General features: G+C 73.4%; 46 protein-coding genes and 4 pseudogenes. 33 read left to right on the top strand and 17 right to left on the bottom strand.

Going from position 1 to position 54,725, the window contains the following annotated elements:
• Positions 1–123: 123 nt before the first annotated feature.
• From ddaH to ssgD, 3 genes are all read right to left on the bottom strand, one after another.
• Positions 124–900, bottom strand: a complete 777-nt coding sequence (gene ddaH / locus ACZ63H_RS30850) for a dimethylargininase (RefSeq protein WP_467932804.1) — start codon at positions 898–900, stop codon at positions 124–126.
• Positions 901–1,030: 130 nt separating this feature from the next.
• The gene (locus tag ACZ63H_RS30845; protein WP_469870697.1) at positions 1,031–2,656 is read right to left on the bottom strand and encodes an ABC-F family ATP-binding cassette domain-containing protein; all 1,626 of its coding nucleotides are present in this window, start codon (positions 2,654–2,656) and stop codon (positions 1,031–1,033) included.
• A gap of 304 nt (positions 2,657–2,960) precedes the next feature.
• The gene (gene ssgD, locus ACZ63H_RS30840) at positions 2,961–3,377 is read right to left on the bottom strand and encodes a spore wall synthesis regulator SsgD (protein ID WP_469870695.1); all 417 of its coding nucleotides are present in this window, start codon (positions 3,375–3,377) and stop codon (positions 2,961–2,963) included.
• Between the two features lie 300 nt (positions 3,378–3,677).
• On the opposite strand from ssgD, the gene ACZ63H_RS30835 reads away from it, so the two are divergent.
• A complete protein-coding gene (locus ACZ63H_RS30835; protein ID WP_469870693.1) occupies positions 3,678–4,016 on the top strand; it encodes a plasmid stabilization protein in 339 nt (112 codons plus the stop codon).
• Between the two features lie 9 nt (positions 4,017–4,025).
• Here the strand turns inward: ACZ63H_RS30835 and ACZ63H_RS30830 are convergent, their stop codons facing one another.
• A complete protein-coding gene (locus ACZ63H_RS30830) occupies positions 4,026–4,322 on the bottom strand; it encodes a YciI family protein (protein ID WP_469870691.1) in 297 nt (98 codons plus the stop codon).
• Between the two features lie 59 nt (positions 4,323–4,381).
• Here ACZ63H_RS30830 and ACZ63H_RS30825 point away from each other — a divergent pair, with 59 nt between their 5' ends.
• Complete coding sequence (locus tag ACZ63H_RS30825; RefSeq protein ID WP_469870689.1) at positions 4,382–5,125, top strand: endonuclease V; 744 nt, start codon at positions 4,382–4,384, stop codon at positions 5,123–5,125.
• Here the strand turns inward: ACZ63H_RS30825 and ACZ63H_RS30820 are convergent.
• Both ACZ63H_RS30820 and ACZ63H_RS30815 read right to left on the bottom strand, forming a co-directional pair.
• Positions 5,089–5,277 carry a hypothetical protein gene (locus ACZ63H_RS30820; protein WP_469870687.1) on the bottom strand — a complete coding sequence of 63 codons (189 nt, stop codon included), beginning with the start codon at positions 5,275–5,277 and terminating at the stop codon, positions 5,089–5,091. The two genes, ACZ63H_RS30825 and ACZ63H_RS30820, sit on opposite strands and share 37 nt — an antisense overlap.
• A gap of 88 nt (positions 5,278–5,365) precedes the next feature.
• Positions 5,366–6,544 carry a saccharopine dehydrogenase family protein gene (locus tag ACZ63H_RS30815; protein ID WP_469870686.1) on the bottom strand — a complete coding sequence of 393 codons (1,179 nt, stop codon included), beginning with the start codon at positions 6,542–6,544 and terminating at the stop codon, positions 5,366–5,368.
• 349 nt (positions 6,545–6,893) lie between these two features.
• Here ACZ63H_RS30815 and ACZ63H_RS30810 point away from each other — a divergent pair, with 349 nt between their 5' ends.
• Genes ACZ63H_RS30810 through ACZ63H_RS30800 form a run of 3 tightly spaced genes read left to right on the top strand, consistent with a single transcriptional unit; the run spans position 6,894 to position 11,562 of the window.
• Positions 6,894–8,084, top strand: coding sequence for a CaiB/BaiF CoA transferase family protein (locus ACZ63H_RS30810; RefSeq protein ID WP_469870684.1), 1,191 nt, complete (start codon positions 6,894–6,896; stop codon positions 8,082–8,084).
• Positions 8,085–8,128: 44 nt separating this feature from the next.
• Entirely contained in the window at positions 8,129–9,343 is a 1,215-nt protein-coding gene (locus ACZ63H_RS30805) for an acetyl-CoA C-acetyltransferase (protein ID WP_469870682.1), read from the top strand.
• A gap of 41 nt (positions 9,344–9,384) precedes the next feature.
• Positions 9,385–11,562 carry a 3-hydroxyacyl-CoA dehydrogenase NAD-binding domain-containing protein gene (locus ACZ63H_RS30800; RefSeq protein ID WP_469870680.1) on the top strand — a complete coding sequence of 726 codons (2,178 nt, stop codon included), beginning with the start codon at positions 9,385–9,387 and terminating at the stop codon, positions 11,560–11,562.
• A gap of 308 nt (positions 11,563–11,870) precedes the next feature.
• On the opposite strand, the pseudogene ACZ63H_RS30795 reads toward ACZ63H_RS30800, so the two are convergent.
• Positions 11,871–12,566, bottom strand: a pseudogene (locus tag ACZ63H_RS30795) (MerR family transcriptional regulator); the annotation flags it as partial.
• Positions 12,567–12,789: 223 nt separating this feature from the next.
• Here ACZ63H_RS30795 and ACZ63H_RS30790 point away from each other — a divergent pair.
• Both ACZ63H_RS30790 and ACZ63H_RS30785 read left to right on the top strand, forming a co-directional pair.
• Positions 12,790–14,256 (top strand): amino acid permease, encoded by a 1,467-nt coding sequence (locus tag ACZ63H_RS30790; RefSeq protein ID WP_469870678.1) that lies wholly within the window; start codon positions 12,790–12,792, stop codon positions 14,254–14,256.
• Positions 14,257–14,338: 82 nt separating this feature from the next.
• Positions 14,339–14,946: pseudogene (locus ACZ63H_RS30785) on the top strand (PfkB family carbohydrate kinase); the annotation flags it as partial.
• A 28-nt stretch (positions 14,947–14,974) separates the two neighbouring features.
• Here the strand turns inward: ACZ63H_RS30785 and ACZ63H_RS30780 are convergent.
• On the bottom strand, positions 14,975–16,462 hold the full coding sequence (locus ACZ63H_RS30780) for a M1 family metallopeptidase (RefSeq protein ID WP_469870676.1): 1,488 nt from the start codon (positions 16,460–16,462) through the stop codon (positions 14,975–14,977).
• Between the two features lie 178 nt (positions 16,463–16,640).
• Between ACZ63H_RS30780 and ACZ63H_RS30775 the strand changes: the two genes are divergently transcribed.
• The gene (locus ACZ63H_RS30775) at positions 16,641–18,587 is read left to right on the top strand and encodes a Xaa-Pro dipeptidyl-peptidase (protein ID WP_469870674.1); all 1,947 of its coding nucleotides are present in this window, start codon (positions 16,641–16,643) and stop codon (positions 18,585–18,587) included.
• A 271-nt stretch (positions 18,588–18,858) separates the two neighbouring features.
• Here ACZ63H_RS30775 and ACZ63H_RS30770 read toward each other — a convergent pair whose 3' ends face one another.
• Positions 18,859–19,626, bottom strand: a complete 768-nt coding sequence (locus tag ACZ63H_RS30770; RefSeq protein ID WP_469870672.1) for an FAD-dependent oxidoreductase — start codon at positions 19,624–19,626, stop codon at positions 18,859–18,861.
• A gap of 48 nt (positions 19,627–19,674) precedes the next feature.
• On the opposite strand from ACZ63H_RS30770, the gene ACZ63H_RS30765 reads away from it, so the two are divergent.
• Positions 19,675–21,315 carry an ABC-F family ATP-binding cassette domain-containing protein gene (locus ACZ63H_RS30765; RefSeq protein ID WP_469870670.1) on the top strand — a complete coding sequence of 547 codons (1,641 nt, stop codon included), beginning with the start codon at positions 19,675–19,677 and terminating at the stop codon, positions 21,313–21,315.
• On the opposite strand, the gene ACZ63H_RS30760 is transcribed toward ACZ63H_RS30765, so the two are convergent.
• The 4 genes and pseudogenes from ACZ63H_RS30760 to ACZ63H_RS30745 all read right to left on the bottom strand — a co-directional run bounded on the left by ACZ63H_RS30760 (position 21,312) and on the right by ACZ63H_RS30745 (position 25,477).
• The gene (locus tag ACZ63H_RS30760; protein ID WP_469870668.1) at positions 21,312–21,887 is read right to left on the bottom strand and encodes a DinB family protein; all 576 of its coding nucleotides are present in this window, start codon (positions 21,885–21,887) and stop codon (positions 21,312–21,314) included. The genes ACZ63H_RS30765 and ACZ63H_RS30760 overlap by 4 nt on opposite strands.
• An 86-nt stretch (positions 21,888–21,973) precedes the next feature.
• Positions 21,974–24,403: a Tex family protein gene (locus ACZ63H_RS30755; RefSeq protein ID WP_469870666.1), complete on the bottom strand. Its 2,430-nt coding sequence runs from the start codon at positions 24,401–24,403 to the stop codon at positions 21,974–21,976.
• Positions 24,404–24,512: 109 nt separating this feature from the next.
• Positions 24,513–24,638: pseudogene (locus tag ACZ63H_RS30750) on the bottom strand (LPFR motif small protein); the annotation flags it as partial.
• A gap of 83 nt (positions 24,639–24,721) precedes the next feature.
• Complete coding sequence (locus ACZ63H_RS30745; RefSeq protein ID WP_469870664.1) at positions 24,722–25,477, bottom strand: enoyl-CoA hydratase/isomerase family protein; 756 nt, start codon at positions 25,475–25,477, stop codon at positions 24,722–24,724.
• 257 nt (positions 25,478–25,734) lie between these two features.
• On the opposite strand from ACZ63H_RS30745, the gene ACZ63H_RS30740 reads away from it, so the two are divergent.
• Positions 25,735–26,229 (top strand): ATP-binding protein, encoded by a 495-nt coding sequence (locus ACZ63H_RS30740; protein WP_469870704.1) that lies wholly within the window; start codon positions 25,735–25,737, stop codon positions 26,227–26,229.
• Between the two features lie 9 nt (positions 26,230–26,238).
• On the opposite strand, the gene idi is transcribed toward ACZ63H_RS30740, so the two are convergent.
• From idi to galE, 3 genes are all read right to left on the bottom strand, one after another.
• On the bottom strand, positions 26,239–26,832 hold the full coding sequence (gene idi, locus ACZ63H_RS30735) for an isopentenyl-diphosphate Delta-isomerase (RefSeq protein ID WP_469870662.1): 594 nt from the start codon (positions 26,830–26,832) through the stop codon (positions 26,239–26,241).
• A gap of 198 nt (positions 26,833–27,030) precedes the next feature.
• A complete protein-coding gene (locus ACZ63H_RS30730; protein ID WP_469870660.1) occupies positions 27,031–27,972 on the bottom strand; it encodes a cation diffusion facilitator family transporter in 942 nt (313 codons plus the stop codon).
• Positions 27,973–28,102: 130 nt separating this feature from the next.
• A complete protein-coding gene (gene galE / locus ACZ63H_RS30725) occupies positions 28,103–29,074 on the bottom strand; it encodes a UDP-glucose 4-epimerase GalE (RefSeq protein WP_469870658.1) in 972 nt (323 codons plus the stop codon).
• A 266-nt stretch (positions 29,075–29,340) separates the two neighbouring features.
• Between galE and ACZ63H_RS30720 the strand changes: the two genes are divergently transcribed.
• The 20 genes from ACZ63H_RS30720 (at position 29,341) to ACZ63H_RS30625 (ending at position 50,614) form a co-directional block, all read left to right on the top strand.
• Complete coding sequence (locus tag ACZ63H_RS30720; protein ID WP_469870656.1) at positions 29,341–31,170, top strand: DUF5941 domain-containing protein; 1,830 nt, start codon at positions 29,341–29,343, stop codon at positions 31,168–31,170.
• A complete protein-coding gene (locus ACZ63H_RS30715; RefSeq protein ID WP_469870654.1) occupies positions 31,167–31,919 on the top strand; it encodes a phosphocholine cytidylyltransferase family protein in 753 nt (250 codons plus the stop codon). The genes ACZ63H_RS30720 and ACZ63H_RS30715 overlap by 4 nt, the downstream gene beginning before the upstream one ends.
• Positions 31,907–32,968: an iron-containing alcohol dehydrogenase family protein gene (locus ACZ63H_RS30710; protein WP_469870652.1), complete on the top strand. Its 1,062-nt coding sequence runs from the start codon at positions 31,907–31,909 to the stop codon at positions 32,966–32,968. Before ACZ63H_RS30715 ends, ACZ63H_RS30710 begins: the two co-directional genes overlap by 13 nt.
• A complete protein-coding gene (locus ACZ63H_RS30705; RefSeq protein WP_469870651.1) occupies positions 32,946–33,725 on the top strand; it encodes a CDP-alcohol phosphatidyltransferase family protein in 780 nt (259 codons plus the stop codon). The genes ACZ63H_RS30710 and ACZ63H_RS30705 overlap by 23 nt, the downstream gene beginning before the upstream one ends.
• A gap of 8 nt (positions 33,726–33,733) precedes the next feature.
• Positions 33,734–34,606, top strand: coding sequence for a glycosyltransferase family 2 protein (locus ACZ63H_RS30700; RefSeq protein WP_469870702.1), 873 nt, complete (start codon positions 33,734–33,736; stop codon positions 34,604–34,606).
• A gap of 87 nt (positions 34,607–34,693) precedes the next feature.
• Positions 34,694–35,623, top strand: a complete 930-nt coding sequence (locus ACZ63H_RS30695; protein ID WP_469870649.1) for an ABC transporter permease — start codon at positions 34,694–34,696, stop codon at positions 35,621–35,623.
• A complete protein-coding gene (locus ACZ63H_RS30690; RefSeq protein ID WP_469870647.1) occupies positions 35,616–36,395 on the top strand; it encodes an ABC transporter ATP-binding protein in 780 nt (259 codons plus the stop codon). The genes ACZ63H_RS30695 and ACZ63H_RS30690 overlap by 8 nt, the downstream gene beginning before the upstream one ends.
• 360 nt (positions 36,396–36,755) lie before the next feature.
• Positions 36,756–37,652 (top strand): squalene synthase HpnC, encoded by an 897-nt coding sequence (hpnC, locus tag ACZ63H_RS30685; protein WP_469870645.1) that lies wholly within the window; start codon positions 36,756–36,758, stop codon positions 37,650–37,652.
• Entirely contained in the window at positions 37,649–38,599 is a 951-nt protein-coding gene (gene hpnD, locus ACZ63H_RS30680; RefSeq protein WP_469870643.1) for a presqualene diphosphate synthase HpnD, read from the top strand. Before hpnC ends, hpnD begins: the two co-directional genes overlap by 4 nt.
• Positions 38,599–38,853, top strand: a complete 255-nt coding sequence (locus tag ACZ63H_RS30675) for a DUF6380 family protein (protein ID WP_469870641.1) — start codon at positions 38,599–38,601, stop codon at positions 38,851–38,853. The genes hpnD and ACZ63H_RS30675 overlap by 1 nt, the downstream gene beginning before the upstream one ends.
• Positions 38,850–40,319, top strand: coding sequence for a hydroxysqualene dehydroxylase HpnE (gene hpnE, locus ACZ63H_RS30670; protein WP_469870639.1), 1,470 nt, complete (start codon positions 38,850–38,852; stop codon positions 40,317–40,319). Before ACZ63H_RS30675 ends, hpnE begins: the two co-directional genes overlap by 4 nt.
• A 58-nt stretch (positions 40,320–40,377) precedes the next feature.
• Complete coding sequence (locus ACZ63H_RS30665) at positions 40,378–41,451, top strand: polyprenyl synthetase family protein (RefSeq protein WP_467941326.1); 1,074 nt, start codon at positions 40,378–40,380, stop codon at positions 41,449–41,451.
• 116 nt (positions 41,452–41,567) lie between these two features.
• A complete protein-coding gene (gene shc, locus ACZ63H_RS30660; protein ID WP_469870637.1) occupies positions 41,568–43,598 on the top strand; it encodes a squalene--hopene cyclase in 2,031 nt (676 codons plus the stop codon).
• Between the two features lies 1 nt (position 43,599).
• Positions 43,600–44,283 carry a phosphorylase family protein gene (locus tag ACZ63H_RS30655; RefSeq protein WP_469870635.1) on the top strand — a complete coding sequence of 228 codons (684 nt, stop codon included), beginning with the start codon at positions 43,600–43,602 and terminating at the stop codon, positions 44,281–44,283.
• Between the two features lie 5 nt (positions 44,284–44,288).
• Complete coding sequence (gene hpnH, locus ACZ63H_RS30650) at positions 44,289–45,311, top strand: adenosyl-hopene transferase HpnH (protein ID WP_318200319.1); 1,023 nt, start codon at positions 44,289–44,291, stop codon at positions 45,309–45,311.
• A complete protein-coding gene (gene ispG, locus ACZ63H_RS30645) occupies positions 45,308–46,450 on the top strand; it encodes a flavodoxin-dependent (E)-4-hydroxy-3-methylbut-2-enyl-diphosphate synthase (protein ID WP_469870633.1) in 1,143 nt (380 codons plus the stop codon). The genes hpnH and ispG overlap by 4 nt, the downstream gene beginning before the upstream one ends.
• Before the next feature lie 31 nt (positions 46,451–46,481).
• The gene (gene dxs / locus ACZ63H_RS30640) at positions 46,482–48,380 is read left to right on the top strand and encodes a 1-deoxy-D-xylulose-5-phosphate synthase (RefSeq protein WP_469870631.1); all 1,899 of its coding nucleotides are present in this window, start codon (positions 46,482–46,484) and stop codon (positions 48,378–48,380) included.
• Positions 48,377–49,762 (top strand): aspartate aminotransferase family protein, encoded by a 1,386-nt coding sequence (locus ACZ63H_RS30635; protein ID WP_469870630.1) that lies wholly within the window; start codon positions 48,377–48,379, stop codon positions 49,760–49,762. The genes dxs and ACZ63H_RS30635 overlap by 4 nt, the downstream gene beginning before the upstream one ends.
• Before the next feature lie 109 nt (positions 49,763–49,871).
• Positions 49,872–50,495, top strand: a complete 624-nt coding sequence (locus ACZ63H_RS30630; RefSeq protein ID WP_467941318.1) for a helix-turn-helix domain-containing protein — start codon at positions 49,872–49,874, stop codon at positions 50,493–50,495.
• Complete coding sequence (locus ACZ63H_RS30625) at positions 50,492–50,614, top strand: DUF6126 family protein (RefSeq protein ID WP_467941316.1); 123 nt, start codon at positions 50,492–50,494, stop codon at positions 50,612–50,614. Before ACZ63H_RS30630 ends, ACZ63H_RS30625 begins: the two co-directional genes overlap by 4 nt.
• Positions 50,615–50,640: 26 nt before the next feature.
• On the opposite strand, the gene ACZ63H_RS30620 is transcribed toward ACZ63H_RS30625, so the two are convergent.
• Positions 50,641–51,438, bottom strand: a complete 798-nt coding sequence (locus tag ACZ63H_RS30620; protein WP_469870627.1) for a tyrosine-protein phosphatase — start codon at positions 51,436–51,438, stop codon at positions 50,641–50,643.
• Between the two features lie 201 nt (positions 51,439–51,639).
• Between ACZ63H_RS30620 and ACZ63H_RS30615 the strand changes: the two are divergent.
• The 3 genes and pseudogenes from ACZ63H_RS30615 to ACZ63H_RS30605 all read left to right on the top strand — a co-directional run.
• Positions 51,640–51,881, top strand: a pseudogene (locus tag ACZ63H_RS30615) (glycoside hydrolase family 36 N-terminal domain-containing protein); the annotation flags it as partial.
• A 216-nt stretch (positions 51,882–52,097) separates the two neighbouring features.
• Positions 52,098–52,883: an SGNH/GDSL hydrolase family protein gene (locus ACZ63H_RS30610; RefSeq protein WP_469870700.1), complete on the top strand. Its 786-nt coding sequence runs from the start codon at positions 52,098–52,100 to the stop codon at positions 52,881–52,883.
• Positions 52,884–53,260: 377 nt separating this feature from the next.
• Entirely contained in the window at positions 53,261–54,427 is a 1,167-nt protein-coding gene (locus tag ACZ63H_RS30605; protein ID WP_469870625.1) for an MBL fold metallo-hydrolase, read from the top strand.
• The last annotated feature ends 298 nt before the right edge of the window (positions 54,428–54,725 follow it).

Raw genomic sequence — 54,725 nt, 5'->3', positions numbered from 1 at the left:
TCGTGGAGGTCCTTTCTTTCAACCCCCCCCCCCCCCCCCCCCCCCCCCCCCCCCCCCCCTTTCCCCCCCCCCCCCCCCCCCCCCCCCCCCCCCGGCCCCCCCCGGGCGGCGATCATCACCCGATCAGGTGTACAACTCCCGCAGGCGTACGGAGAGACAGGTCACACAGCCCTCCAGCTTCTCGAACTCGCTGATGTCGACCGTCACCACGTCATGGCCGAGATCGCTCAGCAGCTCCGCCGTCCGCGGGGCGCTCGCCGCCATCAGCAGCCTGCCGCCGCCCAGCAGCACCACGTGCGCCCCGGACTCCTCCGGCACCGACAGGAACCCCGGGAACAGCGACGGCCGGTCCACCCGCGGGATGTGCCCGATCACCGTGCCGTCGGGCAGCGCGGTCACCGCCGACTTCAGGTGCAGCACCTTGCTCACCGGTACGGCCACCACGCGGGCGCCCAGCGGTTCGAAGGCCGCCCGCAGCTGCCGCACACCGGCCGCGTTGGTGCGCCCGCCGCGGCCGACGTACACCGTGTCGCCGACCTTGAGGACGTCACCGCCGTCCAGCGTGCCCGGATCCCAGATCCAGTTCACCGAGCAGCCGAGGCTCGCCACGGCCTCCTCCACACCGGCGGTCTCCGCGCGCCGGGCGGCGGCACCCGGACGGGTGATCAGCGCGACGTTGCGGAACATGACGACGGTGTCCTCGACGAACACCGAGTCCGGGCAGTCGTCGGCCGGTTCGACCTCGATCGTCTCCCAGCCGTGCGCGCGCAGGGCCGCCACATAGGCCTCCCACTGCTCGACGGCGAGCCCCACGTCGACCTGCTCCCGCGCGATGTGCGTCACCAGGCCGTCGGCGAGGCGGGGGCTGGGGCGGCGGACGAGGGCCTTCTTGCTGGGCACGACGGGCCTTTCGTGTCGGTCGGTGCGGACGGTGGCGGCCGGCGCCGTCACCCGGCGCCGGTCCGTCATCATGCAGCGCGCCGTGGCCGGGGCCAAACCCCGGCCGCCCCGCCGCGCACCGGCCGCCCCGTCACGCCGGCTCCGCGAGCGCCTCGGGCGTCGTCTCCGTCACCTCCCCTCCCTCCACCAGCAGCCACCGCGTGATCCCGATCGACTCCAGGAACGGCAGGTCGTGGCTGGCGACCAGCAGCGCGCCCTCGTACGACCCGAGGGCCTGGGTCAGCTGCCGCACGCTCGCCATGTCGAGGTTGTTCGTCGGCTCGTCGAGCAGCAGCAGCTGCGGCGCGGGCTCGGCGAGCAGCAACGCGGCCAGGGCCGCCCGGAAGCGTTCCCCGCCCGAGAGGGTGGCCGCCTTCCGGTCGGCCCGGGCGCCCCGGAACAGGAAGCGGGCGAGCCGGGCGCGGATCCGGTTGCCGGTCGCGTCCGGCGCGAACCGGGCCACGTTCTCGGCCACCGACAGGCCGTCGTCCAGCACGTCCAGCCGCTGCGGCAGGAACCGGAGCGGGACGTGCGCCGTCACGGTGCCGGCCGGCGGCGCCAGCCGGCCCGCGACGGTCCGCAGCAGCGTCGTCTTGCCGGCGCCGTTGCGGCCGACGAGCGCGACGCGCTCCGGGCCGCGCAGCTCCAGGACGCCCGGCACGCGCGTGTGGCAGGCCGTTTCCACGGTCTCCAGGGTGAGCACCCGGCGGCCGGGCGGCACGGCCGTGTGCGGCAGTTCGACGCGGATCTCGTCGTCGTCCCGTACGGCCTCCACCGCCTCGTCCAGCCGTTCCCTGGCCTCGGTGAGACGTTCCTCGTGCAGGATGCGGTGCTTGCCGGCGGACTCCTGGGCGGCGCGTCTGCGCGCACCCATGACGATCTTCGGTTCGCGCTTGGAGTCCCACATCTTCTGGCCGTACCGCTTGCGGCGGGCCAGTTTCACCTGGGCGTCGGCCAGTTCGCGCTTCTGCCGGCGCACATCGGCCTCGGCGACGCGCACCATGCGCTCGGCCGCCTCCTGCTCCACGGCCAGCGCCTCCTCGTAGGCCGAGAAGTTGCCGCCGTACCAGGTGACCTCGCCCGCGCGCAGGTCCGCGATCCGGTCGGCCAGGTCGAGCAGTTCCCGGTCGTGGCTGACCACGACCAAGGCACCCGGCCAGGCGGCGACGGCCCGGTAGAGGCGCCGGCGCGCGTACAGGTCGAGGTTGTTGGTGGGTTCGTCGAGCAGCAGGATGCCGGGGCGGCGCAGCAGCAGCGCGGCGAGCCGCAGCAGCACCGACTCGCCGCCGGACACCTCGCCGACGGTCCGGTCCAGGCCGATGTGGCCGAGGCCGAGTTCGCCGAGGGTGACCAGGGCGCGTTCCTCGACGTCCCAGTCGTCGTCGACGGTCTCGAAGTGCTCCTCGGCCACGTCGCCCGCCTCGATGGCGTGCAGTGCGGCCCGCCGCCCGGCGATGCCGAGGGCCTGGTCGACACGGAGGGTGGTGTCCAGGGTGACGTTCTGCGGGAGGTAACCGATCTCGCCGGTCGCCTTGACGGTGCCCTGGGCGGGGACGAGTTCCCCGGCCAGCAGCTTGAGCAGGGTGGACTTTCCCGATCCGTTGACGCCGACGAGCCCGGTGCGGCCGGGGCCGAAGACGGCGTCCAGGCCGTCGAAGACGGCGGTCCCGTCGGGCCAGGCGAAGGACAGGGAGGTACAGGTGAGGGAAGCGGACATGGGCGCCTCGCGAGGGTGTGGGCGTTCGGGTGGACGCGTGTCGAGACACCGCGAGGCGGAAACCGAGGGGCCGGGCGGGAAGGGCCGCGGAAGAAGGGCCTGTGCCCGGGGGACGGCTCGGACGCCGAGGTCGTCGTACGCCGCGCACACCTCACCGGTGCGACGCGATGTCTCGGAACCTCAGACGAGCAACGTCCTACTCCCATCGGCGGCAACAGATCCGCCATACACCGTAGGAGAGGCGGGAAAGGGTGTCAACGCGATTCGGCGCGGGCCCCGGGCGGTCCTCACGCGCGCCCGCCGCTCAGCAGGCGTCCCGCATCAGCTCGGCGAGGCCGTGGTCCAGGTCGAGCTGGAGGTGCTCCAGGCCGACGGGGACCAGTTCGCCCGCCGCCTCCAGGAACCGCCGTATCTCGCCCGAGCGCACGTGCACGATCGCGGTGCCCTCCGGGGCGTGGAACTCCAGCACCGTGCGGTCGTACCCGTACGGCCGCACCCGCACGTCGCCCTGGCCCTCGGGCCCCTCCAGCCCGGCCGTCAGCAGTTCGCGGGAGAACGTCCAGCACACGTCGACGCCCTCCAGGGTGGCCGGCGCCGGGAAGGTCATGCGGACCGCGAACGGATCGCGCCGGTCGTAGCGCAGCGTGGCGGGAATGCTCGGCATGCGCGGTGCGGCGGCGACGAGACGGGCCTCTACGGGCTGCTCGATGACGGTGGACAACGCCTTGGCTCCCTCGTGACGGCTGGACTGCGCCCGGATGCGCCCACACCCGGCACTGGGAGAGACGACGGAAACGGCCGGTGCGTGCACACGCAGACCGAGTGACCTCGGTCACCGCGTTCATGCACGCGGGCGCACCACCACCTCGGCCCGCCCCTCGCGAACCGGCGTGCGCCCGGCAGGGCGGGCCCGGGGGAGCGGGCCGGCTTCGCCCCGCTGAGGTGAACCGGCGGCCGGTCAGGTGACGTGAGCGCGCGCAAGCCGGGTACCCGGCTTCCGCCGCGAACGAAAGGAGCGATCATGCCAGCCGGTTCCAGCCCCAAGCGCGAGCGTCAGTACGAGCACATCAAGAAGAGCGCGCAGGACCGCGGTGAGAGCACCGGGCGCGCCAAGGAGATCGCCGCGCGGACGGTGAACAAGGAACGCGCCCGTTCCGGCGAGTCCAAGACCGCCAGCCGCAGCTCGACCCAGGACATGTCGTCCGGCAAGCGGGGCGGTCAGCGGTCCGGGAACCGGGTCGGCTCGCACGGCCCGACCCGCGACCAGTTGTACAACGAGGCCAGGCAGCGCGGCATCGAAGGCCGTTCGCACATGAACAAGGAGCAGTTGCAGCGCGCGCTGGACACCAAGAAGGGGTGACCCGCCGGCTCAGCCCAGGGTCTGCCGGTGGCGCTCCAGCTCGGGGGCCGTCTTCGTGGCGAGGAACTCGACGACGCGGTAGGAGCACACGCCGGCGACCACGAACGGGTCGGTGGCGACGGTCTCCTCGATCTCGGCGCGGTTCCCCGCGACGGCCACGATCACCCCGCCGTCGCGGGGGTTCTTGCGCCCGGAGGCCAGGAACAAGCCCTTCTCGTACTGCCGTTCCAGCCAGGCCACGTGGTCGGGCAGGACGGCGTCCACGGCATCGAGCGGCGCGGTGTAGTTCAGCTCGAGAACGAACATGATCACGAGCCTACCCCCGCACCGCCGCCGGTGACCGGCGAACCCGTAGAGTCACCCGCGTGACGATCGTCGGCATACCCGCGGGCTGGCCCGCGACGAGGGAGGCGGCCCGCGCCGTCCAGGACGGGCTGCGCGGCCGCGTGGTGCTCGACGAGCCCGGACCGCCGCCCGGGACGGGCCGCGTCACCGGGGTCGACGTCGCCTACGACGACGCACTGGACCTGGTCGCGGCGGCGGCCGTGGTGCTGGACGCCGCCACCCTGGACGTCGTCGCGGAGGCGACGGCCGTCGGCCGGGTCTCCTTCCCGTATGTGCCCGGGCTCCTCGCCTTCCGGGAGATCCCGACGGTGCTGGCCGCCCTGGACCGGCTGCCCGGCCCGCCCGGCCTGGTCGTGTGCGACGGCTACGGCCTGGCCCACCCGCGCCGCTTCGGCCTCGCCAGCCACCTCGGGGTGCTCACCGGCCTGCCGGTCATCGGCGTCGCCAAGAACCCGTTCACCTTCACCTACGACGAACCCGGCCCCGAGCGGGGCGCTACGGCGCCGCTGCTCGCCGGGACCGAGGAGGTCGGGCGCGCCCTGCGCACCCGGGACGGCGTCAAGCCGGTCTTCGTCTCCGTGGGCCACCGGGTGAGCCTCGCCGGCGCCCTCGCGCACACCCTTGCGCTGACCCCCCGGTTCCGGCTCCCGGAGACCACCCGCCGGGCCGACGCCCTGTGCCGGCGGGCGCTGCGCGAGGCGGTCCGGGACCTGGCCGGCGGCAGCGGTCAGGACGCCTCGACCCGCCAGGCGCCGACCTCCTGATACGCCGTGTCGTACACGGCCGAACCGTCGCCGGGCTCAAGGGTGTGGTGCCGCAGGTTGCCGCCCCAGTAGCGCAGGATGCGCTCCAGCTCGCGCACCCGCTCCTGGGCGTCCACCTGGTCGTCCACGGTCACTTCGAGCACGAACCTCACGTCCGTTCCGCCTCCTCGGGCCGCTCGGGCAGGGGCTCCATCGTCGCAGCCGGGCGGGCGCGGACCCGCCGGGACCGATGCGTTCCGGTCAGCGCCGCGCCACCACCCGGAAGGTGATCCCGGCCGCGCGCAGCCGTCCGGTCAGGGCGTCGCCCATCGCCTCGGCCGTGGTGACCTGACCGGCCGTCGCCGGCAGGTCGTCGAGGGCCAGGCACAGGGCGGCCTCGGCGAACATCTTCGCCGTCTCGTCGTACCCGGGGTCGCCGCCCGCGACCTCGGTGTACACGCGCCGCCCGCCGCCCTCGCCGACGAACCGCACCCGGAACCAGCTCTCCGCCCGCCGCCGCGGGCCCGGTCCGTCACCCGGGCGGAGCAGGTCCGACAGCCGGCGCCGGACGGGCGGCACCTGGGCCGCGACCGCCACCGCGCCGACGGCGGCGACCGAGCCGAGGGCGACCGGCAGCCGGCGTACGGCGGCGTAGTGGCGGTAGCGGAAGTCGGGGCCGTACCGCTCCAGCGCCCGCGCCGAACGGCGCACGACCTGCGGGTCGAGGGTGGGCAGCGGCAGCGCCCACGCGCCGGTCTCGGGGGCGAACCTCGGCGCGCCGGGCGGCGCCGTCACCCGGCGGCCCGGCAGCCGCGGCTCGTGCCGGGCCCGTTCGCGGGCGGCGGCCCGCATCCGCCGGGTGCGGGACAGCTGGTTCAGCGCCGAGGCGAGGGTGCCGCCGGAGAAGGCGGCGTCCGCGCTCACGTAGCCGTCCACGGTCAGCGGCACGCCCTCCGGAAGCTGCCGGACCGTGAAGTACACGCCGAGGTCGTGCGGCACCGAGTCGAAGCCGCAGGCGTGCACCAGGCGCGCGCCCGTCTCCCGCGCGCGTGCGTCGTGCCGGACGTACATCAGGTCCACGAACTCCGGCTCGCCGGTCAGGTCCAGGTAGTCGGTGCCGCTGTCGGCGCAGGCGGCGACGAGTTCCTCGCCGTACAGCACGTACGGCCCGACGGTCGTGGCGACCACGCGCGCCCGGCCGGCGAGCGCGCGCAGGCCGGCCGGTTCGCGCACGTCGGCCCGCAGGACGCCGATGCCGTCGCCGCCGGGCAGGCTCGCGCGCAGCCGCTCCAGCCGTCCCTCGTCGCGGCCGGCGACCGCCCAGCGCAGGCCCCGCGGCGCGTGCTCGGCGAGGTAGCGGGCGGTGAGCGTGCCGACGAAGCCCGTGGCTCCGAAGAGCACGAGGTCATAGGGACGGCCGGTGTCGCCGATGCTGCTCATGTCTCCCCTTGTCTCCCCTGGTCCGCACACTCCCGGCGCGGCCCGTGCCGCTGCCGGTGGCCGAGGCTAGCGTGAGCGGTGCGCAGTCCGAAGACCAGTCCGGAGGCAGCGGTGGCCGCAGCCAGCAATCCCCGCGCCCGCGGGAGCCGGCGCACGTGTCCCGGCGGGCCCGGCGGCGCCGGGCTGCCGGCGGGCCGACACGGACCCGCGTTCACTCGTCCGGGTGGTGGCCGACGCGCCGGGCACTTGGCTAAGCGCTTGCTCGTTCAGGTCTTGTGCTCCATGGAACACGTTCTTAGCATCACCGGTGTTACAGCAGTGGTGTCACACTCGCTTGGGGGCTGGACGCATGACAACGGCACAGACGCCGCCGGCGCCGGGCACCGGCCCGCTCTCCGGCGTGCGCGTGGTGGAGCTGGCCGGCATCGGACCGGGCCCCTTCGCCGCCATGCTGCTGGCCGACCTCGGCGCCGACGTGGTCCGGGTGGACCGCCCGGGCGGCGCGGGCCTCGGCCTCGACCCGGCCCGCGACCTCACCAACCGCAACAAGCGCTCGGTGGTCGTCGACCTCAAGGCGCCGGACGGCCCCGCGCGCGTCCTGGACCTCGCCGAACGGGCCGACATCCTCGTGGAGGGCTACCGCCCGGGCGTCGCCGAACGGCTCGGCGTCGGCCCCGGGGACTGCCACGCCCGCAACCCCCGCCTGGTCTACGGCCGGATGACCGGCTGGGGCCAGGACGGCCCCCTCGCCCGGCGCGCCGGCCACGACGTCGCCTACCTCGCGCTCACCGGCACCCTCGGCATGATCGGCCGCCCGGACGAGCCCCCGGCCGTGCCCGCCAACCTCCTCGGCGACTACGCGGGCGGCTCCCTCTACCTGGTCGTCGGCGTCCTCGCCGCCCTGCACCACGCCCGCGCGACCGGCACCGGCCAGGTGGTCGACGCCGCCATCGTCGACGGCACGGCCCACCTGTCCACGATGATCCACGCCATGCTCGCCGCCGGCGCCTGGCAGGACCGGCGCGCCGCCAACCTCCTGGACGGCGGCTGTCCCTACTACGGCACCTACGAGACCGCCGACGGCGCGTACATGGCCGTCGGCGCCCTGGAGGAGAAGTTCTACGCGGAGTTCCTGCGCCTGCTCGGCCTCACGGACCCGGACTCCGCCCGCACCGACCCCGCCCGCTGGGGCGAGCTGCGCGAACGGATCGCCACCGCCTTCAAGTCGCGCACCCGGGCCGAGTGGACGGCCGTCTTCGCGGACTCCGACGCCTGCGTCGCGCCCGTGCTCGGCCTGCGCGAGGCCCCGCACCACCCGCACCTCGCCGCCCGCGCCACCTTCACCGACCACGACGGCGTCACCCAGCCCGCCCCCGCCCCCCGCTTCTCCGCGACCCCCACCGCCGTCCGCACCGGCCCCGCCCGGCCCGGCGCGGACACCGCGGCGGTCACCCGGGACTGGCGCCTGCCGGCCCGCCCGGCCGACGGCCCCCGCACCGAGAGCCCCCGCACCGGCGGCACGGCCGCCGACCGCGGCTGACCGCCGCCCGCCCCGCCCGGCCCACCCTCCCGAAAGGCACACCAGTGAGCACCGAAGCGTACGTGTACGACGCGATCCGCACCCCGCGCGGGCGCGGCAAGGCGAACGGCGCCCTGCACGGCACGAAGCCGATCGACCTCGTCGTCGGCCTCATCCACGAGATCCGCGCCCGCTTCCCGGACCTGGACCCGGCCGGCATCGACGACATCGTGCTCGGCGTGGTCAGCCCCATCGGCGACCAGGGCTCCGACATCGCCCGGATCGCCGCCCTCGCCGCCGGGCTGCCGGACACCGTCGCGGGCGTCCAGGAGAACCGCTTCTGTGCCTCCGGCCTGGAGGCCGTCAACCTCGCCGCCGCCAAGGTCCGGGCCGGCTGGGAGGACCTGGTCCTGGCCGGCGGCGTCGAGTCCATGTCCCGCGTCCCGATGGCCTCGGACGGCGGCGCCTGGTTCAACGACCCGATGACCAACCTCGCCGTCAACTTCGTGCCGCAGGGCATCAGCGCCGACCTGATCGCCACCATCGAGGGCTTCTCCCGCCGCGACGTGGACGAGTACGCGGCGCTGTCCCAGGAGCGCGCCGCCACCGCCTGGAAGGAGAACCGCTTCGAGCGCTCCGTCGTCCCCGTCAGGGACCGCAACGGCCTGGTCGTCCTCGACCACGACGAGCACCCGCGCCCCGGCACCACCGCCGACTCCCTCGCGAAGCTCAAGCCGTCCTTCGCGGACATCGGCGACCTCGGCGGCTTCGACGCGGTCGCGCTGCAGAAGTACCACTGGGTGGAGAGGATCGACCACGTCCACCACGCGGGCAACTCCTCCGGCATCGTCGACGGTGCCGCCCTCGTCGCGATCGGCTCCCGGGAGGCCGGCGAACGCCACGGCCTCACCCCGCGCGCGCGGATCGTCTCCGCCGCCGTCTCCGGTTCCGAGCCGACCATCATGCTCACCGGCCCCGCCCCCGCCAGCCGCAAGGCCCTCGCCAAGGCCGGCCTCACCATCGACGACATCGACCTGGTCGAGATCAACGAGGCGTTCGCCGCGGTCGTGCTCCGCTACGCCAAGGACATGGGCCTGGGCCTGGACAAGATCAACGTCAACGGCGGCGCCATCGCCTTCGGCCACCCGCTCGGCGCCACCGGCGCCATGATCCTCGGCACCCTCGTCGACGAACTGGAGCGCCAGGACAAGCGCTACGGCCTCGCCACGCTGTGCGTCGGCGGCGGCATGGGCATCGCCACCATCATCGAGCGCATCTGAACTCCCCGCGGAACCAAGCCACTTCAACGGAGACGACTGTCATGACCGAGAGCACCACCATCCGCTGGGAGCAGGACGACACCGGTGTCGTCACCCTCGTCCTGGACGACCCGAACCAGTCCGCGAACACCATGAACCAGGCGTTCCGCGACTCCCTCGCCGCGATCACCGACCGGCTGGAGGCCGAGCGGGACTCGATCCGGGGCGTCATCCTCACCTCGGCGAAGAAGACCTTCTTCGCCGGCGGCGACCTGCGCGACCTCATCCGGGTCACCCCCGGGACCGCCCAGGAGCTGTTCGACGGCGGCCTCGCCATCAAGCGCAACCTGCGCCGCATCGAGACCCTCGGCAAGCCGGTCGTCGCGGCGATCAACGGCGCGGCCCTCGGCGGCGGCTTCGAACTGGCCCTCGCCTGCCACCACCGGGTCGCCCTCGACACCCCCGGCACGAAGATCGGCTGCCCCGAGGTCACCCTCGGCCTGCTCCCCGGCGGCGGCGGAGTGGTGCGCACCGTACGGCTGCTGGGCATCGCCGACGCCCTGCTGAAGGTCCTGCTCCAGGGCACCCAGTACAACGCCCGGCGCGCCCGGGACAACGGCCTCGTCCACGAGGTGGCCGAGACCCCCGGGGAACTGATCGCCAAGGCCCGCGCCTTCATCGACGCCCACCCCGAGTCCCGCCAGCCCTGGGACACACCGGGCTACCGCATCCCCGGCGGCACCCCGGCCCACCCGAAGTTCGCCGCCAACCTGCCCGCCTTCCCGGCCGGCCTGCGCAAGCAGACCCACGGCGCCCCCTACCCGGCCCCGCGCAACATCCTCGCCGCGGCCGTCGAGGGCGCCCAGGTCGACTTCGAGACCGCCCAGGTCATCGAGGCCCGCTACTTCGTGGAACTGGCCGCCGGGCAGACCTCGAAGAACATGATCCAAGCGTTCTTCTTCGACCTCCAGGCGGTCAACTCCGGCGCGAACCGGCCCCGGGGCATCGAGCCCCGCGCGGTGCGCAAGGTGGCCGTCCTCGGCGCCGGCATGATGGGCGCCGGCATCGCCTACGCCTGCGCCCGCGCGGGCATCGACGTCGTCCTCAAGGACGTCTCGCCCGAAGCCGCCGCCAAGGGCAAGGCGTACTCGGAGACGCTGTGCGCCAAGGCCGTGGCCAAGGGCCGTACCAGCCGGGAGAAGGCCGACGCGCTGCTCGCCCGGATCACCCCCACCGCCGAGACGGCCGACCTCGCCGGCTGTGACGCGGTCATCGAGGCCGTGTTCGAGGACACCTCCCTCAAGCACAAGGTGTTCCAGGAGATCGAGTCGGTCGTCGCCCCCGACGCGCTGCTGTGCTCCAACACCTCGACCCTGCCGATCACCACGCTCGCCGAGGGCGTCGAGCGCCGGGCCGACTTCATCGGGCTGCACTTCTTCTCGCCGGTCGACAAGATGCCGCTGGTCGAGATCATCAAGGGCGAGCGGACCGGCGAGGAGGCGCTCGCGCGCGCCTTCGACCTGGTCCGGCAGATCAACAAGACCCCGATCGTCGTCAACGACTCGCGCGGCTTCTTCACCTCCCGGGTGATCGGCCACTTCATCAACGAGGGCGTCGCCATGGTCGGCGAGGGCATCGAGCCCGCCTCCGTGGAACAGGCCGCCGCCCAGGCCGGCTACCCGGCCAAGGTGCTCTCCCTCATGGACGAGCTGACCCTCACCCTGCCCCGCAAGATCCGCGCCGAGACGAAGCGGGCCGTGGAGGAGGCCGGCGGCACCTGGACCGCGCACCCCGCCGAGGCGGTCGTCGACCGCATGGTGGACGAGTTCGGCCGCACCGGCCGCAGCGGCGGCGCGGGCTTCTACGACTACACCGGGGACGGCGAGCGGGCCGGGCTCTGGCCGGGGCTGCGCGAGCACTTCACCAAGCCGGGCCACGAGATCCCGTTCCGGGACATGCAGGAGCGCATGCTCTTCGCCGAGGCCCTGGACACCGTGCGCCTGCTGGAGGAGGGCGTCCTGACCTCGGTCGCCGACGCCAACATCGGCTCCATCCTCGGCATCGGCTTCCCCGGCTGGACCGGCGGCGTGCTCCAGTACATCAACGGCTACGAAGGAGGGCTGCCCGGCTTCACGGCCCGCGCCCGCGAGCTGGCCGAGCGCTACGGCGAGCGGTTCACCCCGCCCGCGCTGCTCGTGACGAAGGCGGAGCAGGGGGAGACCTTCACCGACGCCCGCTGAGCCCTCCCGCCCCACCCCGCCGCGTCCGGCAGCCACGCGCGGCCGTCCCCGCCCTACTCCCGGGCACGCGGGACGGCCGTGGCGTCCCTCCGGTCCGGCTGCCCGGCGCGCACGGTGGCCGTGGCGTCCACCGCCCCGGACCGTTCGGGGCGCGCGGCGGCCGGGCGCCCCGTCCGGTCCGGCTCCTCCGCGCGCGGGGCCGCCGTGCTCCCCGGCCCCCGCGTGCCCTCCGGCCCTTCCGCGTCCGTGGCCGCCGCGCCCGGAGCGGCCACCGCCGTGGCCGCCGTGCCGTCCGCCCCGGGCGGGTTCTCCGCCGCGTCCAGCCACTGCCGCAGTTCCTCGCGCAGCGAGCGCTGGAAGGTGGTGAGCAGCGCCTGCACGACGAGCGGGTGCATGTGGGCCGACAGGGACCGCACATCCCGGGTGTCGCGTTCCGCCACGGCCTCGCGCAGCAGGTCCGACAGCTCGTGCGCCGCCGCCCGGGCGTGACCGGTCAGGACGGTCCGCGCGGCCAGGATCGTCTCCTGCGCCAGCGGCACGTCCAGCAGCCGCACCGCGAGCCGCAGCAGACCGCAGTCCACGCGGAAGGACTCCCCGTCCCGCGTGACCACGCTCATCGCGGCCAGCCGGTCCAGGTCCTCCACGGTCAGCCGCCGGCCCGCCCGCCGCTCCAGCTCCGCGCGGGACACGGTCTCCACGGTGTCCGGTGCCCAGGAGGCGACCACCGCCCGGTGGATCGCCAGGTCGTGCGGGCCCAGACCGGCCGGCAGCTGCCGCAGATGCCGCTCGATCGCGGCCAGGGTCATGCCCTGCCGCTGCATCTCCTCGATCAGCTCCAGCCGGGCCAGGTGCTCGCGGCCGTAGTGGCCCACCCGGCGCGGACCGATCACCGGCGGCGGCAGCAGCCCCTTGGTGCCGTAGAAGCGGACCGTGCGGACCGTGACGCCCGCCCGCGCGGCCAGCTCGTCGATCGTCAGGGTCGGCTCCCCGGTGTCGGTCGTCATGTGCAGCAGTATCGCTGTCTCACCAATGGTGTGAAACCCGCCGGGAACCCGTGGCGGTCGTGTGAGAAGTACCGCTGTGTGACGTGGACCATCGCTTGGCGGCCGCTCCGTCTGGGAAGCTGCTGCCTTGGTCTGTGCCGCGACACAAGGGGTGGTGCGGGCCAAGACCTGCACGAACCCCGGTCCCGCACAGGCCCGGGCGTACCAGGAAGTGAAACCACCCGTGAGCAAGGAAGCCGTGGAACCGGCACAGGCCACCACCCACCCCCAGGTGGCCCAGACGCCCGCGGACGCGGGCGACGCCGGTTACAGCAAGGACCTCAAGGCCCGCCACGTCAACATGATCGCCATCGGCGGTGCCATCGGCACCGGCCTCTTCCTGGGCGCCGGCGGACGCCTGCACAACGCCGGCCCGGCGCTCGCCCTGGCCTACCTGGTCTGCGGTGTCTTCGCCTTCTTCGTGGTGCGGGCCCTGGGCGAGCTGGTCCTGTACCGGCCGTCCTCCGGGTCCTTCGTGTCGTACGCGCGCGAGTTCCTCGGCGAGAAGGGCGCCTACGTCGCCGGCTGGATGTACTTCCTGAACTGGTCGACCACCGGCATCGCCGACATCACCGCGATCGCGCTCTACACGCACTACTGGAGCATGTTCACCGCCATCCCCCAGTGGGTGCTGGCGCTGATCGCCCTCGCCGTCGTCCTCACGGTGAACCTGATCTCGGTGAAGATCTTCGGCGAGATGGAGTTCTGGTTCGCGATCATCAAGGTCGCCACCCTCGTGAGCTTCATGCTGATCGGCATCTTCCTGCTGGCCACCCAGCACGACGTCGGCGGCAGCAAGCCAGGCCTGAGCGTCATCACCGACCACGGCGGTGTCTTCCCGCACGGCGTGATGCCCGTCGTCCTGGTCATGCAGGGCGTGATCTTCGCCTACGCGGCCCTGGAGCTGGTCGGCGTGGCCGCCGGCGAGACCGCCGAGCCGGAGAAGGTCGTCCCGCGCGCGGTGAACTCGATCATGTGGCGGGTGGGCGTCTTCTACGTCGGCTCGGTCGTGCTGCTCGCCCTGCTGCTGCCGGGTTCGGTGTACTCCGCCGACCAGAGCCCGTTCGTGACGGTGCTGTCCAAGATCGGCGTCCCGGCGGCCGGCGACGTCATGAACCTGGTCGTGCTGACCGCGGCCATGTCCTCGCTGAACTCCGGCCTGTACTCCACGGGCCGCATCCTGCGCTCGATGGCCATGGCCGGATCGGCGCCCAAGTTCACCCGCGTGATGAGCCGCAGCCAGGTGCCCTACGGCGGCATCCTGCTGACCTGCGCCGTCTGCGTGCTCGGCGTCGGCCTGAACTACCTCGTGCCGAGCAAGGCCTTCGAGATCGTGCTGAACGTCGCCTCGCTCGGCATCATCAGCACCTGGGTGATCATCATGATCTGCCACGTGATCTTCGTCCGCCGCGCCCGCGCCGGCCTGGTCACCCGGCCGCACTTCCAGCTGAAGTTCAGCCCGGTCACCGAGATCGCCACGGTGGTGTTCCTGCTGGTCTGCCTCGGCATGATGTGGAACGACGAGGAGGTCGGCCGCAAGACCCTGCTGCTGATCCCCGTCATCGCCGTCATGCTGGTCGTCGGCTGGTTCGGCATCCGCCGTCAGGTGGCCAAGGACGCGGCCAAGGCCTCGTCCGAACTGCCCGGGTAAACCCCGCCGCCCCCGTCGGGGGCATCCCCTGCGGTGGCGTCACGCCGGAGACCGCACACGTCCCGGCTGGCGCCACCGCGCCGTCCGGGCGCTGCACCACGAGCACGGCATCACCCTGACCGCCCTGCCGCAGCCGGCCGGGACCAAGCGGGCGGTCAACCTCGTCGGGCCGGACGGCCGCCGCCTGTCGCTGTACGGCACCACCCGCGCCCAGCCCGCGGAGCGCTTCCCGGAGGCCATCGTGCGGGCGCCGGCCGCCGCGGGCCGCCCTGTGCACGTGACCGTCACCCGGCCCCGCGCCCACGCCCTGCCCGTCCTGCGGGAGACCGGTGCGCCGCTCGCCACGGACCTGCACGGCTGGGACGGCGGGAACCCGTGCCACGAGCCGTTCGCGTACGCGGCCGGACCCGGACCGTCGTCGCCGGCGCCGAGGGCGCCCTCCTGCCGGCCGACGGCGAGCCGGCCCGCGTCCCGGCGGCGGGCCCGCCCGCGCCGGTGGTGGACTCCAGCGGCGCGGGCGACGCCTCCGCCGCCGCGTTCCCCTACGGGCGGCTCGCCGGCGAGCCGCCCGGGCGCTGCGCCCGGTACGGCGCCCTCGCGGGTGCCTGCCCCCGCGCCCTCCCGGCCCACCGCGCGGACGCGGTGGGCCGGGAGGAACTGCTGCGGCGGGCGGCCGTACCGGGCCCCTGAGGCACCGGGGCCCCAGGGGCCGGCCGGGTCAGTGCGCGTGGACCTCGTTCGTCGCCTCGATCTTCTTCCACGACTTCGGCTGCGCCACCGCCGCACCCGACTTCAGCAGGGCGCGGGCCGAGGGCGCGACCGGCTTCGTCGGCTGGAACAGCCAGGTGTCGAACAGCGCGGCCAGCGGCTTGCCGGACACCCGCTCGGCGTACCGCTGGAAGTCGGCCACCGACGCGTTGCCGTAGGCGTGCTCCTTCGGCCAGCCCTTCAGGACGGCGAAGAACGCGTCGTCGCCGATCTCGTTGCGCAGCGCCTGGATGGCGAGGGCACCCCGGTCGTAGACGGCGCCGGCGAACTGGTTGTCCGGGCCCGGGTCGCCGGGCGCGATCGTCCAGAACGCGTCGTCCGCCGGGTGCGAGGCGTACACGTAGTCGGCCAGCTGCTGCGCGGTGCCCTCGCCCTCGTGCTCGGACCACAGCCACTGGGCGTAGCGGGCGAAGCCCTCGTTGACCCAGATGTCCTTCCAGCCCTTGACCGACACGTAGTCGCCGTACCACTGGTGGGCCAGCTCGTGCACGACCACGGAGGTGTTGGCGCCGTTCGCGAACTGCCGCGGGCTGTAGTAGACGCGGGTCTGCGTCTCCAGCGCGTACCCGGTGGTGGTGTTCGGCACGTACCCGCCGGCCGAGGAGAACGGATACGGACCGAAGTAGCCGCTCAGCCAGTCCACGATCTCCCCGGTGCGCTCCACGCTGGCCCGCGCGGCGCCCTCGTTGTCGCCGAGGTCCTTGCTGTAGGCGTTGAGGACGGGCACCCCGCCGTCGGAGGTGCCGGTGGTGATGTCGAACCGGCCGAGCGCCAGCGTGGCCAGGTAGGTGGCCTGCGGCTTGTTCTGCCGCCAGTTGTAACGGGTCCAGCCCAGCTTCGAACTGGTCGACTGGAGCGTGCCGTTGGAGATGGCCTGGGTTCCGTCCGGGACGGACACCGACACGTCGTAGGTGGCCTTGTCGGTCGGGTGGTCGTTGCTCGGGAACCACCACCAGGCGGCCTCGGGCTCGTTGGCGGCCACCCCGCCGTCGGGGGTGCGGTGCCAGGAGGTGAAGCCGTAGGCGCTCTTCGACGACGGCACCCCGCTGTAGCGGACCACGACCGTGACCGCCGTGCCCTTGGGCAGCGGGGTCTTCGGGGTGACGACCAGCTCGTGCTCGCCGGAGGTGGTGAAGGCGGCCTTGGCGCCGTTGACCCGTACCTCGCTGACGTCCAGCAGGAAGTCCAGGTCGAAGCGGGACAGGTCCTGGGTGGTCTTCGCCAGGATCGTCGCCGTGCCCTGCAACTCGTCCGTCTTCGGCTGGTATTGCAGCCTCAGGTCGTAGTGGGAGACGTCGTAGCCGCCATTGCCGTAGTACGGGTAGTAGGGGTCGCCGATGCCCGGCGCGCCGGTGGTGTAGCTCGCGGCCGATGCCGGGATCGCCAGCAGTACGGAGGCCGCCGCCAATGCGCCCGGCGCGATGATTCTGCGGTGCACGTCAGCTCCAAGTCGTCAGGACCACGGGTCCGTTCGGAAAGGCTCTGTCCGCAGCCTATTCATTGCCTGTGACCACTGACCTGTCCATGGCACCTGCTGTCACATGATCGCCATTCAGCCGTCACGCGGCCCGGAGAGTCCTCTTTTGCGCGGGAGTTGACCGGAGTACCGTCCGCGCATGCCGACACGCACGCGCTCCGCGATCCGCAGAACGCTCGTCACCGCCGTCGCCGTCGCCCTGACGGCCCTCCTCCCCACCCCGGCCGGCGCCCGCCCCGCGCCCCGGGAGAGCACCCCGGTCTACTCCTACGACCAGGCGATCCGCGAGTCCGTATGGGTGGACACGGGGCTCGACGAGGACGCCGACGGCAAGGGCGACCGCGTCGCCGCCGACATCGTCCGGCCCGCCGAACCCGCCCGGGAGGGCCGCAAGGTGCCGGTCATCATGGACGCCAGCCCGTACTACTCCTGCTGCGGGCGCGGCAACGAGAGCCAGCTCAAGACGTACGACGCGCGGGGCCACGTCGTCCGGATGCCGCTGTTCTACGACAACTTCTTCGTACCGCGCGGTTACGCCTTCGTCGGCGTCGACCTCGCCGGCACCAACCGCTCCGACGGCTGCGTGGACATCGGCGGCCCCTCCGACATCCGGTCCGCGAAAGCCGTGATCGACTGGCTGAACGGCCGCGCCCGGGCCTACACGAGCCGCACCGGCGGCACCCCGGTACGGGCCGGCTGGACCGACGGCCGCACCGGGATGATCGGCAAGAGCTGGGACGGCACCATCGCCAACGGCGTCGCCGCCACCGGCGTCAAGGGCCTGAAGACCATCGTCCCGATCAGCGCGATCTCCTCCTGGTACGACTACTACTTCGCCCAGGGCGCCCCGCTCTACGACGGCGGCCCCGACCAGCTCGCCGACCGCGTCGAGAGCGACGCCGCGCACGCCCACTGCGCGGCCGTCCAGCGCCGGCTGGCCGAGGGCAGCCCGCGCAACGGCGACCGAACCCCCCTGTGGACCGAGCGGGACTACGTCAAGGACGCGGCGAAGGTGCGGGCCAGCGTCTTCCTGGTGCACGGCGCACAGGACCTCAACGTCCGCACCCAGCACGTCGGCCCGTGGTGGGACGCCCTCGCCCGCAGCGGTGTCCGGCGCAAGATCTGGCTGTCCCAGACCGGGCACGTCGACCCCTTCGACTTCCGGCGCGGCGCCTGGGTCGACACCCTGCACCGCTGGTTCGACCACGAACTCCTCGGCTACGACAACGGCATCGACCGCGAGCCGACGGCCGACGTCGAACGCCATCCCGACCAGTGGGTCACCACCCCCGTCTGGCCCCCCGCCGGCACCCGCGCCACCGTGCTGCGCCCGGCCCCGGGCCGCCAGGCCGGCGTCGGCACGCTCGGCCTCGGCCGGGCCCACGGCACCGCCGCCTTCACGGACGACCCCCGGCTGAGCGAGACCGACTGGGCCGCCCACGTCACCACGGCCACGCCCGAGAAGGCCGGCTTCCTCACCGCGCCCCTTTCCCGCCCCCTCAGGCTGGCCGGGTCCGCCGGGGTGACGGTCACCGCGACCCCGACCACCCGCTCCGCCCACCTGTCCGCCGTCCTCGTCGACGTCGGCCCGGACACCATCCGCGACTACGCCGACCCGGCCGAGGGCATCACCACCCTCGCCGAGCGCACCTGCTGGGGCGCGAGCACGGCCGGGGACAGCGCCTGCTTCAAGGAGACCCGGGCGAAGACGGCGGCGGTCGGCTACACCGTGGTCAGCCGCGGCTGGGCCGACCTCGGGCACCACGCCTCGGCGACGAAGGGCGTCCCGCTCACCCCGGGCAGGGCCTACACGATGACCCTCCGGCTGGGGACCACCGACCACGTCGTGCCCGCGGGGCACCGGCTGGCGCTGATCGTCGCGGGCACGGACAAGGACCTCCTCGAACCGCCGTCCACCCGGCCGACGCTCACCGTGGACCTGTCCCGTACGACGGCGAAGGTGCCGTTGGTGGGCGGGGCCGCGGCGTTCGCCCGGGCCGCGTCCGGCGGCGCGGGGGTGCCGGCGCCGGCGGCGCTGGAGGGGGTGTCGCCGCCGCGGGCCGGCCTGCACGTACCGGTCGGCTGAGGGCCCGGCCGGTCCGAGGACGGTTCCCCGCGCCCTGGGGGAGCCGCCGCCCGGCCGGCCCGGAACGCGCGTGTCCGGCCGCCGACCGTCGTGAGCCGGGCCGCGGGCCGTCGTGGGCCGGGCGCGCGGTTCCCCGCGCGCCCGGGGGCCGCCGCCCGGCTCGGCCGAAGCGCCGGCCCCCTCGCCCAGCCCACCGGGGAACGCCGGCCCCTCCACGTCACGGCGGCCCAGGACCTCGGAGGGACCGGCCCGCCCCTCCGGGCGAAGGCGCTCAGCCGGCCGGGAACGCCAGCTCCGCCGCCTCCCGGGCACAGCCCCAGGCCACCGTCACGCCGGCGCCGCCGTGGCCGTAGTTGTGGACGAGGACGCGCCCGTCCGGCAGGGCCCGGCGCTCCAGGCGCACCGCCTTCCGGGCCGGGCGCAGGCCCACCAGGTGGGCGAGCACGCGGGCACCGGCGACCTCGGGCCGGACGGCCGCGCAGCGGGCGACGATCGCCGCGGCGGTCGCGGGGTCCGGCTCCGGGTTCCAGTCGTCCTCCTCCGCCGTACCGCCCAGCAGCAGCCGGTCCGGCTGCGGGATGACGTACGTGGACGCGGCCGTGGAGTCGTCGACGGCGGTGAACCACTCGGTGACGCCCGGGTTCTCCACCACGACCAGCTGCCCCCGCACAGGCCGCACCGCAGGGTCCGGCACCAGGGCGCGGGCCCCGAGACCCGTGCAGTTGACCACCACGGCGGCGGGCACGGCCGCCAGGTCGGTCACCGTACGGACCTCCACCGTGCCCCCGGTCTCCTCCGGCCGGGCCGCCAGCTCCCGGTGGACGCGCAGGGACTCCAGGGCCCAGGCGCCGACCAGCCGCTCCGGCTGGATGCGGTACGGCCACCACAGGCCGCCGGCGACCGCCGAGGCGGTCCGCTCGGCCGGCTCCCGCCCCCACACCCGTACCCGCCGCCCCGACTCGGCCAGCAGCACGGCCGTCGTCAGTCCGACGACGCCGCCCCCGACCACGATCACTTCGTCACTCGCCTCGGTGTCCACGCCAGGACGATAGGCCCCGCGCGCGCCGCCGTTAGGATCGGCCTCCTGATGACTGCCACCCTCGTTGCCAAGAACCTCGCCGCCGGACACGGCGACCGGCCCCTCTTCTCCGGGCTCGACCTGGTCGTCGCGCCCGGCGACGTGATCGGGCTGGTCGGCGCCAACGGCGCGGGCAAGTCGACCCTGCTGCGCATCCTCGCCGGGCTCACCCCGCCCGAGCAGGGCGAACTGAGGCTGTCCCCGCCGGCCGCGACCGTCGGCCACCTGCCGCAGGAGCCGGAGCGCCGGCCCGGCGAGACCGTCCGGGAGTTCCTGGCCCGCCGCACCGGCGTCGCCGCCGCCCAGCGCACCATGGACGAGGCCACCCAGGCACTGGTCGACGGCGCCCCCGGCGCCGACGACGCCTACGCCGCCGCCCTGGAGCGCTGGCTCGGACTCGGCGGCGCCGACCTGGAGGAACGCGCCGAGGAGGTCACCGACTCCCTCGGTCTGGCGGTCGACCTCGACCAGCCGATGACCGCCCTGTCCGGCGGCCAGGCGGCCCGCGCCGGCCTCGCCTCCCTGCTGCTGTCCCGCTACGACGTCTTCCTGCTGGACGAGCCCACCAACGACCTGGACCTGGACGGCCTGGAGCGCCTGGAACGGTTCGTCACCGGTCTGCGCGCGGGCACCGTCGTCGTCAGCCACGACCGCGAGTTCCTCACCCGCACGGTCACCAAGGTCCTCGAACTCGACCTCGCCCAGCGGCAGGTCAACCTCTACGGCGGCGGCTACGCGGCCTACCTGGAGGAGCGCGAGGTGGCCCGCCGGCACGCCCGCGAGGAGTTCGAGGAGTACGCCGACAAGAGGGGCGCCCTCCAGGAACGCGCCCAGACGCAGCGGTCCTGGATGGACAAGGGCGTGAAGAACGCCCGCCGGAAGGCGGGGAGCGACAACGACAAGATCGGCCGCAAGTTCCGCAGCGAGGCCAGCGAGAAGCAGGCCGCCAAGGCCCGGCAGACCCAGCGCATGATCGAGCGCCTGGAGGTGGTCGAGGAGCCCCGCAAGGAGTGGGAGCTGCGCATGGAGATCGCGTCCGCCCCGCGGTCGGGCGCGGTCGTGGCGACGCTGCGGGACGCCGAGGTGCGGCGCGGCGGCTTCACCTTCGGACCGGTGTCGCTCCAGGTCGACTGGGCGGACCGGATGGCGGTGACGGGAGCCAACGGCGCCGGCAAGTCCACCCTGCTCGGCGCCCTGCTGGGCCGGATCCCGCTCGACGCCGGGCACGCGGCCCTCGGCTCCGGGGTGCTGGTCGGCGAGGTCGACCAGGCCCGGCGGCTGTTCCACGGCCCCGAGGACCTGCTCGACGCCTTCCGCGCGGCCGTGCCCGACACCGAGCCGGTGGAGGTCCGCACCCTGCTGGCCAAGTTCGGCCTGAAGTCCGAGCACGTGCTGCGGCCCGCCGAGACCCTCTCCCCGGGCGAACGCACCCGCGCCGCCCTCGCCCTGCTCCAGGGCCGGGGCGTGAACCTCCTGGTCCTGGACGAGCCGACGAACCACCTGGACCTGCCGGCCATCGAGCAGCTGGAGTCGGCCCTCGACGCCTACGAGGGCACCCTGCTGCTGGTCACCCACGACCGGCGCATGCTGGACGCGGTCCGGGTGACCCGGCGCCTGGAGGTGGCGGACGGCAAGGTGACGGAGCGCTAGGCCCCGTCCCCGGCCGCCTGCTTCGCCGCCCGCTCGACCCGGGCGTGGTGGTCCGGGTCGTGGGGCGCGACGTTGAGGCCGTCGGGCCGCTGGCCCGCGGCCCCGTCGATCAGCTCGCGCACGATGTCCGCGTGACCGGCGTGCCGCTGGGTCTCGGCGACCATGTGGGTCAGCGTCCGGTGCAGGGTGATCTCCCCGGGCGCGCCCGGCACCCGGCCGACCGCGTCCAGGGGGAGCGCCGCGATGGTCTCGTCCGCGTGCGCGCAGGCCCGCCGGTACCGCTCGGTGATCTCCTCGCGGCTCTCGTCGGCCCGCGCCCACAGGTCCGAGTCCGGCTCGGCGTCACCGGTGATCCACAGGGGCGTACCGGTGAAGGGCCGGCCGAAGGCCGCGCCGAAGTACAGGGCCTCGGCACCCGCCAGATGCTTGACCAGGCCCAGCAGGTTGGTGCCGGTGGGCGTCAGCGGGCGCCGGATGTCGTACTCCGCGAGGCCGTCGAGCTTCCAGAGCAGCACGTCCCGTGCGTCCTGGAGATACACCTGGAGGTCGGCTTTCGGATCGGATGGCGTCATGCGAAGAGTCTGACGGCCGGATGATCCTCGTCCACGGGTTTTCCGGGGCCGGGCGGCTCTCCCGCCCGGCCCCGGAGCCCGTGCCGTCAGCGCTTCTTCGGGTCCAGCAGCCCCGCGCGGCGCAGGGCGTCCGCCATCGCGCCGTTGGCGGGCGCGGCGGCCTGGCGCCCGCCGCGGTCGCCGCCGCCCCGGCCCTGCCGCTGTCCCTGGCCGCCGCCCTTCCGCTGTCCCTGGCCCTGTCCCTGGCCCTGGCCGCCGCCCTGCCGCTGCTGGGGCGGGCGGGCACCGCCGCGCTGCGGCCGGCCGCCGCCCTGCCCCTGCGGGGCCGCCTCGTCGTCCAGCCGCAGGGTCAGGGCGATCCGCTTGCGCGGGATGTCCACGTCGAGGACCTTCACCTTGACGATGTCACCGGGCTTGACCACGTCGCGCGGGTCCTTCACGAACGTCTTGGACATCGCCGACACGTGCACCAGACCGTCCTGGTGGACACCGACGTCCACGAACGCGCCGAACGCGGCCACGTTCGTCACCACGCCCTCCAGGACCATCCCGGCGGACAGGTCGGAGATCTTCTCCACGCCCTCCTTGAAGGTGGCCGTGCGGAACGCGGGACGCGGGTCGCGGCCCGGCTTCTCCAGCTCCTTGAGGATGTCGGTGACGGTCGGCAGACCGAAGGTGTCGTCCACGAAGTCGGCCGGCCTGAGGGAGCGCAGCACGCCCGTGTTGCCGACGAGGGACGCCACCTCCTGGCCCGTGGTCTTCACCATGCGGCGCACCACCGGGTAGGCCTCCGGGTGCACGCTGGAGGCGTCCAGCGGGTCCGCGCCGCCCCGGATGCGCAGGAAGCCCGCGCACTGCTCGTACGCCTTCGGGCCGAGCCGCGCCACCTTCTTCAGCTCCGCGCGGGAGGTGAAGGGGCCGTTGGCGTCCCGGTGGGCCACGATGTTCTCCGCGAGCCCGGCGGAGATGCCCGACACGCGCGAGAGCAGCGGCACGGACGCGGTGTTGACGTCCACGCCGACGCCGTTCACACAGTCCTCGACGACCGCGTCCAGCGAGCGGGACAGCTTCACCTCGGACAGGTCGTGCTGGTACTGCCCGACCCCGATGGACTTCGGGTCGATCTTCACCAGCTCGGCCAGCGGGTCCTGCAGGCGCCGCGCGATGGACACCGCGCCCCGCAGCGACACGTCCAGGTCCGGCAGCTCCCGCGAGGCGTACTCCGACGCCGAGTACACCGACGCGCCCGCCTCGGACACCATCACCTTGGTGAGCTTCAGCTCGGGGTGCCTGGCGACGAGTTCGCCGGCGAGCCGGTCGGTCTCGCGGGACGCCGTGCCGTTGCCGATCGCGATCAGCTCGACCGCGTGCTCCTTCGCCAGCCGCGCCAGCGTGGCGATCGCCTGGTCCCACTTGTTGGCCGGCACGTGCGGGTGGATCACGTCCGTGGCGACGACCTTGCCGGTGGCGTCCACCACGGCCACCTTCACCCCCGTGCGGAAACCGGGGTCGAGGCCGAGCGTGGCACGGGTGCCCGCCGGGGCGGCCAGCAGCAGGTCCCGCAGGTTCGCCGCGAACACGTTCACCGCCTCGTCCTCGGCGGCCGTGCGCAGCCTGAGGCGCAGGTCGATGCCGAGGTGGACCAGCACCCGGGTGCGCCAGGCCCAGCGGACCGTGTCCGTCAGCCACTTGTCGCCCGGGCGGCCCCGGTCGGCGATCCCGAACCGCGAGGCGATGAGGCCCTCGTACGACGACGGGCCCTCGGGCGGCTCCTCCGGCTCCAGGACGAGGTCCAGGACCTCCTCCTTCTCCCCGCGCAGCAGCGCCAGGATCCGGTGCGAGGGCAGCTCGGTGAACGGCTCGGCGAAGTCGAAGTAGTCGGCGAACTTGGCGCCCGCCTCCTCCTTGCCCTCACGCACCTTCGCGGCGAGCCGTCCGCGCACCCACATGCGCTCCCGCAGCTCGCCGATCAGGTCGGCGTCCTCGGCGAACCGCTCGGTGAGGATCGCCCGGGCGCCGTCCAGCGCGGCCTGCGGATCGGCCACGCCCTTGCCGGCGTCCACGAACGCGGCGGCCGCGGCCGACGGTTCCACCGTCGGATCGCCCAGCAGCCCGTCCGCCAGCGGCTCCAGGCCCGCCTCACGCGCGATCTGCGCCTTGGTGCGCCGCTTGGGCTTGTACGGGAGGTAGATGTCCTCCAGCCGCGCCTTGGTCTCGGCGCCGCGGATCCGCGCCTCGAGTTCCTCCGTGAGCTTGCCCTGCTCCCGCACCGACTCCAGGATCGCGGTCCGCCGGTCCTCCAGCTCCCGCAGATAGCGCAGCCGCTCCTCGACGGTGCGCAGCTGCGCGTCGTCGAGCATCTCGGTCGCTTCCTTGCGGTAGCGCGCGATGAAGGGCACCGTCGAGCCGCTGTCCAGCAGCTCCACCGCGGCCTTGACCTGCCGCTCCCGTACGCCGAGCTCCTCGGCGATCCTGCCTTCGATGGACCCTGCTCCGAGGGACCCGGGTGTGGTCACGTCCCGTACCGCCTTCTCCACTGGGGTTGCGCGGCAATTGTGGCAGGTGACACCGGCAACCGGGATCAGGGCGGCGCCCGGCGGGGCGCCGGGCGCCGGGGCCGGGTCGTCAGGCCCGGCCCCCGCGCGCGGTGCGCGAGACCCCGCCGAACGGCCGGGCGAGCGCCCGGAAGGGCAGCGCGACCACCGTCGCGACGGCTGAGCCGATCCGACGCAGGACGTCCGCGAGGGCACGGGACGCGGCACGGTCTCCTCTCGGCGGGGCGACCTCGCGCACCGGGTACCTCGCCGTGGCCCGGGAAACCGGGGCCCGGTGACTCAGTCCGGGGCGGACACCGTCCAGGTGAAGCGCGGCGGCCGGCGCTCCAGGAACGCGGCGACCCCCTCCGCGGTGTCACCGCTGCCGCGAGCCCGCGCCGCCCAGTGCGCGTCCCGGTCGGTGCGGCCGGCCGTGAACTCCTTGGCGGCGGCCTGGGTGAGCTGCGAGCGGGACACCAGCACCCGGGTCAGCTCCGCGGTCCGCTTGTCCAGTTCCCCCTCGGGCAGCACCTCGTCCACCAGACCGGTGCGCAGCGCCCGCCCGGCGTCGATCAACTCGGCCGTGAACAGCAGGTACTTGGCGGTGGCCGGGCCGACCAGGCAGACGAGCCGGCGGGTCGAGGAGGCCGGGTAGACGATGCCGAGCCGCGCCGGGGTCACCCCGAACAGCGCCCCTTCCTCCGCCAGCCGCAGGTCGCAGGCGGCCGCGAGCTGCGCCCCGCCGCCCACGCAGTGCCCGCGCACCGCGGCGACGGTCGGCTTGGGGAACGCGGCCAGGGCCTCCTCTGCCGCCACCGCGAGACCCTGTGCCTCCTGCGGCGAGCCCTGGAGCGTGCTGATGTCGGCGCCCGCGCAGAAGGTGCCGCCCTCGCCGGTCAGCACCAGCGCCCGTACGTCCGGGTCGGCCGCGAGCGTGTCCAGCAGCGGGGGCAGGGCCCGCCACATCGCCGTCGTCATGGCGTTGCGCTTGGCGGGATGACGGATCACCACGGTGGCGACGGAGCCGGCGACCTCGTGGGACAGCTGGGGAACCATGCGGCGGATCGTAGCGGAGGCGCCCCGGGGCCCCGGCGGCGGAGCGGGCGGCACGGCCGGGCAAACCCGTACAACCCGACTAGTTCGCGAACCGGCGCCCGGAGGACAGGAGCGGTCCCCCCTGCGACCGGGTCGGGCGCGGTCGGTCGGAAACCGTTCGATACCCGCCGACTTGTGTTCAGACATCCGGGTGGCGGCGCCTCGTTGCCAACACTCGACGTGTGGTGACAATCGAGCGCGAGGACGGCGACCGGACGATGGACGACCAGGGGCACGGGGACGGCCCGTGCCCGGCGGGGGGCGGCGGGCGACCGCCGGGCCCCCTGCCCTACGAAGGAGTCTGGCGGTTCACCGCGGCCGCGGTGGACGCCTCGGTCCCGCAGGCCCGGCACGCGGTACGGGACCTGCTGCTGCGCCAGGGCGTGCCGGCCTCCGACGACCTGGTGCACGGCCTGCTGCTGATCGTCTCCGAGCTGGTCACCAACGCGGTGCGGCACGCGGCGCTGCTGTCGCCGGTGCTCGCCGTGGAGGTGGCCGTCGGAGCGGAGTGGGTGCGCGTGTCGGTGGAGGACAACCACCCCTACCGCCCCACCGCCCTGGAGGCCGACCACGGCCGGACCGGCGGCCGGGGGCTGCTCCTGGTCCGCGAGGTGGCCCGGGAGGCGGGCGGGGTGGTCGACGTGGAGCACACCGCGAGCGGCGGCAAGGTGATCTGGGCCGCCCTGCCGCTCAAGCCCCCCGCGCTGCCGTAGCGGGCGGGGTCACCAGCCGGCGGTCGGGCCCGTCAGCTCCCTGATCGCCGGCCGGGCCGCGTCCAGCACCGTCATGAACCAGGCCGAGAACGGGTCCCGGGCGTGTCGCTCGGCCAGCTCGTCCGGCGTCACGAAGACGGTCTCGGCGACCTCCTCGGCGTCCGGCGCGGGCGGCGCCTGCACCAGGCCGACGAACAGGTGGTTGTACTCCTGCTCCACCAGGCCCGAGACGGGGTCCGGGTGGTTGTAGCGGACCGTGCCGGCCGCCGCGAGCAGCGACGGCGACACGCCCAGCTCCTCGTGGGTGCGCCGGGCCGCCGCCGTGAACGGCGCCTCGCCCGGGTACGGGTGGCCGCAGCAGGTGTTCGACCACACGCCGGGGGAGTGGTACTTGCCGAGCGCCCGCTGCTGGAGCAGCAGCCGGCCCCGCTCGTCGAAGAGGAACACCGAGAACGCCCGGTGCAGCCGCCCCGGCGGCTGATGGGCGGCGAGCTTCTCCTCGGTGCCGATCGTCACACCGTCCTCGTCGACCAGTTCCAGCAAGATCGCCTCTGCGGTGTCCTCCGACGAGCCGTGCGTCGCGGTGGCGGGTGTGATCGGCATGCGCATCCTTCGCTTCGGTCCCAGCTTCCCAAGTCTGCCGTACGGATCCGGCGCCCCTGGCGCGTCCCGCGTCCATCGCGCGCGGCGCGGCACCGGCGGCCGTGACCCGGTAGGCCATCGTGCCCGGCGTCCGCCACCGGAAACCGGTCGGGGGCCGTCCGCCGTGCGCGAGGCCCGCGCCGCCCGGCCGCGGCGCCGTCAGTGGCAGAGCCGTGCCTCGTGCTCCGCGTGCCCGCCCGGCTCCAGCTGGAACGTGCAGTGCTCCACGTCGAAGTGGTCGCCCAGACAGCCCTGGAGCTCGTGCAGCATCTTCTCGTTCCCGATGGCGTTCAGCACCTCGGAGCTGACCACCACGTGCGCCGACAGCACCGGCATGCCCGAGGTGATGGTCCAGGCGTGCAGGTCGTGCACGTCCTCGACGCCGTCCAGTGCCAGGATGTGCGCCCGGACCTCGGCCATGTCGACGCCCTTGGGGGCCGCCTCCAGCAGCACGTCCAGCGTCTCGCGCAGCAGTTTCAGCGTCCGCGGCACGATCATCAGGCCGATGACCAGGGAGGCGATCGGGTCCGCCGGCTGCCAGCCGGTGGCCAGGATCACCGCCGCGGACAGCAGTACCGCCACCGAGCCCAGCGCGTCCGCGGCCACCTCCAGGAAGGCGCCGCGCACGTTCAGGCTCTCCTTCTGCCCCCGCATCAGCAGCATCAGCGAGACCGAGTTCGCGACCAGGCCGACCAGACCGAACACGATCATCAGGCCGCCCCGGGTCTCGGCGGGCTCCACGAACCGCTGCACCGCCTCGTACAGGACGTACCCGCCGACCCCGAGCAGCAGCAGGCAGTTGGCGAGGGCCGCGAGGATCTCGGCGCGCGCGTAGCCGAAGGTGCGGTTGGTGCTCGCCGGGCGGCCCGCGAAGTGGATCGCGAGCAGGGCCATGCCGAGGCCCACCGCGTCGGTCGCCATGTGCGCCGCGTCCGCGATCAGCGCGAGCGAGTCGGCGACCAGACCGCCGACGATCTCCACCACCATGATCATGAGCGTGATGCCCAGCGCGACGCGCAGCCGCCCCCGGTACGCGGCCGTGGCCGTACCCGGGGCCGGCGCGTGCGAGTGCCCGTGCCCGTGGTCGTGCCCTGCCCCCATGACTACCGCCTTCCGTTGCCTGCCCGGACGGCCAGTGAACTACGGGAGGGGGGTATTGGCAACGCGGCACTGAACACCGTTGTCATGTGCGCTGACCTGCGGAAACGTTCCGCAGGTCAGCGCGTTCGACTCACCCGCCGTGGTGCAGCCGCCAGCCTGCCCAGGCCGACTCGACCATCTCCCGCACCCCGAGCCGGGCCCGCCAGCCCAGTGCCTCGGCGGCCCGGTCGGCCGAGGCCACCGCGCGCGGCGCGTCGCCCGGCCGGCGGGCCTCCACCACGGGCGCCCTGCGGTCCCCGGTGACCTCCCCGACGACCCCGATCAGCTCGCGCACCGAGACGCCCTCGCCGCGGCCGATGTTCAGCGTGAGATCGCCGCTCACCGCACCGCCGGCCAGCCGCCGCGCCGCCGCCAGATGGGCCTGGGCCAGATCGGCCACATGGATGTAGTCACGGACGCAGGTGCCGTCCGGGGTCGGATAGTCGTCGCCGAAGATCCGCGGCGCCTCGTCGCGGGTGAGCCGGTCGAAGACCATCGGCACGATGTTGAACACCCCGGTGTCCGCCAGCTCCGGCGCCGCCGCGCCCGCCACGTTGAAGTACCGCAGGCACACGGTGGAGATCCCGTGCGCCCGCCCGGCCGCCCGCACCAGCCACTCCCCGGCCAGCTTGGTCTCGCCGTACGGGTTCACCGGCGCGCACGGGGTGTCCTCGGTGATCAGGTCCACGTCCGGGTCGCCGTACACCGCGGCCGACGAGGAGAACACCAGCCGGTCCACGCCGGCCTCCGCGACCGCGTCCAGCAGGGTGGATAGGCCCCCCACGTTCTCCCGGTAGTACAGGGTGGGCCGGGCCACCGACTCCGCGACCTGCTTGCGCGCCGCGAGATGGACGACGCCCGTCACGCCGTACTCCGCGAGCACCCGCTTCAGCAGCGGCCCGTCCAGCGTCGAGCCCCGCACCAGCGGCACGTCGGCGGGCAGCCGCTCGGGCACGGCCGCCGACAGGTCGTCCAGCGCCACGACGCTCTCCCCGGCGCCCGCCATGGCCCGCGCCACATGCGCCCCGATGTATCCGGCTCCGCCGGTGATCAGCCACGTCATGGTCGCCCAGCCTATGCGCAGCCGCCCGGTGTCCCGGATGCCCGGGTCTGCCCCATGGGTTTGTGGGCGGGGCCCCCGATCACCGATGATGATCGCGGCAAAGGCCGGGTCAGCCCCGGTGGGCCGGACCGTGAACGGCCGGTGAACGCGGGCTCCGGCCCATCCGATAGCCTCTGCCGACATGCCGCCCGGGTGCCGCAGGCCGGGGCGCCCCACCATGCAGCAGACCGGCGCCGCGCGCGTCGGCACCCAGGGAGTGAGTTCGGTTGTCGACCGCCATCGTCACCGGTCAGCCGGTCCCCGGATCGTCACTGGAACACGATCTGCGGTCCCTCGGCTTCGACGTGCGCGTGGCCGCCGACGCCGCCGAGGCGCGGACCCTGCTCGCCGCGGTGCCGGCCGGCCGGCGCGTGGCCCTGGTCGACGCCCGCTTCGTGGGCCACCCGCACGCGCTGCGCCTCGGCCTGACCGACCCGCGCTTCCCCCTCGCCGCCGTCCCCGGCGCCGTCACCGCCCAGCCCGCCGCCCGGCAGGCCCTGACCCGGGCCGTGGCCCGCGCGACGTCCGCGCACGCCGGCACGGCCGCCCGGGGCACCGAGGGGGGCACCCCGGCGCCCGCCGAGGACGGCCTCGCCGACCGCGTCGCCGGCGCCCTGGACGACGACGGCGACGCGGTGCACCGGCCCGAGCTGGGCAGCCTGGTCGCCACCGTGCCCGCCGGCCCGCGGGCGCTGGAGGAGGCCCGGCGGGCCGTCGCCGCCGTCGACGACGAGGCCGTGCGCCTGAGGTCGGCCGTGAAGTCCCGCGACGGCTTCTTCACCACGTTCTTCATCAGCCCCTACTCGCGCTACCTCGCCCGCTGGTGCGCCCGCCGCGGCCTGACCCCGAACCAGGTCACCACGGCCTCGCTGCTCACCGCGCTGATCGCGGCCGGCTGCGCGGCCACCGGCACCCGCGGCGGCTTCGTCGCGGCCGGCGTGCTGCTCATCGCCTCCTTCGTGCTGGACTGCACCGACGGCCAGCTCGCCCGCTACGCGCTGAAGTACTCCACCCTCGGCGCCTGGCTCGACGCCACCTTCGACCGGGCCAAGGAGTACGCCTACTACGCGGGCCTCGCCCTCGGCGCGGCCCGCGGCGGCGACGACGTCTGGGCGCTCGCCCTCGGCGCGATGGTCCTGCAGACCTGCCGGCACGTGGTCGACTTCTCCTTCAACGAGGCCAACCACGACGCCACCGCCAACACCAGCCCCACCGCCGCCCTCTCCGGCAAGCTCGACAGCGTCGGCTGGACGGTCTGGGTGCGCCGCATGATCGTGCTGCCGATCGGCGAACGCTGGGCGATGATCGCGGTCCTCACCGCGGTCACCACCCCGCGCATCACCTTCTACGCGCTGCTCGTCGGCTGCGCCCTGGCGGCGGCGTACACCACGGCGGGCCGGGTGCTGCGCTCGGTGACCCGGCGGGCCCGGCGCACCGACCGCGCCGCGCGGGCGCTCGCCGACCTCGCCGACTCCGGGCCGCTGGCGAACGCGGTCCGGCGGGTGTCCGGGCGCGGCCTGCCCGGGTTCGCCGTGCCGGCCGTCGCCCTGCTGGGCGGCGCCGCGGTCGTGGCCTGCTCGGCCCTCACGGACTTCGGCGGCGCCCTCCCGGTCGCCGGCGCCCTCGTCTACGTCCTCACCTCGGCCCTCGCCGTCGCCCGCCCCCTCAAGGGCGCGCTGGACTGGCTGGTCCCCCCGCTGTTCAGGGCCGCCGAGTACGGCACCGTCCTCGCGCTCGCCGGCAAAGCGGACGTGAACGGAGCCCTTCCCGCCGCTTTCGGGCTGGTGGCGGCCGTCGCCTACCATCACTACGACACGGTGTACCGCATCCGCGGCAACGCCGGAGCGCCCCCGGCCGGGCTGGTGCGCGCCATCGGTGGGCAGGAGGGGCGGACGCTGCTCGTCACCGCCCTGGCCGCCGTGCTCACCGCCGCGCAGTTCACGGCCGCGCTCACGGTTCTCGCCGTGGCCGTCGCCCTGGTGGTGCTCGTCGAGAGCATCCGCTTCTGGGTGTCCGCCGGGGCGCCCGCCGTACACGACGAAGGAGAAACCGCATGATCGGCCTCGTGCTGGCGGCCGGCGCCGGACGGCGTCTGCGCCCCTACACCGACACCCTGCCCAAGGCGCTGGTGCCGGTGGGGCCCGCGGGCATAGAGGGCGAACCGACGGTCCTGGACCTGACGCTCGGCAACTTCGCCGAGATCGGACTGACCGAGGCCGCGGTCATCGTCGGCTACCGCAAGGAGGCCGTCTACGCGCGCAAGGCGGCCCTGGAGGCCAAGTACGGCCTCAAGCTCACCCTCATCGACAACGACAAGGCCGAGGAGTGGAACAACGCCTACTCCCTGTGGTGCGGCCGTGACGCCCTCCGGGACGGCGTGATCCTCGCCAACGGCGACACCGTCCACCCGGTCTCCGTCGAGAAGACGCTGCTCGCCGCCCGCGGCGACGGCAAGAGGATCATCCTCGCCCTGGACACGGTCAAGAGCCTGGCCGACGAGGAGATGAAGGTCGTCGTCGACCCCGAGCGGGGCATGACGAGGATCACCAAGCTGATGGACCCCGCCGAGGCCACCGGCGAGTACATCGGGGTCACCCTGATCGAGGGCGACGCCGCGCCGGAACTGGCCGACGCGCTGAAGACGGTCTGGGAGACCGACCCGCAGCAGTTCTACGAGCACGGCTACCAGGAACTGGTCGACCGCGGCTTCCGCATCGACGTGGCCCCGATCGGCGAGGTCGACTGGGTCGAGATCGACAACCACGACGACCTCGCCCGGGGACGGGAGATCGCGTGCCAGTACTGACCCGGCTGATCCCCTCGCCGGTCGTCGTGGACATCCGCCCGGGCGCCCTGGACGACCTGGCCTGTGTGCTCGCCGACGAGCGCATCTCGCAGTCGGGCCGGCTCGCCATCGCCGTCAGCGGCGGCTCCGGCGCCCGGCTGCGCGAGCGGATCGCCCCCACGCTGCCCGGCGCCACCTGGTACGAGGTCGGCGGCGGCACCATCGACGACGCGGTCAGGCTGGCGAGCGACATCAAGGCCGGCCACTACGACGCGGTGGTCGGCCTCGGCGGCGGGAAGATCGTCGACTGCGCCAAGTTCGCGGCGGCCCGGGTGGGCCTGCCGCTGGTCGCCGTCGCCACCAACCTCGCCCACGACGGTCTGTGCTCGCCGGTCGCCACCCTCGACAACGACGCCGGCCGCGGCTCCTACGGCGTGCCCAACCCGATCGCGGTCATCATCGACCTCGACGTGATCCGCGAGGCTCCCGTCCGGTTCGTCCGCTCCGGCATCGGCGACGCCATCTCCAACATCTCCGCCGTCGCGGACTGGGAGCTGGCCCACCGGGTCAACGGCGAGAAGGTCGACGGCCTCGCCGCCGCCATGGCCCGGCAGGCCGGCGAGGCGGTGCTCCGCCACCCCGGCGGAGTCGGCGACGACGGCTTCCTCCAAGTACTGGCCGAGGCGCTGGTCCTCACCGGCATCGCCATGTCCGTGTCGGGCGACTCCCGCCCGTCCTCCGGCGCCTGCCACGAGATCAACCACGCCTTCGACCTGCTCTACCCCAAGCGTGCCGCCGCCCACGGCGAGCAGTGCGGCCTCGGCGCCGCCTTCGCGATGTACCTGCGCGGCGCCCACGAGGAGTCGGCGTACATGGCCGAGGTGCTGCGCCGGCACGGGCTCCCGGTGCTGCCGGAGGAGATCGGCTTCACGGTGGACGAGTTCGTCCGCGCGGTGGAGTTCGCCCCGGAGACCCGGCCCGGCCGCTACACGATCCTCGAACACCTCGACCTCAAGACGAACCAGATCAAGGACACCTACGCCGACTATGTCAAGGCCATCGGTAGCTGAACTCCGTCCGGTCGTCCACCCCGCGGGGGTGAAGGACCGGCGCAGCGGTGAGCACTGGGCGGGACGCCTCTACATGCGCGAGGTGTCCCTGCGCGTCGACCGCTACCTGGTCAACACCAGGGTCACGCCCAACCAGCTCACGTACCTGATGACCGTCTGCGGCGTGCTCGCGGCCCCGGCCCTGCTGGTGCCGGGCATCCCGGGCGCGGTGCTCGGCGTGCTCGCCACCCAGCTGTACCTGCTGCTGGACTGCGTCGACGGCGAGATCGCCCGCTGGAAGCAGCAGTACTCGCTCGGCGGGGTCTACCTCGACCGGGTCGGCGCCTACCTCACCGACGCGGCCGTGCTGGTCGGCCTCGGGCTGCGCGCCGCCGACCTGTGGGGCACCGGCCGCATCGACTGGCTGTGGGCCTTCCTCGGCACGCTCGCCGCGCTCGGCGCCATCCTGATCAAGGCCGAGACCGACCTGGTCGGCGTCGCCCGGCACCAGACCGGCAAGCCCCCGGTGCAGGAGTCCGCCTCCGAGCCGCGCTCGTCCGGGATGGCGCTGGCCCGCCGGGCCGCCGCCGCGCTGAAGTTCCACCGGCTGATCCTCGGCATCGAGGCCGCGCTGCTGATCCTCGTCCTCGCGATCGTGGACCAGGCCCGCGGCGACCTGTTCTTCACCCGCCTCGGCACCGCCGTGCTGGCCGGCATCGCCCTGCTGCAGACCCTGCTGCACCTGGTGTCCATCCTCGCCTCCAGCAGGCTGAAGTGAGCGCGCCCATGAAGGTCGGCGCCGTCATCATCACGATGGGCAACCGGCCCGGGGAACTGCGGGCCCTGCTCGACTCCGTCGCCCGGCAGGACGGCGACCCGGTCGAGGTGGTCGTCGTGGGCAACGGCTCGCCCGTCCCGGACGTGCCAGAGGGCGTGCGGACCGTGGAGGTGCCCGAGAACCTGGGCATCCCCGGCGGGCGCAACGTCGGCATAGAGGCGTTCGGCCCCTCCGGCCGCGATGTCGACATATTGCTCTTCCTCGACGACGACGGCCTGCTCGCCCGCCACGACACCGCCGAGCTGTGCCGCGAGGCCTTCGCCGCGGACCCCGAGCTCGGCATCATCAGCTTCCGCATCGCCGACCCCGACACCGGCGAGACCCAGCGCCGGCACGTGCCCCGGCTGCGCGCCTCGGACCCGATGCGCTCCTCCCGGGTCACCACCTTCCTCGGCGGCGCCAACGCCGTGCGCACCCGCGTCTTCGCGGAGGTCGGCACCCTGCCCGACGCCTTCTTCTACGCGCACGAGGAGACGGACCTGGCCTGGCGGGCCCTCGACGCGGGCTGGATGATCGACTACCGGTCCGACATGGTGCTGTACCACCCGACGACCGCGCCCTCGCGGCACGCCGTCTACCACCGCATGGTCGCCCGCAACCGCGTCTGGCTCGCCCGCCGCAACCTGCCCGCCCCCCTCGTCCCGGTCTACCTCGGGGTCTGGCTGCTGCTCACCCTGCTCCGCCGTCCCTCGCGGCCGGCCCTGCGGGCCTGGTTCGGCGGGTTCCGGGAGGGCTGGGCCACGCCGTGCGGTCCCCGCCGCCCGATGCGCTGGCGTACGGTGTGGCGACTCACCCGACTGGGCCGTCCCCCGGTCATCTGACAAGCTCGTCCCCGACGGGTCAGTGCCGCCGCGCGCGGCTGCCCGGCGACGAACCGACACGCGTACCCGAAGACGAAAGTTTCCCCTGTGAGTGAGACCACGCACGACGGCACGGTCGTGGTGACCGCGGCCCCGTCGCCCGACGCGGGACTGACGGCGGCCGAGCTCGCCGCCAAGTACGGGCTCTCCGTGAGCGGCGCCCGGCCCTCGCTCGTGGAGTACGTCCGGCAGCTGTGGGGACGGCGCCACTTCATCCTGGCCTTCTCCCAGGCCAAGCTGACCGCCCAGTACAGCCAGGCCAAGCTCGGCCAGCTCTGGCAGGTGGCCACCCCCCTGCTGAACGCGGCCGTGTACTTCCTCATCTTCGGGCTGATCCTGCACGCCAGCCGCGGCATGTCCCGGGAGGTGTACATCCCGTTCCTGGTCACCGGCGTGTTCGTGTTCACCTTCACCCAGAGCTCGGTGATGTCGGGCGTGCGCGCCATCTCCGGCAACCTCGGCCTCGTGCGCGCCCTGCACTTCCCGCGCGCCTCGCTGCCCATCTCCTTCTCGCTCCAGCAGCTCCAGCAGCTGCTGTTCTCGATGCTGGTGCTGTTCGCCGTGGCGGTCGGCTTCGGCAGCTACCCGGGCCCGTCCTGGCTGCTGATCGTGCCGGTGCTGGTGCTGCAGTTCCTGTTCAACACCGGGCTCGCGCTGGTCGTGGCCCGGATGGGCGCCAAGACGCCGGACCTCGCGCAGCTGATGCCGTTCGTGCTGCGCACCTGGATGTACGCCTCCGGCGTCATGTTCTCGATCAACACCATGCTGGCGGGCCGCCCCGAGTGGATCGTCCGGGTGCTCCAGGTCAACCCGGTCGCGGTCTACATGGACCTGATGCGCTTCGCCCTGATCGACGACTACGGTTCCGCCAACCTGCCGCCGCACGTGTGGGCCATCGCCCTGCTGTGGGCCGTGGTCGTCTTCGCCGGCGGCTTCGTGTACTTCTGGAAGGCGGAGGAGCGGTACGGCCGTGGCTGAGCAGCACATCCAGGACCAGCGCCCGACGGTCATCGCGGACGATCTGCACATCGTCTACCGGGTCAACGGCGCCAAGACCGGCAAGGGCAGCGCGACCGCGGCCCTCAGCCGCATCCTCCGGCGCGGCGAGGAGCGGGGCGTGCGCAAGGTGCACGCCGTGCGCGGCGTGTCTTTCGTCGCCTACCGCGGCGAGGCCATCGGCCTGATCGGCTCCAACGGCTCCGGCAAGTCGACCCTGCTGCGCGCCATCGCCGGCCTGCTGCCCGCGGAGAGCGGCAAGGTCTACACCGACGGCCAGCCGTCCCTGCTGGGCGTGAACGCGGCCCTGATGAACGACCTCACCGGCGAGCGGAACGTCATCCTGGGCGGTCTGGCCATGGGCATGTCCCGGGAGCAGATCAAGGAGCGTTACCAGGACATCGTCGACTTCTCCGGCATCAACGAGAAGGGCGACTTCATCACCCTGCCGATGCGCACGTACTCCTCCGGTATGGCGGCCCGGCTGCGTTTCTCCATCGCCGCCGCCAAGGACCACGACGTCCTGATGATCGACGAGGCGCTGGCCACCGGTGACCGCAAGTTCCAGAAGCGCTCCGAGGAACGCATCCGGGAACTGCGCAAAGAGGCCGGAACGGTCTTTCTGGTCAGTCACAACAACAAGTCGATCCGCGACACCTGCAACCGCGTGCTGTGGCTGGAGCGCGGTGAACTGCGGATGGACGGACCCACCGACGAGGTCCTGAAGGAGTACGAGAAGTTCACGGGCAAGTGACCCGTTTCGGCCAGGGCCCCCCGGAATTTCGTCCGGCGGGGCCCTTCGTCTGCAAAGGAAACGTCAACTCGGCCCCGTGCCAGGAATCTTGGAGCCAATCGGTGTGTTGTTGTGATGTGCGGGACACCCCGGCGATGGGCGCCACGTTGTACAACGTAAGCTGTACCGGTGCCGGAAACCGGCAAGTGCGGCGATAATGCGCGCCTTCCTTCACGAAGGTGTCCTCGCGCATTGCGGGGCGGCGTGTCCGAAATAGTGTGTATTGGGTCGGCAGTGTAGAACGGGAGATGTGACGGCAATGGCTACGGAAACGCCCCAGCGCAGCGCAGCGTGTGCCGTCCCCGCCCCGGGCAGCGCCCGATGACGGCCGTCGACACGGCGTCCGGCCCCGAACGCGCCACCCTGGACAAGGCCGCGAGCGAGAACTTCCCGGTGGCCCCCTTCTTCCTGCCCCGGGCCTGGCGCGCCGACCTCATGGCCGTGTACGGCTTCGCCCGCCTCGTGGACGACATCGGCGACGGCGACCTCGCCCCCGGCGGCGCCGACGCCCGCCTGCTCGGCGTGTCGCCCGCCGAGGCCGCCGACCGGCTCGTCCTCCTCGACGCCTTCGAGGAGGACCTGCGCCGCGTGTTCGACGGCACGCCGCGCCACCCGCTGCTGCGCCGCCTGCAGCCCACCGTCCGGCGCCGCGCCCTCACCCCCGAGCCGTTCCTCGGGCTGATCGCCGCCAACCGCCAGGACCAGCTCGTCGCCCGCTACGAGACCTACGACGACCTCCTCGCCTACTGCGAACTGTCCGCCAACCCCGTCGGCCGCCTCGTGCTCGCCGTCACCGGCACCTCCACCCCCGAGCGGATCAGGCTGTCCGACGCGATCTGCACCGCGCTGCAGATCGTGGAGCACCTCCAGGACGTCGCCGAGGACCTCGGCCGCGACCGCGTCTACCTGCCCGCCGAGGACATGAAGCGCTTCCACGTCCAGGAAGCTGATCTTGGCCAAAAAAGCGCGGGCGCATCGGTGCGCGCCCTGGTTGCATACGAAGCACAACGCGCCCGCGATCTGCTGGATGAAGGCGCTCCCCTGGTGGGTAGCGTCCACGGCAGGCTCAGACTGCTGCTCGCGGGGTTCGTGGCGGGGGGAAGGGCGGCGATCAGGGCGATCGCCGCCGCCGAATACGACGTACTTCCCGGCCCGCCCAAACCCGGCAAGGTCCAGTTGCTGCGTGAGGCGGGCGTGATCCTGCGAGGAGAGGGGTGATCCGGACCGTGGAGTCTGCGCCGCACGTGTCCGCGCCGGTACTCGCCGCCTACAGCTACTGCGAGGCCGTGACCGGGCAGCAGGCCCGTAACTTCGCCTACGGCATCCGGCTGCTGCCGGCGGCCAAGCGCCGCGCCATGTCGGCGCTGTACGCGTTCTCCCGGCGGGTGGACGACATCGGCGACGGCGGCCTTGCCGACGAGGTCAAGCTGACGCGGCTGGAGGACACCCGGGCACTGCTCGCCCGGATCCGCGAGGACGAGGTCGAGGAGGACGACACCGACCCGGTGGCCGTCGCCCTCAGCCACGCCGCGCGGGTCTTCCCGATCCCGCTCGGCGGCCTGGACGAGCTGATCGACGGCGTCCAGATGGACGTACGCGGGGAGACCTACGAGACCTGGGACGACCTCAAGGCGTACTGCCGGTGTGTCGCCGGTGCCATCGGCCGCCTCTCGCTCGGCGTGTTCGGCACCGAACCCGGCGCGCGCGGCACCGAGCGCGCCGCCGAGTACGCCGACACGCTGGGCCTCGCCCTCCAGCTCACCAACATCCTCCGCGACGTCCGCGAGGACGCGCTGGGCGGCCGTACCTACCTGCCGGCCGACGACCTCGCCAAGTTCGGCTGCTCGGCCGGCTTCCGGGCGCCGACCCCGCCGGAGGGCTCCGACTTCGCCGGCCTCGTCCATTTCGAAGTGCGGCGCGCCCGGGCCCTGTTCGCCGAGGGCTATCGGCTGCTCCCCATGCTCGACCGGCGCAGCGGCGCCTGTGTCGCCGCGATGGCCGGCATCTACCGCCGGCTGCTCGACCGCATCGAGCGCGACCCGGAGGCCGTGCTGCGCGGCCGGGTCTCGCTGCCCGGACACGAGAAGGCCTACGTCGCCGTGCGCGGCCTGTCCGGCCTCGACACCCGCCATGTCTCCCGGGGCTCCGTGCGGAGGCGCGCCTGATGCAGCGCACCGAACCGGAGCCGGCCGAACCACGGCAGGCAACCCTCCACCGCGGCGCGGCGTCCCTGACTGCGACGGCCGGGCGCGCACCGTCCGGCCGCCGTGCCCGCACCGCGCGGGGACGCGGGGCCGGATCCGGCATGCGGCTCCCGCCGCACGGGCGTGACCAGGCACGACGAGGCGGCGCACGCGGGCCGGCCGGTACCGGTCGCGCCCGCGGGGCGCTCGCGCACGTAGGGAAGGACGCACGATGAGCGACGGCTCACCCCACCCGGCACCGGCCGGCACCCCGCGCACGGCGGCCCGCAGCGCGGTCGTGGTCGGCGGCGGACTCGCCGGGATCACCGCGGCGCTCGCCCTCGCCGACGCGGGCGTCCGCGTCACCCTGCTCGAAGGCAGGCCCAGGCTGGGCGGCCTCGCCTTCTCCTTCCAGCGCGGCGAACTGACCGTCGACAACGGCCAGCACGTGTACCTGCGCTGCTGCACCGCCTACCGCTGGTTCCTCGACCGGATCCAGGGCGCGGCGCTGGCACCGCTGCAGGACCGCCTGGACGTGCCCGTCGTCGACGTCGCCAAGCCCGTGGGCCGGCGGCTCGGCAGACTGCGGCGCGACCCGCTGCCCGTCCCCCTCCACCTGGGACGCGGCCTGGCCGCCTATCCGCACCTCTCGCTCGCCGAGCGCGCCGCCGTCGGGCGGGCCGCGCTCGCGCTGAAGGGGCTCGACCTCGCCGATCCGACCCTGGACACCCAGGACTTCGGCAGCTGGCTGGCCGCGCACGGCCAGTCCGCGCGCGCCATCGAGGCCCTGTGGGACCTGGTCGGGGTCGCCACCCTCAACGCGGTCGCGGGCGACGCCTCGCTGGGGCTCGCCGCGATGGTGTTCAAGACCGGTCTGCTGTCCGACCCGGGCGCGGCCGACATCGGCTGGGCCCGCGTCCCGCTGGGCGAACTGCACGACCGGCTGGCCCGCAAGGCGCTCGACTCCGCGGGCGTGCGTACCGAGGTCCGTACACGCGTCACCTCCGTCTCCACCAACGACAACGGCGGGTGGAGCGTCCGAGTTCCCGGCGAGACGCTTTCCGCGGACGCCGTCGTCCTCGCCGTACCCCAGCGCGAGGCCTACGACCTGCTCCCGCCCGGTGCCCTCGACGCGCCCGAGCGGCTGCTGGAGATCGGCACCGCGCCGATCCTCAACATCCACGTCGTCTACGACCGCAAGGTGCTCGCGCGCCCCTTCTTCGCCGCGCTCGGCACCCCGGTGCAGTGGGTGTTCGACCGCACCGACGCCTCCGGACTGCTGAAAGGCGGGCCCGAAGGGTCCGCGCACGAGGGGGGCGGGCGCCCGGCGGGCCAGTACCTCGCGCTGTCCCAGTCGGCCGCGCAGGACGACATCGACACCCCGGTGGCCGAACTCCGCGAGCGCTACCTGCCCGAGCTGGAGCGGCTCATCCCCGGCACCCGCGCCGCCGAGGTGAAGGACTTCTTCGTGACCCGGGAGCGCACGGCCACGTTCGCCCCCGCCCCCGGCGTCGGACGCCTCAGGCCCGGCGCCCGGACCAATGCCCCCGGCCTGTACCTGGCCGGAGCGTGGACCGCCACCGGGTGGCCCGCGACCATGGAGAGCGCGGTCCGCAGCGGAGTGAGCGCGGCCGACGCCGCGCTCGGCACCCTGGGCCGGCCCCGTCCGCGCCACCTCTTCGGCTTCGAGGAGGCGGCGTGACGCCCGGCCCGCGGGCGACCGCCCCCGCACCCCCGGTACCGCAACCAGAGGAGAGATTGTGCCCACTGTGCCCCCGGCCGCGACGCCCGCTCGGAGGCCCGCGGTGGACGTGACCGCGCTCCTGGAGCGCGGCAGGAACCTGGCCACACCGGTGCTGCGGGCGGCCGTCGACCGCCTGGCCCCGCCCATGGACACCGTGGCCGCCTACCACTTCGGCTGGATCGACGCCGCCGGCAACCCCGCGCACGGCGACGGCGGCAAGGCCGTCCGCCCCGCGCTGGCCGTGCTGTCCGCCGAGGTCACCGGTGCCGCGCCCGAGGCCGGGGTGCCCGGCGCGGTCGCCGTCGAACTCGTGCACAACTTCTCGCTGCTGCACGACGACCTGATGGACGGCGACGAGCAGCGCCGGCACCGCGACACCGTCTGGAAGGTGCACGGCCCCGCCCAGGCCATCCTGGTCGGCGACGCCCTGTTCGCCCTCGCCGGCGAGGTCCTGCTGGAGATCGGCACGGTCGAGGCCGGCCGCGCCGCCCGCCGGCTGACCGCTGCCACCCGCGCCCTGATCGACGGCCAGGCCCAGGACATCTCCTACGAGCACCGCGACCGCGTCAGCGTCGAGGAGTGCCTGGAGATGGAGGGCAACAAGACCGGCTCCCTGCTGGCCTGCGCCTCCTCCATCGGCGCGGTCCTCGGCGGCGCGGACGACACCACCGCCGACGCGCTGGAGCGCTACGGCTACCACCTCGGCCTCGCCTTCCAGGCCGTGGACGACCTGCTCGGCATCTGGGGCGACCCGGAGGCCACCGGCAAGCAGACCTGGAGCGATCTGCGCCAGCGCAAGAAGTCCCTGCCGGTCGTCGCCGCCCTCGCGGCCGGCGGTCCCGCCTCCGAACAGCTCGGCGAGATCCTCGCCGCGGACGCCAAGAGCAGCGACTTCGAGAACTTCTCCGAGGAGGAGTTCGCGGCCCGCGCCGCCCTCATCGAGGAGGCCGGCGGCCGCGAGTGGACGGCCGCCGAGGCGCGCCGCCAGCACACCATCGCCATCGAAGCCCTCGAGGCCGTGGACATGCCCGACCGGGTGCGGGAGTCCTTCACGGCGCTCGCCGACTTCGTCGTCGTACGAAAGAGATGATCACCATTGGCTGGATAAGCCTCGCGTAGTCGCCGGCCGGTGCCGCAGGACGAAGGACACCGGCCGACGGCGGACCCACAGCAGCACGACTCGCACGACTGCACGAAGGGGAAGCCATGACAGCGACGACCGACGGAAGCACCGGGGCCATCTTGCCGTCCCGGGCTGCCGCGGCCAGCGACTCCACCCTCACCATCCCCGAGACGGCCGGGGTACAAGAAGCCGCCACGCGCGCCGTACGGCGCGCCACCGATTTCCTGCTCGCCCGGCAGGACGCCGAGGGCTGGTGGAAAGGCGACCTGGAGACCAACGTCACCATGGACGCCGAGGATCTGCTGCTCCGTCAGTTCCTGGGCATCCTGGACGAGCACACCACGCAGGCCGCCGCGAAGTTCATCCGCGGCGAGCAGCGCGAGGACGGCACCTGGGCCACGTTCTACGGCGGCCCGGGCGACCTGTCCGCCACCGTGGAGGCGTACGTCGCCCTGCGCCTGGCCGGCGACGCGCCCGACGCGCCGCACATGGCGCGGGCCTCGGCCTGGATCCGCGAGCGGGGCGGCATCGCCGCCGCGCGGGTCTTCACCCGGATCTGGCTCGCCCTGTTCGGCTGGTGGAAGTGGGAGGACCTGCCCGAACTCCCACCGGAGCTGATCTTCTTCCCCACCTGGTTCCCGCTCAACATCTACGACTTCGGGTGCTGGGCGCGGCAGACCATCGTGCCGCTCACCATCGTCTCCGCCAAGCGCCCCGTGCGCCCGGCCCCGTTCGCGCTGGACGAGCTGCACACCGACCCGGCCGCCCCGAACCCGCCGCAGCCGCTCGCCCCGGTGGCGAGCTGGGACGGCGTCTTCCAGCGGCTGGACAAGGTGGTCCGCGGCTACCGCAAGGTCGCCGTGCGCAGGCTGCGCAAGGCCGCGATGAACGCGGCGGCCCGCTGGATCATCGAACGGCAGGAGAACGACGGCTGCTGGGGCGGCATCCAGCCCCCGGCCGTGTACTCCGTCATCGCCCTGCACCTGCTCGGCTACGACCTCCAGCACCCGGTGCTGCGCGAGGGCCTCGCCTCCCTGGACCGCTTCGCCGTCTGGCGCGAGGACGGCGCCCGGATGATCGAGGCCTGCCAGTCCCCGGTGTGGGACACCTGCCTGGCCACCATCGCCCTGGTGGACGCCGGACTGCCCGCGGACCACCCGCAGCTGGTCAAGGCCGCCGACTGGATGCTCGGCGAGGAGATCGCCCGCCCCGGCGACTGGGCCGTGCGCCGGCCCGAACTGCCCCCGGGCGGCTGGGCCTTCGAGTTCCACAACGACAACTACCCCGACATCGACGACACCGCCGAGGTCGCGCTCGCGCTGCGCCGGGTCCGCCACCACGACCCCGAGCACGTGGACCGGGCCATCGGCCGGGCCGTGCGCTGGAACCTCGGCATGCAGTCGAAGAACGGCGCCTGGGGCGCCTTCGACGTGGACAACACCAGCCCGTTCCCGAACCGGCTGCCGTTCTGCGACTTCGGCGAGGTCATCGACCCGCCGTCCGCGGACGTCACCGCGCACGTGGTGGAGATGCTCGCCGCCGAGGGCCTGGCCGACGACCCGCGCACCCGCCGCGGCATCGACTGGCTGCTCGCCGAACAGGAGGCCGACGGCTCGTGGTTCGGCCGCTGGGGCGTCAACTACATCTACGGCACCGGTTCGGTCGTCCCCGCGCTCACCGCGGCCGGACTGCCCACCTCGCACCCGGCGATCCGGCGGGCCGTGGCCTGGCTGGAGAGCGTGCAGAACGACGACGGCGGCTGGGGCGAGGATCTGCGCTCCTACCGGGACGCCAGGCAATGGAGCGGCCGGGGCGCCTCGACCGCCTCGCAGACCGCCTGGGCGCTGATGGCGCTGCTCGCCGCCGGGGAGAAGGGCTCCGCGGCCGTCGAGCGCGGCGTGCGCTGGCTGGCCGACACCCAGCGGGAGGACGGCGGCTGGGACGAGCCGTACTTCACCGGCACCGGCTTCCCCTGGGACTTCTCCATCAACTACCACCTGTACCGGCAGGTGTTCCCGCTCACCGCGCTCGGCCGGTACCTGCACGGGGACCCCTTCGAGCGCAACCTGCTCGCCCGGGCCCAGAAGGTCACCGCGCGGGCCGAGGGGAACTGATGTGAGCCACCAGCCCGCTCCGGCTCCGCTGCTGATCGCCTGCGCGCTCGGCATCGAGCACCTCGCCCTGCGCACCGGCGACCGCCGGGCGCGCGGGGCGGGCGCGCCGCTGCGCAAAGGCGCCGCGCGGCGGGCCGGCGGGCCGGTGACCTTCGTCCGCACGGGCATGGGGCCCCGTGCGGCGGAACGCTCCGTCACCCGGCTCCTGTCCGGCCCGGCACCCGCCGGCACGGCCGTGCTGGCCACCGGCTTCTGTGCCGGACTGGCCCCCGGGATGCACCCCGGCGACCTGGTGGTCGCCGAGGAGACCCGCGATCCGCGCGGTACCGTGCCGTGCGCGGGCACCGGACTCCTGGTCGAGGAACTCGCGCGCCTGGTGCCCGGACGCACCGTGCACACCGGCCCGCTCACCGGCTCCGACCACGTCGTACGGGGCCCCGAGCGGTCCGATCTGCTCACCACCGGCGCGATCGCCGTGGACATGGAGTCGGCGGCCACGCTGCTGGCCGCCGTCCGCACCGGCGAGCGGCCGGTCGCCGCCGTACGGGTCGTCGTGGACGCACCCGAACACGAACTCGTCCGGATCGGCACCCTGCGCGGGGGAATATCGGCCTTCCGCGTTCTCCGTTCCATCCTTCCCGCATTTTTCGAATGGCACCGTTCTTTGCCGCTCCCTCGGAGGTGAGCCAGATGGCCATGCCGTTGCGCCAGTCCATCAAGGTCGCTACATACCTGGCTGAACAGAAGCTCCGCAAGCGGGACAAGTTCCCGCTGATTGTCGAGCTGGAACCGCTTTTCGCCTGCAATCTGAAGTGTGAGGGCTGCGGCAAGATCCAGCACCCCGCCGGTGTGCTCAAGCAGCGCATGCCGGTCGCCCAGGCCGTGGGCGCCGTGCTGGAGTCCGGGGCGCCGATGGTCTCCATCGCCGGCGGCGAGCCCTTGATGCACCCTCAGATCGACGAGATCGTGCGGCAGTTGGTGGCGAAGCGGAAGTACGTCTTCCTGTGCACCAACGCGATGCTGCTGCGCAAGAAGATGGACAAGTTCACGCCCTCGCCCTATTTCGCCTTCGCGGTGCACATCGACGGGCTGCGTGAGCGGCACGACGAATCCGTCGCCAAGGAAGGCGTGTTCGACGAGGCCGTGGCGGCCATCAAGGAGGCCAAGCGGCGCGGCTTCCGGGTGACCACCAACTCCACCTTCTTCAACACCGACACCCCGCAGACCATCATCGAGGTGCTCAACTTCCTCAACGACGACCTCCAGGTCGACGAGATGATGATCTCGCCCGCCTACGCCTACGAGAAGGCTCCGGACCAGGAGCACTTCCTCGGCGTGGAGCAGACCCGGGAGCTGTTCAAGAAGGCCTTCGCGGGTGGCAACCGCCGCAAGTGGCGGCTCAACCACTCCCCGCTCTTCCTGGACTTCCTGGAGGGCAAGGTCGACTTCCCGTGCACCGCGTGGGCGATCCCGAACTACTCGCTCTTCGGCTGGCAGCGCCCCTGCTACCTGATGAGCGACGGGTACGTGCCGACGTACCGCGAGCTGGTGGAGAAGACCGACTGGGACAAGTACGGCCGCGGCAAGGACCCGCGGTGCGCCAACTGCATGGCGCACTGCGGCTACGAGCCGACCGCCGTCCTCGCCACCATGGGTTCCCTGAAGGAGTCCCTGCGGGCCATGCGCGAGACCGTCGCCGGGAACCGGGAATGACCCTGACGACCGCCGTTCCGCTGGGCGTCCCCGAGGTGCCGGCCCGTCCGGTCGCGCCTCGGCGGGCGTCGCGGCGGATCCGGGTCGGGCCGGTGCCGGTCGGCGGCGGCGCGCCGGTGTCCGTGCAGTCGATGACGACGACCCGCACGTCCGACATCGGCGCCACCTTGCAGCAGATCGCCGAGCTGACCGCCTCCGGCTGCCAGATCGTCCGCGTCGCCTGCCCCACGCAGGACGACGCGGACGCGCTGGCGGCCATCGCGCGGAAGTCGCAGATCCCGGTGATCGCGGACATCCACTTCCAGCCGAAGTACGTGTTCGCCGCCATCGAGGCCGGCTGCGCCGCGGTCCGCGTCAACCCCGGCAACATCAAGCAGTTCGACGACAAGGTCAGGGAGATCGCGCGCGCCGCCAAGGACCACGGCACCCCGATCCGGATCGGCGTCAACGCCGGCTCCCTGGACCGGCGCCTGCTCCGGAAGTACGGCAAGGCGACCCCCGAGGCGCTGGTCGAGTCGGCCCTGTGGGAGGCGTCCCTCTTCGAGGAGCACGACTTCCGGGACATCAAGATCTCCGTCAAGCACAACGACCCGGTCGTGATGATCGAGGCCTACCGCCAGCTCGCCGAGCAGTGCGACTACCCGCTGCACCTCGGCGTCACCGAGGCAGGCCCCGCCTTCCAGGGCACGGTCAAGTCGGCCGTCGCCTTCGGCGCGCTGCTGTCGCAGGGCATCGGCGACACCATCCGGGTGTCGCTGAGCGCGCCGCCGGTCGAGGAGATCAAGGTCGGCATCCAGATCCTGGAGTCCCTGGGGCTGCGCCGGCGCCGCCTGGAGATCGTCTCCTGCCCGTCCTGCGGCCGCGCCCAGGTCGACGTCTACAAGCTCGCCGAGGAGGTGACGGCCGGCCTGGACGGCATGGAGGTGCCGCTCCGGGTCGCGGTGATGGGGTGTGTGGTCAACGGTCCCGGCGAGGCCCGCGAGGCCGACCTCGGCGTGGCCTCCGGCAACGGCAAGGGCCAGATCTTCGTCAAGGGCGAGGTCGTCAAGACCGTCCCCGAGTCGAGGATCGTGGAGACCCTGATCGAGGAGGCCATGAAGCTCGCCGAGAGCAAGAGCCTTTCGGACCAGGTGAGTTGAGGCAAGGCACGCAACGAGAGGGGGCCCGAGAGTGACCATTCTGGAGAGCATCCGGCAACCACGCGACCTGCAGGCGCTGTCCGAGGCGGAACTCGGGGAACTGTCCGGAGAAATACGTGAGTTCCTGGTGCACGCCGTGTCGAGGACCGGCGGTCACCTCGGGCCCAACCTGGGCGTGGTGGAACTCACCATCGCGCTCCACCGGGTCTTCGAGTCGCCGGCCGACCGCATCCTGTGGGACACCGGCCACCAGGCGTACGTCCACAAGCTGCTGACCGGGCGTCAGGACTTCTCGAAGCTGCGCGGCAAGGGCGGACTGTCCGGCTACCCCTCGCGCGAGGAGTCCGAGCACGACGTCATCGAGAACAGCCACGCGTCCACGGCGATCGGCTGGGCCGACGGCCTCGCCAAGGCCAACCAGGTGCGGGGGGAGAAGGGCCATGTGGTCGCCGTCATCGGCGACGGCGCGCTGACCGGAGGCATGGCGTGGGAGGCGCTGAACAACATCGCCGCGGCCCGGGACCGGCCGCTCGTCATCGTCGTCAACGACAACGAACGCTCCTACGCCCCGACCATCGGCGGCCTGGCCAACCACCTGGCCACGCTGCGCACCACCGACGGCTACGAGAAGGTCCTCGCCTGGGGCAAGGAAGTGCTCCAGCGCACCCCGGTCGTCGGCAGCACGCTCTACGAGTCCCTGCACGGCGCGAAGAAGGGCTTCAAGGACGCCTTCGCCCCGCAGGGCATGTTCGAGGACCTGGGCCTCAAGTACCTCGGCCCCATCGACGGTCACGACCTCGGGGCCGTCGAGTCGGCGCTGCGCCGCGCCAAGCGCTTCCACGGCCCCGTCCTGGTCCACTGCCTCACCGAGAAGGGCCGCGGCTACGAACCCGCCCTCGCGCACGAGGAGGACCACTTCCACTCCGTGGGCGTGATGGACCCGCTCACCTGCGAGCCGCTCGCTCCCGCCAAGGGCCCCTCGTGGACCTCGGTGTTCGGCGAGGAGATCGTCAGGATCGGGGAGGAGCGCGAGGACGTCGTGGCGATCACGGCGGCCATGCTGCACCCGGTCGGCCTCGCCGGGTTCGCCGAACGCTTCCCGGACCGCGTCTGGGACGTCGGCATCGCCGAGCAGCACGCGGCCGTCTCCGCGGCCGGCCTCGCCACCGGCGGACTGCACCCGGTCGTCGCCGTCTACGCGACCTTCCTCAACCGCGCCTTCGACCAGCTGTTGATGGACGTCGCCCTGCACCGCTGCGGGGTCACCTTCGTGCTGGACCGGGCCGGTGTCACCGGCACCGACGGCGCCTCCCACAACGGCATGTGGGACATGTCGATCCTCCAGGTCGTCCCCGGTCTGCGGATCGCCGCCCCGCGCGACACCGACGAGCTGCGCGCCCAGCTGCGCGAGGCCGTCGCCGTGGACGACGCGCCCACGCTGGTCCGCTTCCCGAAGGAGACCGCCGGCCCGCGCGTCCCCGCCGTCGACCGGGTCGGCGGCATGGACGTCCTGCACCGGGCCGAGCGCCCCGAGGTGCTGCTGGTGGCCGTCGGCGTGATGGCCACGGTGTGCCTGCGGACCGCCGAGCTGCTCGAAGCCCGCGGCATCGGCTGCACCGTGGTCGACCCGCGCTGGGTCAAACCCGTCGACCCCGCCCTGCCCGGGCTGGCCGCCGGGCACCGGCTGGTGGCCGTGGTCGAGGACAACAGCCGGGCGGCGGGCGTCGGTTCGGCCGTGGCGCTGGCCCTCGGCGACGCCGACGTGGACGTACCGGTACGGCGGTTCGGCATCCCGGAGCAGTTCCTCGCGCACGCCAAGCGCAGCGAGGTGCTGGCCGACATCGGCCTCACGCCCGTCGAGATCGCCGGGCGGATCAGCGCGAGTCTGGCCGCCAAGGACGTCGGCGGCACAGTCAAGGAGAGTGAATGACCACCGAGTTCGACCTCGGCGCCCTGCTCGCCGAGCGCGGAGCCGAACGCTACGAGCTGCACACCAAGCACCTCAACCCGCAGCTCCCGCGGATGCTGCACACCATCGGCTTCGACAAGGTCTACGAGCGCGCCGAGGGGGCGCACTTCTTCGACGCGGACGGCAACGACTACCTGGACATGCTCGCCGGGTTCGGCGTGATGGGTCTCGGCCGTCACCACCCGGTCGTCCGCAAGGCGCTGCACGACGTCCTGGACCTGGACCTCGCCGACCTCACCCGCTTCGACTGCCAGCCGCTGCCCGGCCTGCTCGCCGAGCGGCTCCTCGCCCACAGCCCGCACCTGGACCGGGTGTTCTTCGGCAACAGCGGCACCGAAGCGGTCGAGACGGCCCTGAAGTTCGCCCGGTACGCCACCGGCAAGCCCCGCGTCCTGTACTGCGACCACGCCTTCCACGGACTGACCACCGGCTCGCTGTCGGTCAACGGCGAAGACGGCTTCCGCGACGGGTTCGCCCCGCTGCTGCCCGACACCGCCGTCCCCCTCGGCGATCTGGAGGCCCTCGCCCGGGAGCTGCGCAAGGGCGACGTGGCCGCGCTGATCGTGGAACCGATCCAGGGCAAGGGCGTCCACGAGGCACCCCCCGGCTATCTGCGGGCCGCACAGGAACTGCTGCACAAGCACAAGGCGCTGCTCATCGCCGACGAGGTGCAGACCGGCCTCGGCCGCACCGGTGACTTCTACGCCTACCAGCACGAGGACGGCGTCGAACCGGACCTGGTGTGCGTCGCCAAGGCCCTCTCCGGCGGCTATGTGCCGGTCGGTGCCACCCTCGGCAAGGAGTGGATCTTCAAGAAGGTCTACTCGTCGATGGACCGCGTACTGGTGCACTCGGCGAGCTTCGGCTCCAACGCCCAGGCCATGGCGTGCGGCCTCGCCGTGCTCTCGGTCATGGAGAACGAGCAGATCGTCGCCGGCGTGCGCCGCACCGGCGAGCTGCTGAAGTCCCGGCTCACCGCGCTGGTCGACACCTACGAGCTGCTCGCCGACGTGCGCGGCCGGGGCCTGATGATCGGCATCGAGTTCGGCAGGCCCTCCTCGCTGAAGCTGCGCGGCCGCTGGACCATGCTCCAGGCGGCCCGCAAGGGCCTGTTCGCCCAGATGGTCGTCGTACCGCTGCTCCAGAAGCACCGGATCCTCACCCAGGTCTCCGGCGACCACCTGGAGGTGATCAAGCTCATCCCGCCGCTGGTCGTCGACGAGGCCGACGTGGACCGGTTCGTGGCGGCCTTCACCGCGGTGATGGACGACGCGCACAGCGGCGGCGGCCTGATGTGGGACTTCGGCAAGACCCTGATCAAGCAGGCCGTGGCGAACCGCTGACAGCGGCCCGGACGGCGGGGCGCCCGCGGCGGTGAACGCCGGGGCGCCCCGGCATTGCCTCAGAGGCAAGAAAATTGCCCCACGGGCAAGTATGGGGCTCAATGGAGGCATGAACGCCTCGGACGCCGCGCCGCCGGCGGCAGCGGACGGTGGCCTGCCCGCCGTCGCGCCGCAGCTGCGCGCCCTGCGCCGGCGGGCCGGCCTCACGCTGGAGGCCGCGGCCCGCTCCGCCGGTCTCTCCCCGGCCCACCTCTCCCGCCTGGAGACCGGGCACCGGCAGCCGTCGCTGCCGATGCTGCTGGCGCTCGCCCGTATCTACGGTACGACCGTCTCCGAACTGCTCGGCGAGACGGTCGCCGACCGGGACGCGATCGTGCGCGCCGCCGACATGGAACCGACCCGGGCCGGCGGCTGGACCTACGTCCAGGCCGGGGCGCCGGGCCGCGGCATGCAGGCCCTGCGGGTGCGGGCGCCCTACGGCTCCCAGGGCGACATCGTGCGCGTCCACCCGGGCGAGGAGTGGCTCTACGTCCTCAAGGGGCGGCTGCGGCTGCGGCTCGGGGACACCGCGCACCTGCTCGGCCCCGGGGACAGCGCGCACTTCGACTCGCTCACCCCGCACCGCCTCGCCGCCGAGGACCACGACGGCGTGGAGCTGCTGTTCGTCCACACCCTGCTGCAAAGCCCCACGGCCACCCTGTGCCTGGGCTCACCGACCGGAGAGCTGCCATGACGAACCTCGAGGAGAAGTTCCCCCGTTCCCTGTGGATCCGGCTGATCGTCTACATCGCCCTCGGGCACGTCCTCGCCGCCTTCCTCTACCTGCTGTTCGCGGTGGGCGCCAAGAGCTGACCGCCCCGCGGCCGGCCCCGCAGGCGTCAGTCCAGCAGGCGTTCGCGCAGCCGCTCACGCGCCTCGGCCGGGAACTCCAGACCCTGCGCCAGATACGTCCCGACGTCGCCCCAGGTCTCCTCGATGCTCGCGAACGCCGCCTGGAGATACTCGGCACGGGCGTCGAAGAGCGGGTCGAGCAGCTCCATCACCTCCGGCGTGTACGCCGTCTCCGCGCTGCCGCTGCGCCGGACCTTGTAGCGGCGGTGCTTGGCGTTGGACTCCAGATAGTCGGCGACGATCGCCTCGCGCTCCACGCCCAGCGCGAGCAGCGTGACGGCGATGGACACGCCCGCGCGGTCCTTGCCGGCCGCGCAGTGCATCAGCGCCGGGACGCTGTCGTCGGCGAGCGCGTGCAGCACCCGGGAGTGCTCGGCGGTGCGCTCCTTGACGATCCTCCGGTAGGACTCGGTCATCCGGGCCGCGCCCTTGCCGTCGGAGAGGATCGCGCGCAGCTGGTCGAGGTCGCCGTCGCGGACCATCTTCCAGAACTCGGTGCCGTCCGCCGGGTCGCTCAGCGGCAGGTTCACGTTGCGCACGCCGGGCAGCTCGACGTCCGGACCCTCCAGCTTCTGGTCGGCCGCGTTGCGGAAGTCGAAGATCGTGTGCAGCCCCAGGGAGGCGAGGAAGGCCGCGTCCTCCTCCGTCGCGTGCGCGAGGTGCCCGCTGCGGAACAGCACTCCGTGACGCACCCGCCGTCCGTCCACGGTCGGCAGCCCGCCCACGTCACGGAAATTGCGCACTCCTGCCAGCTCCGGCTCGGTCGACGGGACCTGCTGCGTCACGGGGGCTCCTCCCGGTCGTTCCCCGCCGTCGCGGCTCTCCGGCGGGCACTGAAGTCGACCATACGACATCGATTTCCCCGGGCAATGAGTTATCCACAGGCATTGTCGGGCGGGCCCGCGGCCCTTGATGATGTCGGGACTCGAGCGGATCCGTTGGCCCTGTGAGGTTGCGATGGTGGGCGTCGCCGAAGAGCCGGCCGCGAGGGCCGGCGGCCGTCCCGGCTGCACGGCCGGTGGGCCGCCGAGTCCCGGCCCACCACCGCCCCCCTCATCCACGGCGAGAAGGTCATCGGCAGCCGCCGCGGCCACACCGGTCACCAGCACCTGTCCTGGGCCCCCGGTCACCAGCACCTGCCCTGGGTCCCATCGCGGTCGCCCAACTCCCGGACGCGCGCGTCCGGATCACCGGCGGCGCCGGACACGACGACTCGGGCTCCTCGCGCCCGGACGCGGCCGTGTTCCGGCTGCGCCGCACATGACTCCCGTGCCCGCGGCCGTCGCCACCGCCCGGTTCGACCCGCCTTTATTCCTGGATTGCAAAGTCTTTAAGAGTGGCTCATCTCACCGTTCGTCAACCCCCGCCTACGGTCGCGTAGGTCACATCCGAAGGTGAATCATGGTCCGACGTGGCAGACGATTCGAAGAGTGACAGCAGATCAGTGATCGGGTCGTACGTGGCGGTGGGGGACAGCTTCACCGAGGGCGTCGGCGATCCCGGGCCGGACGGGGCGTTCGTGGGCTGGGCCGACCGGCTCGCGGTGCTGCTCGCAGACCGGCGTCCCGAGGGCGACTTCCAGTACACCAACCTCGCCGTGCGCGGGAAGCTGCTGGACCAGATCGTGGCCGACCAGGTCCCGCGCGCCGTCGACCTGGCACCCGACCTGGTCTCCTTCTGCGCGGGCGGCAACGACATCATCCGCCCGGGCACCGACCCCGACGAGGTGGCCGAGCGCTTCGAACGCGCCGTGGCCCGGCTCGCGGGGGCCGCCGGGACGGTGCTGGTGACGACCGGCTTCGACACCCGTGGCGTGCCCCTGCTCAAGCACCTGCGCGGCAAGATCGCCACCTACAACGGGCACGTCCGTGCCATCGCCGACCGCTACGGCTGCCCCGTGCTCGACCTGTGGTCCCTGAGGTCCGTACAGGACCGCAGGGCCTGGGACAGCGACCGCCTGCACCTCTCGCCCGAGGGGCACACGCGCGTGGCGCTGCGCGCCGGGCAGGCCCTCGGTCTCCAGGTGCCGGCCGACCCCGAGCAGCCGTGGCCGCCGCTGCCGCCCCGGGGCACCCTGGAGGTCCGCCGCGACGACGTCCAGTGGGCGCGCGAATACCTCGTGCCGTGGATCGGGCGCCGGCTGCGCGGCGAGTCCTCCGGCGACCACGTGACCGCCAAGGGCACGCTCTCGCCGGACGACATCAAGCTGCGCATCGCCGCCGTGGCCTGACGCCGCGGGCCGCGCCCCGGGCCGCCCGCGCGAGCGGCCCGGGACGCGGCCCCCGCGCAGCCCGTCGCCGGGCCGCCGCCCGGGCCCGGTGCACGGGACGAGGGCGCCGCCCGGCCGTTCCCGCGCGGAACGTCCCACGCACCTCCGCGTCCGGCGGCACGGTCGACGGCAGCGCGCACTCACCAGGTGCTCCGCCCCCGCTCCGCCGGCGGCGCCTCTCCTCGTCCCGGCGGTCAGCCGGGTGGCCTATCTCCCGAACGGCGGGAGTAGGGCGGGCCTCGAGGCCCGCGAGGCCCGAGGGGGTACCCCGCCGCGCCCGGACCGCCGGAGGGGCCGACCATAATGGGGGGCCTCACCCCACTCCACCGGGAGGTACCGTGACCGGTTTGCGTTCTCCGGGCTCCGGGCCGCGCGCCCTGCGGCCCGCCGCCTTCGGCGCGGACCCGGGCGGCGCCCGCCTGGCGCGCATCCGCCGCTCGCCGCACTTCAGGGACGGTGTCTTCCAGAACCCCGGCGGCCCCGCCCGCACCCGGCCGAGCGGCTCGGCGCTGGACCTCGCGAAGGTGTTCCTGGACAAGGAGACCCGGCCGCTGCGCTCGCCCGGCGGCACCGTGCCGGTGCACCCCACCACCTTCGCCGACCTGGCCGAGCCGCCCGTCACCGGACTGCGGCTGACCTGGATGGGCCACTCCAGCGTGCTCGCCGAGATCGACGGCCACCGCGTGCTGTTCGACCCCGTCTGGGGCGAGCGCTGCTCCCCGTTCCCCTTCGCCGGCCCCAGGCGGCTGCATCCCGTGCCGCTGCCGCTGGCCGCGCTCGGCCCGGTCGACGTCGTCGTCATCTCGCACGACCACTACGACCACCTGGACCTGCCCACCATCAAGGCGCTGGCCGGCACGGACACCCTGTTCGCCGTGCCGCTCGGGGTCGGCGCCCACCTGGAGCACTGGGGCGTCTCCCCGGACCGGCTGCGCGAGCTGGACTGGCACGAGTCCACCCGGATCGGCGGCCTCACCCTCACCGCCACCCCGGCCCGCCACTTCTGCGGCCGGGGCCTGCGCAACACCCAGCACACCCTCTGGGCGTCCTGGACCGTGGCCGGTGAGGAGCACCGGATATACCACAGCGGCGACACCGGCTACTTCGACGGCTTCCGGGACATCGGCGCCGCGCACGGACCGTTCGACGCCACGATGATCCAGATCGGGGCCTACAGCGAGTTCTGGCCCGACATCCACATGACCCCCGAGGAGGGCCTGCGGGCCCACCTCGACCTCCAGGGCGGAGCGCCGCACGGCGTGCTGCTGCCCATCCACTGGGGCACCTTCAACCTCGCCCCGCACCCGTGGGCGGAACCGGGGGAGTGGACCAAGGAGGTCGCCGAGGACGCCGGCCAGGCGGTCGCCCTGCCGCGTCCGGGCGAGCCCTTCGAGCCCGCCGGGAAGCTGCCGGCGGAGGCATGGTGGCGCCACGTCTCGGGTGACCTGCGGCGCACCTGGCGCTCGGCCGGCGCACTCGTGGCGGAGCCGCCGGTACGGGGCTGAGCGGGGCCGGGACCCCGCCGCCGACCCCAGGCCAAGGCGATCACTCCCGGTGACATCGGGAGAGGTCGCCCCCTCGGGGAAGCCGCCTCGGCGGAACGGCCCAGGGGAACTTTCATTCGTACGTGCACACCTCGCGGGGGGGGGGGGGGGGGGGGGGGGGGGGGGGGGGGGGGGGGGGGGGGGGGGGGGGGGGGGGGGGGGGGGGGGGGGGGGGGGGGGGGTGGGGGGGGGGGGGGGGGGGGGGGGGGGGGGGGGAGGGGGGGGGGGGGGGGGGGGGGTTAGCTTGTCGGAAGTTGTT

Source organism: Streptomyces sp. NPDC104831 (genome assembly GCF_055583025.1).
Note: the sequence above shows the minus strand (reverse complement) of the source record. Positions and strands in the feature narration are given on the sequence as shown.

What these genes read in the sequence shown, in the direction of transcription:
- ACZ63H_RS30845 (WP_469870697.1), bottom strand. Translation starts at nt 2,656, where the DNA reads ATGTCCGCTTCCCTCACCTGTACCTCCCTGTCCTTCGCCTGGCCCGAC.
- ACZ63H_RS30835 (WP_469870693.1), top strand. Translation starts at nt 3,678, where the DNA reads ATGCCAGCCGGTTCCAGCCCCAAGCGCGAGCGTCAGTACGAGCACATC.
- ACZ63H_RS30830 (WP_469870691.1), bottom strand. Translation starts at nt 4,322, where the DNA reads ATGTTCGTTCTCGAGCTGAACTACACCGCGCCGCTCGATGCCGTGGAC.
- ACZ63H_RS30815 (WP_469870686.1), bottom strand. Translation starts at nt 6,544, where the DNA reads ATGAGCAGCATCGGCGACACCGGCCGTCCCTATGACCTCGTGCTCTTC.
- ACZ63H_RS30810 (WP_469870684.1), top strand. Translation starts at nt 6,894, where the DNA reads ATGACAACGGCACAGACGCCGCCGGCGCCGGGCACCGGCCCGCTCTCC.
- ACZ63H_RS30800 (WP_469870680.1), top strand. Translation starts at nt 9,385, where the DNA reads ATGACCGAGAGCACCACCATCCGCTGGGAGCAGGACGACACCGGTGTC.
- ACZ63H_RS30775 (WP_469870674.1), top strand. Translation starts at nt 16,641, where the DNA reads ATGCCGACACGCACGCGCTCCGCGATCCGCAGAACGCTCGTCACCGCC.
- ACZ63H_RS30765 (WP_469870670.1), top strand. Translation starts at nt 19,675, where the DNA reads ATGACTGCCACCCTCGTTGCCAAGAACCTCGCCGCCGGACACGGCGAC.
- ACZ63H_RS30760 (WP_469870668.1), bottom strand. Translation starts at nt 21,887, where the DNA reads ATGACGCCATCCGATCCGAAAGCCGACCTCCAGGTGTATCTCCAGGAC.
- ACZ63H_RS30745 (WP_469870664.1), bottom strand. Translation starts at nt 25,477, where the DNA reads ATGGTTCCCCAGCTGTCCCACGAGGTCGCCGGCTCCGTCGCCACCGTG.
- ACZ63H_RS30740 (WP_469870704.1), top strand. Translation starts at nt 25,735, where the DNA reads ATGGACGACCAGGGGCACGGGGACGGCCCGTGCCCGGCGGGGGGCGGC.
- idi (WP_469870662.1), bottom strand. Translation starts at nt 26,832, where the DNA reads ATGCCGATCACACCCGCCACCGCGACGCACGGCTCGTCGGAGGACACC.
- ACZ63H_RS30730 (WP_469870660.1), bottom strand. Translation starts at nt 27,972, where the DNA reads ATGGGGGCAGGGCACGACCACGGGCACGGGCACTCGCACGCGCCGGCC.
- galE (WP_469870658.1), bottom strand. Translation starts at nt 29,074, where the DNA reads ATGACGTGGCTGATCACCGGCGGAGCCGGATACATCGGGGCGCATGTG.
- ACZ63H_RS30715 (WP_469870654.1), top strand. Translation starts at nt 31,167, where the DNA reads ATGATCGGCCTCGTGCTGGCGGCCGGCGCCGGACGGCGTCTGCGCCCC.
- ACZ63H_RS30705 (WP_469870651.1), top strand. Translation starts at nt 32,946, where the DNA reads ATGTCAAGGCCATCGGTAGCTGAACTCCGTCCGGTCGTCCACCCCGCG.
- ACZ63H_RS30700 (WP_469870702.1), top strand. Translation starts at nt 33,734, where the DNA reads ATGAAGGTCGGCGCCGTCATCATCACGATGGGCAACCGGCCCGGGGAA.
- hpnC (WP_469870645.1), top strand. Translation starts at nt 36,756, where the DNA reads ATGACGGCCGTCGACACGGCGTCCGGCCCCGAACGCGCCACCCTGGAC.
- ACZ63H_RS30675 (WP_469870641.1), top strand. Translation starts at nt 38,599, where the DNA reads ATGCAGCGCACCGAACCGGAGCCGGCCGAACCACGGCAGGCAACCCTC.
- hpnE (WP_469870639.1), top strand. Translation starts at nt 38,850, where the DNA reads ATGAGCGACGGCTCACCCCACCCGGCACCGGCCGGCACCCCGCGCACG.
- shc (WP_469870637.1), top strand. Translation starts at nt 41,568, where the DNA reads ATGACAGCGACGACCGACGGAAGCACCGGGGCCATCTTGCCGTCCCGG.
- hpnH (WP_318200319.1), top strand. Translation starts at nt 44,289, where the DNA reads ATGGCCATGCCGTTGCGCCAGTCCATCAAGGTCGCTACATACCTGGCT.
- ispG (WP_469870633.1), top strand. Translation starts at nt 45,308, where the DNA reads ATGACCCTGACGACCGCCGTTCCGCTGGGCGTCCCCGAGGTGCCGGCC.
- ACZ63H_RS30635 (WP_469870630.1), top strand. Translation starts at nt 48,377, where the DNA reads ATGACCACCGAGTTCGACCTCGGCGCCCTGCTCGCCGAGCGCGGAGCC.
- ACZ63H_RS30630 (WP_467941318.1), top strand. Translation starts at nt 49,872, where the DNA reads ATGAACGCCTCGGACGCCGCGCCGCCGGCGGCAGCGGACGGTGGCCTG.
- ACZ63H_RS30625 (WP_467941316.1), top strand. Translation starts at nt 50,492, where the DNA reads ATGACGAACCTCGAGGAGAAGTTCCCCCGTTCCCTGTGGATCCGGCTG.